This window comes from Pseudoalteromonas pernae (genome assembly GCF_039831865.1).
GTDB classification, from domain to species: domain Bacteria; phylum Pseudomonadota; class Gammaproteobacteria; order Enterobacterales; family Alteromonadaceae; genus Pseudoalteromonas; species Pseudoalteromonas pernae.
In genome coordinates this window covers 1-57,671 of sequence record NZ_JBDODM010000009.1, presented here as the reverse complement: position 1 = coordinate 57,671, position 57,671 = coordinate 1, and the positions used below count along the sequence as shown (strand labels likewise).

Below are 57,671 nucleotides of genomic sequence, written 5' to 3'. Positions count from 1 at the left end.
GAACAAAACCTCCTCGATTTTGGCACCTTCTTTTACTACTACGTGGTGACCACTTCAACGGTCGGTTATGGTGACTTAAGTCCGTCAACGGAGCTGGGTCGATTATTGGTAGCTTTGGTGCAAATTCCTTTTGGTTTGGCGCTTTTCGGTATGTTACTTGGCAAAGCCGGACAAACCATCACACATATAATAAGGCGTGCTATGACAGGTGAAAAAGACGTAACGCATTTTGCCAATCACATCATTATTTTTGGCTGGCATCCAGTGCGCACCCGTAAAATGGTGCGTTATATTCTTGCTGATGAAAAACGAGTTCGCAGAGACATCGTACTGGCGGTGATTGAGGACATTGAACATCCTTTTTTCTCCGAGCCCAATGTTAGCTTTGTTAAACTCAGCAGCTACACCGATGAAGAGCAATTGAATCGTGTTGGCATTACCACGGCCGACAGGATCATTGTGGAAGGGGCTGACGACAACCAAAGTTTCACCACTGCACTGAAAATCAGTAAGCTGGTGAAGGAGTCTGCCCATATTTGTGCTTACTTCGATGATGAGAGCAAAGCGCAAATGTTGTCTGAGCATTGTGCTAATGTTGAGTGCAGCTCAAACCGCACTGCGGAAGTGTTAGTGCGCTCGATGGAAGACCCTGGTGCAAGCCGAGTACAGCAAGAAATTATGTCGAGCTTACATGGCGACACTCATTTCTCGATGACGATTCCAAAAGAAGTGGCGCAGTTCACTTTTGCGGATATCTTCGAGGTGTTTAAGCGCCAGTATGACGCCACTATCTTGGGTATCGCGCACAACCGCAGTGCGCTAGATATGGATTTGAATCCACCGTTGGATTACACCATTCAAGGTGGCGATATTATTCATTATATTGCACCTGAGCGAGTCTTGGCTTCTGAGGTCAAGTGGCCAAAGTAAGGCTTTAGCTACTCCCGCATTAGCCAATCCAAACCTTGGATGGCTGATGTCGGGAATGCCGTCGCATGGCGAGCATCATCAATGATCTTCATCTTTAGTGCACTGTGGCTTTTCGGCAAAGTACGCAGTAAAGTTTCAAGTTTTCGCGCTTCTTCTACCATGTTTTCGCCTTCACCATACTCAGGAGTTTCCAAACTTCCAACAGAGATATAAATCTTGGGTGGATTTTGACTTGGCTTGAAAGGCAAGGTGAGTACGGAATTATTGTTGAACCAAACTGAGGGGCTGCTGATTACATAACCTGTGAACATATCGGGCTGGTGCAGCGCCATGTAGGCACCGAATAACCCTGCCAATGAATGCCCCATGTAGAATCTTTGTGATTGATCAACACGGTAATGGTTAGCCACATAAGTAAAGATTTTTTCACGTATAAAGCGTGCGTGAGCGCCAGCCTCTCCTGTTTCTAACTTCCAACTGGGATCTTTGGTTGGTGTGTAATCTCTGACTCGACTCGCTACACCTTTGGCTTCATTGCTATAGCCTATGGCGACAATGACTGCCTCAGGCAATGCGCCTGAGTTCATGGGAAAACGCGTGGCCCCTGATACCGTTTGGAAACTGTAGTGCCCATCTGCTAAATAGATAACAGGGTAAAGGGAGCGACCATTGTTATGATATGAACGCGGAAGTTTAATCAATATGGGATATGTGCGCCCGCTGGGTGTGTCTTCCAACTCAATAACAGCACTACGAGGAATGGTGTAAGCCGTTTGTTGGGCTTGGCTTAATCCGCTAACAAGCACCAATAGGAACCACACAAATCGCATAAATGCTCACTAAAATCATATGATTACGCCATACTAACAATAGTGTGTGGCGTTTTTCTATAAAAATCACGCTGACTAACCAACCATTTCTCTATTTGCCACGTCTTGTAATAAAGACCCAGTGTGATTTATGACGCAAACCACAACAGCATTATTGGTAATCGAAGCTCAGCGAGGTGACAAGCAAGCGTTTGACGCTCTTTGCGAGCGGTACTACTTAGCGAGTTTTCGTTTCGCCTTTAAATTGAGCGGGTGTGAGCAAAACGCCGCAGATATTACGCAAGATGTATGGAGCAAGGTGGCGAAAGATATCCGCGTGTTGCTCGAGCCCAGCGCATTTAAGGCATGGTTATTTAGAGCTGTGTATCGGCGTTTTATTGATTTAACTCGGCAGCACAAAAAGGAGCTGCTTGTTGATACTGTGCCAGAGCAAGAGGTAGAACAATTCAAGCGTGTTGAAGCGGGATTAGACTTACGCTCATTAATATCACGTTTGCCCGAAGTGGAGCGCCACACTGTGTACTTGTTTTATTTAGAAGAGCTAACGATTGGCGACATTGCCGCTGTTCTGGAGACCCCAGTAGGCACGATTAAATCGCGATTACACTCGGCACGCAAAAAGCTTAGTGACGCGGCACAAAATTAGAGGTGTGATATATGAATATTGATGAGCAAATTAAAGCAACCTTGCAACAAGAGCAGCAGCAAATAGACACGATTTTGAGCCATGATGAGGGTCTATTTAAACGCTTGGGCAATACTTATCAAGGTGCTATGCAGCGTTGGATGTGGTTTAGCACCCTATTAGCCGTGCTGTTATCCATTGTTTTTATTTATGCGGGCTATCGTTTCTTTGTGGCGGATACCGTGAGCGACCAAATTTTCTGGGCAGTGTGGTTTGTGGTAGGTTTGATGATGCAAATCGCTGTGAAACTGTGGATGTTTATGGAGATGAATCGCACTTCCATCATTCGTGAGTTAAAACGTACAGAAAGTTTAATTATTGCCAGTGCCAAAAAAGCCACCGATTAAGGTGGCTTTTCCTGACTTAATTCAGTGCCTTAAAGCGAATAGCTGCACCGCCGCTTGGTGCTAGCTGCAGCGAGAGGCTGTCTTTGCTACCAACGATTTGTTTGGTGATGGCCATACTGTACGGGTTGTTGACCCATTCCGCGTCTTCACCATCGGCGTAAATTTGTGCTTCAAATCGTTTACCTGGCTCTAGAAAATCAAGCTTGATAGTAACTTCACGAGCTTCACCGTCGGTGATGGCTCCCACATACCAATCGTTACCAGAGTAATGGTCGCGCTTACGCTCTTTACGAGCAAATACTACGTATTCACCCATTTCACCAGCGATAGCTTTGCTCGTTTCCCAATCAGTCGGAACATCTTGGATAAACTGAAAGGCGTCTGGCTTGGCCAAATAGTTACGTGGTAAATCTGCCGCCATTTGGATTGGGCTGTACAGCACCACATAGAGGGCTAGCTGTTTTGCCAGCGTTGTTTGTGGGCGGTTAGTGTCTGCACCTAAGCCATTAAAGCCCATGTCGAAAATGCCCGGTGTAAAGTCCATTGGTCCAGCCAGCATGCGGGTGTATGCAAGCATAGTTGTGTGCTCTGGTGGGTTAGGTGGTGTGCCCCAAGCGTTGAATTCTTGACCACGGGCGCCTTCGCGCGCTAACCAATTCGGGTATGTGCGACGCAGCCCTGTGTCTTTAATTGGCTCATGGGTATTAATCGAAAGCTTATACTTTGCTGCCAACTCGATATTATAAAGGTACTCATTTGCCATAAATTGGCCGTCGTGCCACTCATAGCGAGCTATGCCTTTATCATCGATGCGTTTGATATTACCGCCATCGGCTACATAACCTGTTTTGATTTGGCTCACCCCATTTTTGGCATACAGTTTAAACGCATCTTCCATTTGGTTGCGGTAATTGCTGACATTGCCAGAGGTTTCGTGGTGACCGATTAATTTTGCACCGACTTTCTCACCATGTTCGGCAATGGCTTCGATATCGAAATCGTCGTAGCTTTTGGTAAAGCTAAATACGTCACCATTGAAGAACCAGTCGCCATCCCAGCCTTCGTTCCAACCCTCTACTAACACGCCGTCAAAGCCGTATTTCGCAGCAAAATCTAGGTATTTAATGGTATTTTCTGTGGTTGCACCGTGTTTTTCACCGCTGCCCCAGGTATTTTCATTAATGTGCATACCCCACCAAATACCCACGTATTTACCTGGTTTTACCCAAGAAACATCACCCAGTTTATTTGGCTCATTCAGGTTTAGTATCAGGTGTGAGTTAAGTAAGCCTGTCGCTTGTTCAGCAATTTGAATGGTACGCCAAGGAGTGGTGAAGCCGTTCTCGGTCTTTACCGCAATACCGTCGGACCAAGGTGTTAAATCTGCCTTAAAAATGCCTGGACGACGTTGGTTGAGGGTCATACCCGCATAATCAACTAATGCAGCTTCGTGAATACTGACATGCACTCCGCTGTCCATTTTCAATGTAAAAGGAGTGTGCACATGAGCGGCATCGTTGGCATTTGTGCGTTTATACACATATTCGTAACGGTTCCAGCCTCGTGCTGGGATCCATAAGGCTTCGTTGTTTTGACCGGCGAGCGCAAATTCAGTTAGCTCGTCGGTGATTTGATAATCAGGGCGGTCTTTGCCTTCGAGTTCATAGCGAAAACCTAAGCCGTCATTAAATGCGCGAACACGCACTGTGTAACTGCGGCTTGCATCCTGCTCGTCAGTAAAGGTAACCGCTAGTTCGTTGTGGTGATCGCGAATTTCGCGTTGTTCACCCCAAGGCTGTTGCCAAGTGCTATCTACACTGTTGGTTTGTGCATTGCTAATTACTAGGCCGTCGCGCAGAGGCGCTGCGTCTTTGAAGTAGAAGCCAAGTTTGGAAGAATTAATAACAGGTTTGCCTGCGAAGCTTACTTGGTAGCTTGGCGCACCGTCATCGCTGAGTGAAACTTGAATTTGGCCATCAGGCGAGCTGACGCTCACTGTTTTTGCTAGAGCCAGTGGCGAGGCCAATAGCAGAGGAATGAATACTCGCATAGATTTTTCCTAAAAATGCGCGCTTATGCTCAGTAGTGTGTTGCAACATAAACATCGGCGTTAGCCCAAAGGTGAACCTTAGAGTAAGGTGAACACCCTTCATTTTCATAGGATTTGCATACGTATTCAAAGAGGTGGAGCGGATACGAGCAATAAAAAAGCGAGCCTAAGCTCGCCCTTTTATGATGTGCTGATTATTGTCCAGCAGCTTCGAATGCGCGTGCCATAAATGGTGGCTCGCACAGTGCGCCTTGGTGAATACCCGGCGTGTAGTATTCTGTTTGCATCGCTACTGGGTCACATGCACGGAAGCCATCAAAGCCCATGCCTTTGCGTGCTAGCGTCACAGACCATAAACCTGAAGGGTAGATTGGCTGTGGGAAAGGTAATGTTTGCAATGCACCGAAGCCAACTTGTTTCATTGCACCGCGCATTTCTACTAACAATGGCATGTGCATAAGTGGGCTTTCGCTTTGTTGCACAAGTACGCCACCCGGACGAAGTGCTTTCAAGCAGCTCTCGTAGAATGCATGGTTAAATAAACCTTCACCTGGGCCAACTGGGTCGGTACCGTCTACGATCACTACGTCGATAGACTCAGGCGCTGCTTCACGCATGTACTTGATGCCATCATCAAATAATAGCGTTGCACGCGGGTCTTCATTTGAGCTGCATAACTCAGGGAAATATTTTAGCGACATTTCAGTAACGACTTGGTCGATGTCGATCTGTGTTACTGTTTCTACAGAGTCGTGCTTCAACACTTCGCGTAACGTACCACAGTCACCACCACCAATGATCACCACGTTTTTAGGGTTCGGGTGACTAAACAGGGCCGGGTGGGCGATCATTTCATGGTAAAAGAAGTTTTCGCGGGTACTTACCATGGTACAACCATCAATAATCATCAGGTTGCCAAAGTCAGTCGTTTCATACATGGCTACATGCTGAAATGGAGACTGTTTTTCTTCAAGTAATTTGTTGATACGCAGAGAAAACGCGCTGCCATCACGGTCACTGATTTCTGTAAACCAGTGGTTTTTATCTAAACTTGTCATGTGCTAAATAATCGCCAGTTGTTGAGATGGGCAATTCTGCCAGTGAGCCACCCAATGCTCAATTAAATTTTAGTGCTAATTATACCATTTTCTATTCGCTAGTCGTAATAAGAGGTATTAAAATAGCGGCAAAATATCAGGTTAATTTTTGAGAGTTCAATATGCAAAGGGGTCCCCTAACGGTGCCAACAGAAGGTTACCAAGCTGCTCAGGCTGTATACAACGTCAGTCACTGGAGCGACGGTTACTTCGATATTAACGAGCGCGGCGAGCTAGTTGCTTTTCCAGACGGTGATAATAGCAAAGAAGGTTTGGCGTTGAATGCGTTAGTAGAGCGCTTTAAAGAGCAGGGACTGACCTTACCTGTGTTAGTGCGTTTCACAGATATTTTGCAACACAGGGCATCGCGTTTAATTGCGGCGTTTACTCAAGCCAAACAAAGCAAAGGGTACCGCGGTGAATACACTTGCGTATATCCTATCAAGGTTAACCAACAACGTTCTGTGGTGAATAAGCTGTTGGCGCATTGTAGCGGCCAAGTGGGCTTAGAAGCCGGCTCAAAGCCAGAGCTAATGGCGATTCTAGGTCTTGCAGATAAAGACATTACCATCGTCTGTAATGGCTATAAAGACAGCGAGTTTATGCGCCTTGCCTTGATAGGTCAGGCGACAGGGCACAAGGTCAATATTGTTATTGAAAAGCTCTCAGAATTAGATGCGTTGTTGCGAGAAATGGAAGCAATGGACCTCGAAGCGCCGATTGGTATTCGTATTCGTTTGAATTCTGTCGGTAAAGGCAAATGGCAAAATACCGGTGGTGAGCGCGGCAAGTTTGGCTTAACCGCATCGCAAGTATTGCAAGCCGTTGAAAAGTTAAAAGCGCACAACAAGCTGCATTTAATGGAGCTGGTGCACTTTCATATCGGTTCGCAAATCGCCAATATTCGCGACATCCAACGTGCATTGACCGAGTGCGCAAGACACTACGCGCAGCTCTACAAAATGGGCGTACCACTGAAAACAGTCGACGTAGGCGGCGGTTTGGGCGTGGATTACGAAGGTTCAGGCTCGCGCAGCAGTTGTTCAATGAACTACACCGTTGAAGAGTACGCGAAGAATGTTGTTGCTGCATTTGCGGAAGTAAGTGATGCGAACGAGATCCCACATCCTGCGATTATTACGGAGTCGGGTCGAGCATTGACGGCGCACCACGCGGTACTGATCACTGACGTAGTGGATGTAGAACGTGCACCAAATAATGAAGTCAGCATTGAGCAATACGCAGACTTACCGAAGGTCGTGCTGGAAATGCATCAGACTTGTCAATCGGTTAGCCCACGTATGGCGATTGAAAGCTACCATGATGCCATGCACCTATTCAGTGAAGCTCACAGCCACTACGTGCACGGCATGTTAGGCATTGAGCAATGGGCGCTGGTGGAGCAGTTGTACTTTGCTACTTTGCATAAAGTACGTGCTTGCTTGAATGAGTCAGCACGGGCTCATCGCGAGGTCATTGATGAACTTAATGAGAAACTTGCGGACAAACTGTTTGTAAACTTCTCCCTGTTCCAATCTTTGCCTGATGTATGGGGTATTGGCCAGCTATTCCCAGTGATGCCGATTGAGCACCTTGATAGACCATTAGATCAACGCGTTATTATCCAAGATATTACTTGTGACTCTGACGGTCAGATCCGTGACTACGTTGACGGTGCCGGTGTGGAGGCGAGTTTGCCAATTCCACGTTATGAGTTCGGCCAGCAATACCATATTGCTATGTTTATGGTCGGTGCCTATCAAGAAATTTTGGGTGATTTGCATAACTTGTTTGGTGATACAGATTCTGTTCACGTGGAAATGCGTGATGGTGAGTACGTACTAACAAATAAGATTAAAGGTGATAGCGTTCAGGATGTATTGAAGTTCGTTCACTACGATAGTGCTGCGTTAGAAGCGTGCTACAACAAGCGTATTTCGCAAATGAGCATTAGTGATGAGCAAAAGCAATCATACCTCGAAGTGCTTACTCATGGCTTAGAAGGTTACACTTACTTCGAAGATTAACCTCAAATGTGGGCTTTAATGCCCACACATTGGTTTACTGTTGTCTAGATTGAACAAATTTAAATCCTTAAAGGTCAACAGACTCTAAAAAAAGCGCTATCATTGGCGCTTGTTTTTTATACCCAAATAGGAAAATGGCTTTGCATTGTGTGGTCGCTGTAATTAGGCAAATTATTAGTATTAGCTTGTACACCCTTAATACCTTGTTTTGGTTTCTCCCGATTGTATTGTGTGGCGTGTTGAAACTGTTGCCGATTAAGCCTTGGCAAAAGTTGATGAGTGCGACTGCAAAAGCGATGGCTAGTTTATGGGTGGCTTGTAACTCTCTGAATCAAAAGATGGTTACGCCTTACAAACTGTCCGTGACAGGTTTAGAGCAACTGCGTAAACGAGATTGGTATTTAGTGATCGCTAACCACCAAAGTTGGGTTGATATTTTAGTGATGCAGCGCATTTTCCGTGGCCGCATTCCATTTCTAAACTTCTTTTTGAAAAAAGAGCTGCTTTACGTGCCGTTTCTTGGTCTTGCATGGTGGGCACTGGATTTCCCATTCATGAAGCGCACCAGTAAATCACAGCTGAAGAAGAATCCTAAATTACGCGGAAAAGATATTGAAACAACGCGCAAAGCCTGTGAAAAATTCAAAGAAATGCCGGTATCTATCGTGAACTTCGTTGAAGGTACTCGTTACACCGAAGAAAAACACGCGCGTCAGAACAGCCCGTTTGAGCATCTATTGAAACCTAAAGCGGGTGGTATCGCCTTTGTGTTGCAAGCCATGGGTGAGCAAATCAGTAAAATTGTGAACGTCACCATTTATTATCCGAATGGCGTGCCGACCTTCATGGATTTGGCGGCGGGCAGGGTCAAAGAAGTTGCAGTACATGTCGATGTGATGCCGCTAGATCAGCAGCTAATCGGTGACTATAGCAACGACAATGCATTTCGCGTAGAGTTTCAGCAAAGCTTGAATACTCTGTGGCAAGAAAAAGAAGCCACCTACAAGCAAATGGCAGAGCATAACCGGAGTTAAGTATGCTAAAACGATTGTTACCCAATTGGTTAGTAGGCATGTTGGCAACAAGTGTGTTGTTGGCAAATACCCTAGTGTGGGGAATAGTCGTGTTCTTACTTGGGCTGGTGAAGTTGGTTTTACCCATAAGGGCAACCACAGTGGTATTGCATTGGGCTTATAACGGCTGGCGTCATGGCAATCGTTTAGCGCTGGTTCTAGGGTGCGAGCGAATCAAGGTTGATTTCAACGGCCAAGTGGACAGCAATGCTTGGTATTTATTGATTTCTAATCACTTAAGCTGGTTGGATATCGTTGTGTTGAGTGCCATCAATGACTTGCCCGCGCCAAAGTTCTTTTTAAAGGATGAGCTTAAGTATGTGCCACTCATCGGCAGTGGCGCATGGGCCATGGGCATGCCATTTATGAAGCGTGCTAGCAAAGAGCAAATCGCTAAAAACCCTAAATTGAAAGGCTTGGATGTTGAGCGTACTAAGCGCAGTTGCCACAACTTCAAACAATATCCATCGTGTATTGTAAACTTTGTTGAGGGCTCGCGTTTTACCGAACATAAACACCAACGTCAGCAAAGCCCATTTAATTATCTATTAAGACCAAAAGCGGGTGGAATTGCGTTTGCTTTACAGGTGCTTGGTGAGCAGTTTGATGGCTTACTTGATGCTACACTGTGTTACCAATCGAAGAGCTCGCACATATGTCGAGACTTTATGTTGGGGCAGTTAACGCAAATTGACTTGTTAGTCGATGTACGTGAAATTGCGCCGCAAATGTTGGGCGATTACCAACAAGACAAAGCGTTTAGGGTTGAATTTCAACAGCAATTAAATGAAATTTGGCATTCCAAAGATGGGATCATCGCAAAACAGTACAAGCCCGTTGCTACAGCGGATTGCACTGAAGTCGCAAATAATACAGGAAAGGTATGACGCAAGGCCATTTACAAAGCTTAATTAGTCCACTATTTGCAGATAGTGAAAGAGCAGAGTTTTTAACGGCACTGACTGCTACAGGCATTGGTGTGCTCGGCATTATCCTCATTTATTTTTTCCTAACCAGCTTGATGTTACCTGGCTTACAAAGTTTGGTAATGCGCGTTGCGCCTTCTACCACAGCCGCATTAAAGCCGCTGTTAGTAAAATTAAACCGCCGTTTGGCCGGGTTTATCTGTAGTGTTGCCTTCTTAGCCACGTTCCATAATGTATTTCCTGCCTCAGAAGTTAGCGTTGATATCATCCAATCCTGTGTAAAAATCATCTTGATTATTTACGGTGGCTTTATCGTTAGTAGTGTTGTGACTATTGGCGGTGCCATTTATAACCAGTTCGCATTTTCTCGCGAAGTGCCTATCCAAGGTTTGATTCAGCTTGTTAAGCTCATCACCTTTATCATCTGCGGCATTCTTATCGTGGCGCTATTGTTAGAACGCTCGCCGACTTACATCATTTCTGGTTTTGGGGCGATTGCCGCAGTGACCATGTTGGTGTTTAAAGACACTATTTTGGGTTTTGTTGCCAGTATTCAAATCGCTGCAAACCGCCTAGTCACTTATGGTGATTGGATTCAAGTAGACAGTTATGGAGCGGATGGGGAAGTGATTGATCTCGGCTTGAACACCGTAAAGGTAAGAAACTGGGATAACACCATCACGACACTGCCAACCTACACATTGGTATCAGGCTCGTTTAAAAACTGGCGCGGTATGCAAGAGTCCGGTGGTCGTCGTATAAAGCGCTCCCTAAATATTGATATGAATAGTATTCGTATTGCCGATGACGATTTGCAGCAGCAATTGGAACAAACTTTGGGGTTGTCTGAGTTGATAAATACGGCCTCGTTACCAGAGCAAGTTACCAACCTAGGTTTGTTCCGCCGCTATGCCGAAGGCTACTTGAAACAAAACGAGCGTATTAATCGCGATCTCACCTTAATGGTGCGCGAACTGCAGCCACTTAACCATGGTTTACCTATTGAGTTTTATTGTTTTAGTGCGGATAAGCGCTGGATTTCCTATGAGCACTTGCAGGCCGAAATCATGGACCATCTACTCGCCGTGCTGCCAATATTTGAACTCAGGCCGTACCAAAGCGTCACTGGCCAATTTAATAGCGGTGCACTGTAGCACCGCTGTTTTGGTTTAGTTAAATTGCGTAAGCAATAGGCCCAGAGCTACAAACACGGCAATCAGCATCAAGATAGGCGGCTTAAATTTGCGTAATACCCACAAGCCGACAGCTGCAAAAACTACGTACCACCACTGAGTGAGTCCTGCAGGAATAATAGGGTTATACAGCGCGGCTAAAATAAAGCCGACCACAGTGGCGTTGATGGCCGTACTGATCCCTGCAATTGCGGGGTTTGCCATCAGTGCATGCCAATGCTTGTGAAACGCCAATACCAATAAGAATCCAGGCGTAAAAATCCCCAATGTAGCCAATAACGCACCGACTAAAGGAGCTGAAGGCACTAATGTTGCGCCTAAGTAGGTGGCAAAGGTAAACATAGGTCCAGGAATGGCTTGTGCCGCGGCATAGCCTGATAAGAAAGAGTCTGCGTCGATATCGGTCAAAATGGTATCCAGTAAAGGCAAGACCACATGACCGCCTCCGAATACCAATGAGCCCGCCTGATAAAATTGAGCACTGAGTAGCCACAAACCTGAGCTTGCCAAAAAGGTCAGCGCAAAGAGGATAACGAAGATGCTCAGAGGCAGCGCACTGATTTTAGTGACAGTAGTGGGTGTGACTTTATCCTCAAATGGTTTTAAGAATATATACCCAATCAGTGCTGCAAAAACTAATATTGTAAGTTGTGTATACAAGCTAGGCAGTAAAATGAGCGCCAGAGCGCTGAGCAATGCCAGTACTCGTAATGTCCAGTTGCTACAAAAGCTCTTGGCCATAGACATCAGGGCATCGCACACTATCACTACGGCAAATAGTTTCAGCCCAACAATAACACCCGATGTGGCCCATTGTATTTGGCTGGCACCCACGGCAAGTAGTGCCATAATGAGCATAGAGGGGAGTGTAAAGCCCACGAAAGCGGCGACTCCTCCCCAAAAACCTGCGCGCTCAAGACCTATGGCGAAGCCGACTTGGGAGCTGCCAGGACCTGGAAGCAACTGACTGAGTGAGATTAAATGCCCGTACTGTTGCTGGCTAAGCCATTTTTTATTGTCGACGAAATGACGTTGGAAATAGCCAAGGTGTGCAGCAGGCCCACCGAAACTGGTACAGCCGAGCAAGAAGAACTGATAAAATAGTGATAACAACTTCATTGTTAAATTATACTGATACTGTGTGTAACATATGTGACACTACAGTAAGGTATATACGAGTTGCAATATGATCGGGGCAGTTACTTAATGTGTATTAGGATCTTTGCTGGGCTTTTTCTATTAGTGCAGTGTGCGTTTGCCGTTGCTGAGGTGACCAAGGTGACGGTTGTGATCGATCACGCCCCGCCTTATAGTTATACCGAAAATGTCGAGCAACCAAGCGGCTTAATTCTCGATATATTACGGCCAATTACGCAAGAGCTGGGCGTTGAAATTAAAACCGTCTCTTGCCCGTTTTCGCGCTGTATCCATATGCTTGAACAGGGCGAGGCGGATGTAATGGGGGGGTTAATCCGCACCCCAACACGAGAACAGCAACTGACCTTTTTAACTCCTGCCTATATGGCACTGCATTCGTCTTTTCGTTTCTACTCTCTACGCGCTGCGGAATTGACCGTGCGTGATTATGAGGATTTATATGGTAAGCGCATCGCTGTAATGCGTGGCGCAGCTCATTTTTCACGATTTGATAAAGACGCGAAATTGATGAAGGTGCCGGTTACATCCGAGCAAGTAGCAGTCGAGATGTTGCTTAAACATCGCGTCGATTTATTTATTGGTGTTGAAGACACAGCCGATCATGCAATGAGCGTGTTGCAACAACCTACAGAGCAATTGGCTAAACAGCCCTACCATTTTGAAGATTCAATCTTCGGACACATAGCCTTTAGTGATGGTTTTGCAAAGACTGAATTAGCGAAGAAAATTACAGCCAGATATCGTGAGATGGCCAATGAAGGCGAACTCACAGAGCTGGTTGCTCCTTACGCACTGCCACCTGTACCCACTTATTCGTTATAACTACAAGTTAAAAATAACACAGCGCAAGATGAACAATCTTAACCCCAAGTTCATGAAGCGCTGGTAATATCAGCCCCAAAGGAAATAAATAGGACTATAAATCATGGCCAAACTAGCAAAATCTTTTACTCCTGTTATTGCAGCGGCATCGGTAGCGCTATTGCTAACTGGGTGTCAGGCAACCAACACGCAAAAAGGAGCAGGGATTGGCGCAGGGATTGGAGCCGTTTTAGGTAAAGCCACTGGCGATCACGATGACAAACGTATTTTCATCGGTGCAGCGATTGGTGCACTAGCAGGTGCAGCCGTTGGTGATTACATGGATAAGCAAGAGCAAGCATTTAGAGATGAGCTTGCAGGTTCAGGTGTTGAAGTGGTACGTGAAGGTGACAATATCCGCCTAGTTATGCCTTCAAACATCACGTTTGCAACGGATCAATCGTATATCTCAAGCGGTTTCCACAATACTCTTGATGCGATTGCTAGCGTTATGAACAAATATGAAAAAACATACCTAAGTGTTGAAGGTCACACTGACAGCACAGGTAAAGATTCATACAACCAAAACTTGTCTGAGCAGCGTGCTCTGAGTGTGAAAAACTACTTAGTAAACAGCAACATTCTTGCTGCACGTATCAGCACTCGTGGTTACGGTGAAAGCCGCCCAATCGCAGACAATGGCACAGCCAATGGCCGTGCATTAAACCGTCGCGTAGAGATTCAAATCGTACCTAACGTACAAAACTAAGTGCTTTGTGTGGGTTGATTAAACTGCAACTCACATAAACGCTGATAAAGCGGTGATTGCTGCAACAAGGTTGCGTGATTGCCGCTTGCTACTACCTTTCCTTGGTCCATCACCACAATTCTATCCGCATGCATGACCGTACTGAGACGATGCGCAATAATCAGTGTTGTGCGGGTTTTCATTAATTCAGTCAATGCGGCTTGTACATGATGCTCACTCTCGGCATCCAGCGCGCTGGTGGCTTCATCAAGTAATAATATTTCAGGGTCTTTTAGGATAGCGCGGGCAATAGCCACTCGTTGTTTTTGACCACCCGATAAGCGTACGCCACGTTCTCCCAAGAAACTCTGGTATTTGTCGGGCAGCTGCTGCACAAACTCATCGGCGTGAGCTTGTTTTGCTGCTGAAATCACCTCTTGCTCGTCTGCATTTTGTTTGCCGTAAGCAATGTTATGGTAAACATCCGCGCTGAATAACACCGGTTGTTGTGCGACGATGGCCATTTTATCACGCAGGTCGAAAAGGCTGAGTTCCTTGATATTGACGCCTTGAAGCTCAATTGCCCCCTCACTGACATCATAAAAACGCTGCAATAACTCGAATAAGGTACTTTTACCCGCACCGGATGGTCCGACGATAGCCACTGTCTCGCCTGCAGCAATGGTCAAATTAAAATGACTCAGTGCTGCCTGATTAGGGCGTGATGGGTAATGAAACGACACATCGTGGAATTGAATTAAGGTGTGTTCGGCTAGCGTTTGCAACTCTTGAGGCTGCTCTGGGTCGATAATATGGCTGTTTACTTCGAGCAACTCAACTAACCGCTTCGCTGCTCCCGCCGCGCGTTGCAACTCGCCATAGATTTCCGCGACTGTACCAACAGACATAGCGACCACAATAGCGTAGAAAACGAAGGCGGCTAATTCCCCCCCAGACATCGCACCGCTGAGCACATCCACACCGCCGCTGTAGAGCATTAAGCTAATGCCCGAAAAAGAGATAAAAATTACGAAGGCAATGAGAAACGAGCGTTGAATAATACGCTTTTTGGCGACGGCAAATGCTTTGTCTACCTCGGTGCTAAAGGCATTGAGTTCATTACTTTGGCGGTTAAAACTGTGGACAGTTTTGATATTTTGCATCACCTCGCCAGCGTAAGTACTGATGTCGGCAATGGCGTCTTGTGAGCTACTTGCTAGCTTGCGCACGCGCCTGCCAAAAAGCTTCATAGGCAACAGTACCGCGGGAACGCAAAGGAGTACGATCAAAGTGAGTTTCACATTGGTGATAAACAACATAATGATGCCGCCGATAAGCATCAAACTGCTGCGCAGGGCCATAGATAAAGACGAACCAACAATGCTTTGCAGTAGGGTCGTGTCAGTGGTCAGGCGCGACATGATCTCGCCACTGCGATTCTCTTCAAAATAACTGGGGTGTAGCGCCACAATGCGGGCAAACACTGCTTTGCGAATATCGCTGCTAACGCGCTCACCAAGCCATGACATTAAATAAAATCGACAAAATATGCCCACGGCCATAATTGCAATCAATGCAATAAGCATAAAGACCGAACTACGCAGTTGCTCCATCGAACCTGCGATAAAACCTTGATCAATAACCTGCTTTAGGCCTTGTCCGAGCGATAAATTGATGCCCGCGGTAATGACCAGAGCAAACAATGCACCGGCGACTACCCATTTATAGGGAATTAAAAAACGAAAAATAGGACGCAAATGGCGCAGTGCACTTTTTTCTGTTTTGGGGTCCGTCATGCTGGAGCCTAGTTAGGAACTATCAAACACAGTGTAACAGAGCCAATACTCAGTGAATACAAAATCGGCTTTAACTCAAATCTTTCTCTTATCGTAAGCAGATGTAATATCTATTTTAAAATATTTAACTATTATTTAACTAATATTTAACCTTGTGCATTGAAAGGTTGTCTGTGGCGTTGTGACTAAAGGAAAGGAATGAAAATGAAGCAAAGTGAAGAATATCACACCATCAAGTATGCAGTTATTGCTGCTGCGTTGATTGTGAGCGCGTCGGCGCAGGCCGATTGGCAAAAAGAGTCTATGTATGGTGGCCAATATAACACGATGAATACGTGCTCGGGACAGTTTCCGAGCTATTGGCAAGACCCTAAATTTAGCGATATGTGGCCAGGACAGGTAATGAGTAATGTGCCGACCCAAGTTTATTCAGGGCCGGTGTTCCAGCTTTCAGATATGTATCCAAACGAGCCTGTGAATGACGCCAAGGCGCAAACGTGGAGAGACAAACGTTTTGATGCCTTGTTTGACGAAAAAACGGATGCAAAAAAGAAATACAAGCTTGCCCTTGAATATTCGCAGGCGGTAATGGATTACATTTTGGCGGGTAATACCCAACGAGCTGAAATGGAAGATTTTAATGTCTGCGAAAACAAGGTTAGGCCTTGGTTTCACATGCCATTTCAAACTTATGACCCTATGTCTGGCCGCGAATTTACGCACGGCTTAACCCGCGAAGCACCTGTTACATTTTCTGTGCAAGATGGTACCGGCACCGATCAATCAACCATGTGGGCGGTAGGTATTTACAACGCCACGGCGGCTTATACTCTTGGCCAAGTGTGGCAAAATGGCACGGCCAAAGTGCCTCAGAGCAACATTACATTTGATGAAGGTGCGGTGATAGGTAAGCCCTTATTTAACACCTCTACAGTCACGCAATTGCCGATACTAACTAATATGCCGAGTTGGAACGCCAATATCTCTGACCCAGATTTTTGTGCGTGCGTTTCAGCGAAAGGTCCTAAAGAAGAATGCACCCTGCATGAAGAAGCAAAACAATGTCCGCGTAGTTATGCGCAATGGGATGACGTTAAGCTGTTGCAATTCGACTTTGCTGTGAAAGACAGTCGCGCACCGGATACAAGTTGGGTATATGGTACTTTTGTGGCTGACGGCTTGCGCAAAGCCAAAGAGAAAAACCCATGGCGTCGCATGTCATTACTCGGTGTGATGTGGGGTAATGATACGCCAGCTCAAGGCCACTATGCGATTAACTACCCAGAGTCACCACGTGAAAATGGCTTTAAAGAGGCCGTGATTATCTGGGATACGGTGGACGAGCTAAACAAATATGCGGGCTCTGGGCTCACCCGAGCACCAGGACATTTAGGTTGTAATGAACGATTGAATGGCCCAGCGGATAACAGCAACAGTTCATGTATGTCGTGTCATGGTACGGCATCAGTTCCCGACGACGAATTCACCACGCCACCTTTGATTTCACAATTTTCTGGTGACCAAACCCATCAATGTGTATCGCCCTTGATCAGCAATACCCAGCAGGGTATGGATCGCGCCGGCGATAGCGCTGAGGTCCTCAACAATGTAGCCTTTTTGACGGTTGATCAAACTTACTTTACAAATGTGGGTGCAGGGCAACCGTTCAACATGATGGTACCCAATGAGCAAGGCCAAATAGTTAATCTTATGCAAGAAACAGATGCCCCTAAATACGCTGACAGCACAGACAAGCAATGGCGTTCTTTAGATTACTCGCTACAAATGTCGATTGCGTTGACGCAATGGATGCAATATCAAGCGAATAAGAATGTTGAACCTGAGCAGCAGGTCCATAAAAAAGAAATACGCCGAAACATTGAATAGGTAAAGACCTTACGCTCACTCATTGCGGTGAGCTTTTTATCTCACCAAGTCTCCTTGTAAGTTCAAACCTTTTGAGTATAAATAGGGTAAGCAACAAACTTATAGGGCCGCTATTTATGAAAGCAACAGGTACGTTTCATGTCACTTTGAACCCTCAAGATGCATATGCCACAGGTGTGGACAATATAAACTTAGGGCGCATGTCGATAGACAAAACTTTTAGTGGTGATTTACATGGCATCAGCCAAGGCGAAATGCTCAGTGCCATGACCTCAGTAAAAGGCTCGGCTGGTTATGTAGCGATTGAACAAGTCACGGGCACGCTGGCAGATAAAAAAGGCAGCTTCGTATTACAACACTTTGGCACTATGAACCAAGGCAAAGATGCACTGATCCTTGAAGTCGTGCCTGACTCAGGCAGTGGCGAGTTAATCGGATTGTCTGGAAAAATGCGCATCAAGATAGAAGATGGCCAGCACTTTTATGAATTTGATTTTGAGCTGGAGACCAGTGCATGAGCTCCTCTGAAACGGTGCTTGCGAGCGCGCAGTTTGATCCAAAGGTTAAGCAATACTGGTTAGTCATTTGGCTAGTGGTTTGCTGTTTTACCTTGTTCGGCGTTGTATTGATCCCCGTTATTGCTGTGATTGTGTGGGTTGTCGGTGGGCGTATGCTAGCGGCAATGTCGGCAACATTGAGTGAAAAGAAGTTAGTAGTAAAACGCGGTATCTTGGTGCGTGTGGAAAAGTCGATTCCACTGGATAAAATTACCGATGTTGCCTTGAGTCAGGGGCCGGTTATGCGCATGTTTGGTATCCACCGTCTCAGCTTTGAAACCGCAGGACAATCTGGTCCTGGTGCGCTGGTCTCCTTGCTCGGTGTTGTTGAGGCCGCGCGGTTTCGCGAAGCTATCTTGACACAAAAGGAGCGCTTGGCAGACAAACTACAGCAAACTTCAGCACCGCAACCGCCAAGTGCGGATAAAACGGATGCAGCGCTTATACAACGTGAACTCATGGAGCGCTTAGTTGATGCAGTAGAGCGCATTGACACACGCCTTGCTGTGATAGAAAAGCGCGACCTATAGTCGCGCTTTTGATTTACGATTCAGTCGCGCCCTGTCTTTTTTGTTGTGCATATGGGGATATTGGTAGTTTTCCTCTCTAGCACGTTTGTATGGCTTTTTTTTGACCTTCACCTCCTGCTGTATCCCGTACCCCACTTACTGCATACGTATTCATCACATGAATTTCACCTTTTAGTTACAATTTATTAGTTTGTTTTTGACAACAACAATACTTACAGGTGCAAAGCCTCCAACGACAACAGGGTGGAATTCCAATGGGGAAATTCAAGCTAAGTGCATTAATGCTTGCGATGTTCGCGGCAAATAGTGCCATAGCCGCAACGGACGAAGAACGCACAGCAGCAAAGGAGCTAGATCCTGAGCTTGAAGTAATCGAAGTGCGTGGTTTTCGTCGCAGTTTAATTCAATCACTAAACCAGAAACGTTTTACCGATACCGTATCAGAGCAATTATCTGCCGATGATCTCGGTGCCTTACCCGATGTATCCATGGCTGATGCATTAACGAGGCTGCCGGGGATCTCGGCGGTGCGCACGGGCGGCCAAGCGGCGGAAATTAATATTCGTGGTCTTTCAGGTGGGTTTGTATTTTCAACCCTTAATGGCCGCGAGCAAGTATCAACTAGCGGCAGTCGCAGCATTGAGTTTGACCAATACCCGTCTGAGCTAATTAGCTCTGCAGCGGTATATAAATCGCCCAAAGCATCCTTGATTGAAGGTGGCGTAGCGGGCACCGTTGAGCTGCAAACTGCCAGCCCATTGGACAATGACCAACAACACTCCTTTACCGCGAATGTGCGCGGTATGTATAACGACCGCGCTTCAGAGGTGTTTGATGCCACTGAGTATGGTGACCGCATTAGCTTTTCTTACCAAGGCAAATTCCTTGATGAAACACTAGGAGTTGCATTGGGTTATGCGCGCTTGTTCCAGCCCAGCGTCGCGACGCAATTTATTGGTCTGGCCTATAACGGAAATAAAGATGTAGATGGTCTTGCAAATGACACCAATGGCCCAGCGGATAACCCCGCTAATGAATACATCAGTGAAGGTTTTGAGCTGCAGCATTTAGGCGGTGAAGAAACGCGAAACGGCTATTTAACCTCTATTGAATGGGTGCCAACAGATAACTTTAAACTCAAAGGCGATGCCTTTTTGTCGCGTTTTGATAGTGAGTCGTTTGCCCGTGGCTTTCGTGTAAAATTTGGCGGCCCATCCGCCGTGTATGCGAATCCAGTCCTAGATGGTAACGCGGTGATTGGCGGTGCTATTAACCGCACGTCGAACAGCTTTACCCGTGTTGAAATCGTGAATGACGACAACCAAGACTTTGACGAAGTTGATAGCTATGGCATCAATGCTGATTGGCAAATCACAGAGCGCTTAAACGTTAATGCTGATGTGTCTTTATCGCGAGCGAAAAGCAATTTCCGCAATGGCTTGTTGTGGGCACTGGTGGCAGAAGATGCAACGGTTGAAAATCCCGTTTTTGATACCAATGTGTCGATTAACTACCAGTTAAACGGTTTAGATTTGCCTGATATTGGCTTCAACCAAGCGGCGGCATTTAGCGATATTGATCGCGTCATGGTCAGTAAATACGGGATTTACCCGTATGAAAATGAGGATGAAGTAAAAGCGTTTCGACTCGATTTTAAATACGAGCTTGAAAATAATTGGTTCAGCTCAATTGAATTTGGCGCCCGCTATTCAGACCGTGAATACAGCAACGACCGTTCAGTATTTGAATATGGTAATGACGGCGCGTTCTCTGCAACTCAGCCGCCGCTGCGTTTAACTGATGACATGGCAACCGTGGTGGATTGGCAAGGTGAGTTCAGTTACTTCCCTTCTTATCTCGCCATCGACCTAAACAAAGCACTTAATGCATGGTTCCCCAGTGGCATTCCGCAGCCAGTGCAAACCTGGGGTAACGCCGATGGGGTAGTGGATTTGGACGGCGATGGCCAGCCAGATGCGCAAGGCTACACCACCAATTACTCTTGGACCATGTTGCAAAGTGGTTCGGTATACGAAGAAGTGGTATCGGCGTACGTGATGCTTAACATCGATACCGAAATTGGTTCTTTGCCGGTGACGGGTAATATCGGTATTCGTCGCGTTGATACCGATCAATCGGCAACAGTACTTGAAAACGTGGGCGGAGATCCGCAGCTAGGTGCGCAGTACATAGTCGATGAAAATGGCATTGTGAACAGCCTATATGCGCCAAGTGTGCTGGGCACGGACTTCACGGATTACCTCCCATCGCTTAACCTAAACTTTAAAGTGAATGACGCCACTCAAGTGCGTTTCGCCGCAGCTAAAGTAATGGCGCGTGCACCCATCAATCGCTTAGCGGGTGATGCGAGTGCATCGGTGAATAATGACGGTGAAATCAACGGTTCAAGTACCAACAACCCATTCCTAAAACCTTTCTATGCGGATCAATACGATATTTCTTATGAGCGTTACTTTGAGGACACCGACGGAGCCTTAATCGTGGCGGGCTTCTATAAGAATATCGACTCATTCATTGATACTGTGGCGATAGAAAACTTTGATTTTAAAGGCAATGGTTTCAACGTTCCTGATTTCATTGTTGATCCAGTGAGTGGCGAGCAAATAGAGACCACCAATGGTATTTACACGACCGCAGTGAACAATGCTGAAGGTGGATATATTCGTGGTATCGAGCTTGCCTATACGCAAGTCTTCTCGTTCTTACCCGCTCCGTTTGATGGTTTGGGTGTCAACGCCAGTTACTCCTACACCGAGAGTGAAGTGCAATCAATCACCGACTTAGGTGGTGAAACGGTCGCACAAGACTTACCTGGTCTATCCAACAACGTATTTAACACCACATTGTTTTACAGCTATGAAAATTTCGAAACGCGCTTAAACGTGCGTTATCGCGATGATTTTGTTTCAGAACAGGTGGCTGTGAATGAGCAGGTGGTGAACTTTGACGCGGAAACGGTTGTGGATTTTCAAACCTCGTATCAGTTCTCAGATTCGTTCGGCATGTTGTTACAAGTGAATAACCTCACCGATGAGCCAACGCAAAGCTATTTTGGCACAACCAGTAAAACCGGTACGACGCAGTTCTTTGGTCGTCAGTTTTATTTAGGGTTTACCTATAACCACTGAGCAGCAAGTTGGAGATAACATAATGAAAATAATAGCAAATTTAAACCGCTTGCTGATCACCCTGAGCCTCGTGCTACTGAGCGCGTGTGGCGGTGGTGGCAGCAGTGATATAGAAGCAGGGCAGGTGTTGTTGACCTGTAACGTACCACAAGTACCCAATGAAGCAGGCACTGAGTGTGTTGACCCGCCTGCCATTAAGTGTCCGCCCCCAACGGTGCCAGACGACAAGAATGAGCAGTGTATTGTTGGCGCAGACCCGACTTTGCCAGATCCTGTGGTGTTCCCCGGCGAAAATGAAGCAATTTTATTTTACAACCGCCTCAATGACGGTGCGTATGAGGGTTATCGTCTGCATACGTGGAACAATGAAGAATGTGATGCCTATGCTCCGCCGTTCGATGCTACAGATTGGGCAAACGGTCATGAATACGATGGCATCGACCCTAATTATGGCGCTTACTGGATTGTAAAACTCAAAGAGGGTTACAACGAATGCGCTAACTTCATTGTGCATATTGGTACTGAAGGCTCAGGTAAAGCATTCGGTGATATCGACCTAAAAATGCCGTTGATGCAAGATGATGAAAAATTCCAACGCATGAACTTCACTATCCATGGTGAGCCATCTGTGTTTGAGTACCCAATTATGAGTTTGGGTGAGCGCCCGGTAAGTATCACAGGGGCGTCAGCGCATTGGCTCGATCTCTCTACATTTGTTTATCAACCCAGTGATGAGCTTACTAGTATCATTAAACTTCATGCTTCTAGCGCAGCCGATCTTGCGGTTGATGAAGAAACAGGTGAATTGAACGGCGCAGTAGCAGAACTCATGTCGTCGTCTTTAACCGAAGAACAAGTTGCCAAAGTTCCTCATCTCGCGGGGTGGAATGCATACGAAGGTAATTGGGATACCGCTTCGGCGAAAGAGCTAATTAAACAACAACTAGTTGTGGCGGGCTATGACGCGGATGGCAAACTCATTGAAGCCACCTATGTGCAAACTGCTAAAGCCTTGGATGATCTTTACACCAGTGGTGAGGATGATGCGAATGAAGCACAACTAGGTGTTCACTACACCAACAATGGTATTGAGGTATCGGTGTGGGCACCGACAGCAAGCAATATGAAGTTGGCTTTGTATGATGCCAACAAAGCTGAGCTTGAACAGCTCGACATGAGCTTTGATATGAACACAGGTATTTGGTCAAGCAGCGTCGATTTGGCTCATGACCGTCACTATTATCGATTTGTGTTTGATGTCTATCATCCCACAACCAAGAAAATTGAAAGCCTTTGGAGCACAGATCCTTATTCTCTGAACGTTTCAACCAACGGTTTGTATAGTCAGCTCATCAATTTAGACGATGAAGATACAAAACCGAGTGGCTGGGATGAGCGCATTGTTCCTACCATTGATTACCCTGAAAAAGCGGTGATTTATGAAGGTCATGTGCGTGATTTCAGCGCTCGAGATGAAACCGTAAGTGCACAGAATCGCGGTAAATACTTAGCCTTTACTGAGCTTGATAGTGCGCCAATGCAGCACCTGAAAAAGTTGGCAGACAACGGATTAACGCACTTCCATTTGTTGCCACTGACTGACATTGGCACCATTGACGAAGATGCCAGTCAGCGTATTGACGTGACAGCAACCTTAGGTGAGTTGTGTACCCGCATTAACGATGACGCTGATGCCTGTAAAACAGAGGACAAAGGTGCGTTGATCATTGACCTAATGGCTTCTTACTTGCCGGGTTCAGATGACGCCCAAGCACTCGCTAATGCCATGCGTGGTGTTGATAGCTTCAACTGGGGTTACGATCCGCACCACTTTATTGCGCCAGAGGGCTCGTATGCATCATCGCCTGAAGGGGTTGCTCGTGTACAAGAGACCCGCGCGATGATCCAATCGTTACAAGAAATTGGCTTACGTGTGGTATTAGATGTGGTTTATAACCACACCACCTCTTCGGGTGTTTGGGATAAGTCGGTGTTCGATAAACTCGTGCCTGGTTATTATCACAGATACAACGAAAGCACCGGTGATATCGAGCGCTCGACTTGTTGTGAAAACACTGCCACAGAGCACGTGATGATGGATAAGTTTGTCGCTGATTCTATGGTTATCTTGGCCCGTGACTTTGGCTACGATAGCTTCCGTTTTGATGTCATGGGGCACATGCCAAAAGCGTCCATTATGGCAGCACTTGAAGCAGTACAAGCGGTAGACCCAGACACCTATTTCTACGGCGAAGGTTGGAATTTCGGTGAAGTTGCTAACAACCGCCTGTTCGTACAAGCGAAGCAAATGGATATGGCTGGCACAGAGGTAGGTACCTTCAATGACCGTATTCGTGAAGCCATTCGTGGCGGTGCATTCTTCAGTAACAATGCCACTGACGGCAACTTATCTGAGCAAGACACACTGCGCTTGTCGCTGGCGGGCAACCTGCAAAACTACGTGCTCAAAGACTTCAAAGGAAACTCGTCCAAAGGCACCAGTTTCAGCTGGGCTGGTCAGCCAGCCGCTTACGCCTTAGACCCTGCAGATAGCATTAATTACGTGTCAAAGCACGACAATGAAACGTTGTGGGATCAACTGCAATATAAGAATGGTACGAACATGAGCATTAGTGACCGTGTGCGTGTTCACAATATGGCTTTGGCTATGCCATTGATGAGCCAAGGTATCCCATTTATGCAAATGGGTTCCGACATGCTGCGCTCGAAATCAATGGACCGCAACAGTTATGACTCAGGTGACTGGTTCAACTTTGTTGATTTTAGCAAAGACACTAACAACTGGAATGTTGGCTTGCCATTGGCGCAAGATAACCAAGGCAAGTGGGGTGAAATTGCACCTATTTCAGCAAACACCAATGCACAAGCCATGGCCAGTGACATCGAATACGCAAGTGATGTTTTTACTGAGTTCTTAGCAATACGCAGTACCAGCCCATTGTTTAGTTTGACTTCTGAGCAAGCCATCTTAGACCGTGTTGGCTTTCACAATGTCGGTAAGCGTCAACAACACGGCTTGGTAGTAATGAGTATTGATGATGGCGTGGGGCTGACTGATTTAGATAGCCAGTTTGATGCCATCCTTGTGGTGATGAATGGCACCGAGCAAACACTGTCACATACTGTACCAACAGCCGCTGGTTTTGAATTACATCCGCTGTTAAAAGCCAGTGTAGATGCCACTATGTCATCGTCATATTTTGCTCAAGGTGAAGGCGAAGGCACGTTCAGTGTGCCGGCTTACACAATTGCTGTCTTTGTTAAACCACAGGGTGAGTCTCAAGGTGAAGGCCTCAGTGCTAACGCGACAGTAGGGGCGCCGGATATTGTGCCATTTGGCAGCACCACAGTGTATGTGCGTGGCTCATTGAATGGTTGGGGCACCGCAAACGCCTTTGAGTATGTGGGTAATGGCGAATATCAAATTGCCATCGCACTGACTGCTGGCAGCTATGAATTCAAAGTAGCATCTGAGGATTGGTCTACCGTGGATTTCGGTGCGCTGTCAGCGGATGTTGCTGAAGTGATTGAAGGTGAAGCTGAACAACTGACTCGCAGTGGGGCAAACCTGACCTTTACCGCAGCTATTGATGCTACCTATGTGTTCTCGTTCGATGCCACAGATACGGACAATCCAGTACTGACCGTTTACAACGAAGAGCCATTTGTGGGCACTCCTGTGTATTTGCGTGGTAGCTTGAACGATTGGAGTACGAACGACGAATTAAGCTACCAAGGTAAAGGTGTTTACGCCGTTACTAAACAATTAACAGCGGGCAGCTATGAATTTAAAGTCGCTTCAAGTGATTGGAACACCGTTGATTACGGCTCAGGTGAGAGCAGTAATGCGGTCACAATTGGCACTGAAAAGCTACTGGCTGTAAAAGGTGGCAACATGAGCATCGACATCCCTGCGGATGGTCAATACCAGTTTGTGTTTGACGCGAGTAATCTTGATGAGCCGCTAATGACCGTGTTCGATGCGCAAATGTTTGGCCAAACCCAAGTATATCTTCGCGGTAGCGTTAATGGTTGGGGCACTGATAATCCGCTGCTCTATGATGGTGACGCGATGTACAGCACGACTATGACGCTTGAAGCCGGTGACTACGAGTTCAAAGTCGCATCAGAGGACTGGAGCACTGTGGACTTTGGTGGCAGTGGTGATGCGCCAGTCGCTGTACTTGGTGAAGCAACGCCACTTGAAGTGGTGGGTGCCAATATTGCACTGAGCATCGCGAATGCAGGTGACTATCGCTTCACGGTGAAAGGTCCGGACTTGAGCAAGCTAACTGTGACGGTATCGGCAGTGCAATAGCCTATCCGTGAGTTAGTTAAACGCAAATAGAAAAAGCGTCACTTATCGAAAGAGAGTGACGCTTTTTTATGCATACGTGTTGTTTTAAAAAGCTTGGCTCGAAATGAGTACTAAAAAACGCTGCACACATCATCAGCTTTGCAACTGATCACGGTTACGTTTTTATAACCAATGCGAGTGAGTTGCTCAGCGGCTAAAGTCGCTCGCACGCTGCTAGCGCAGTGCAAATAGATGGGACGCGCTTCGTCTTTTTCTATTTCCATTAGTTTCATTTCCAATACCCCGCGAGGAATATTAATGGCGCCGGTTGCAGCTTTTGTTGCGTGTTCAGCAGGCTCGCGTACATCGATTAGTAAGCCATTATTTTCCGTCAGCTCAGCCTTAGCTTGATGAGCATCAATACGGCGCTGGTTTGGGGTGATAGTCTTGAGTAAATCTGGGATTGGCGTGAGCATATTACTCCTCCATGCCTAATTTGCGAAGAATGGAAATCATCGGGCACCAGCCACTGAACGCTGATTGTATTAGGTTCAACGCGATGAAGCCGGTAAACCATAGCCACATTGGGCCACCTATGTAGGTTAACAATAGCGACAATAAAATCATGATGCCAGCGATCAACCTTAAAGCTGCGTTAATTTTCATTTTTGCACCCAATGCAGTTAGTGAACTTATAAGTAAGTATATTAGAAAAGCCTAATTTAGCAATAATTAATATTAGACTTCCCTAATATTAATTTCTATACTCATTACCAAAGTAAAAGGGGAGACGTATGGACCTCATGAAAATGGCAGACAATGCCGAACAAGCACAGGCCCTGTTAAAGCTATTAGCGAATAAAAATCGTCTGATGATTTTGTGTTGTTTGCAACAAGGTGAAATGAGTGTTTCGCAGCTTAATGAGCGCGTGCCTTTAAGCCAGTCTGCATTATCGCAACACCTCGCTGCGTTGCGCCAAGAAGACATAGTAACGACACGTCGTGAAAGCCAGACTATCTTTTACAGTCTGTGCAATGAGCATGCACGTGCGATTCTTTCAACGCTCTACGAGATATTTTGCCAGGAATAAAAAATGCGATGGTTAGATCAGGGAGTTAAAGCAAGCCTCAGTGGTCCACTGCCACTGTTTATTTTCGTGCTAGCACTGGTTGTCGGCAGCTTTGCGATGGTGAACACGCCTCGCGAAGAAGAGCCGCAAATTGTTGTGCCTATGCTCGACATTATGGTGTCAGCTCCCAATATCGAGGCACCTGAAGTTGAACGCTTAGTGACGGTAGAACTAGAAAAGTTATTGGCGCAAATCAAAGGGGTAGAGCACATCTACTCAATGACCCAAAATGGGCAACTCGTCAGCACCTTGCGTTTTGAAGTGGGGCACTCTCGTGAACAAGCCCTGATAGACACCTACGCAAAACTCTACGCTTATCAAGACACCATGTCACCAGTAGTCCAACAGTGGCAGATTAAGCCTATTGAGGTGGATGATGTCGCTATCGTAATGCTTGGTTTATACAGTGAGAACGAGCACAAATACGATGATTACCAACTCACGCGTATGGCACAGGAACTTGCAACGCACCTGCAGCAGATAGAAGACACAAGTGAAGTAAAAGTGATTGCTGGGCGCACGCGCAGTGCCAACGTGTATCTCGACAGCGCGGCGCTAAGTGCACATAAAACGACGATTCAAGACGTATTGTATGCGCTCAATGCTTCTAACCAGCTGCGTGATGTTGGCACAGTAAAAGATGCGAACAGCAAATGGCGTGTTCAGGTGCAAGCGGGCGATGCGCTGCGCAATGTTGAGCAGCTTAGCGCGCTGGTGGTGAACGTAGTTAATGGTCAAGCAGTGCGCTTGGACAGTGTTGCACGTATCGAAGATGGGCCAAGTGAGCCGTCGCATTATCAGTGGTTGCAAACGAACAGTGGTAACACCGATAGCATGCCGATGGTGACCCTCAGCGTGGCCAAACAGTCAGGTGCGAATGCGGTCAGTGTTGCTCGCGCGGTCCATGAGCAGATGCAGCAGTTGCAACAGCTGTTGCTACCAGCCGAAGTAAAGGTGGTTACGCTGCGAGACTATGGGCAAACAGCCAATGAGAAGGTCAATAATCTAGGGGCCAGTTTAGTCTTTGCGGTGATCACCGTAGTGCTATTTATCGGTGTGTTTCTCGGCTGGCGTCCGGCCATCGTTATCGCCCTTGCACTGCCGATTTGTTATGGCCTCACGCTTAGTTTTGACTGGGCATTTGGTTACACCATCAATCGAGTCACCCTATTTGCCTTGATTCTAGCGCTTGGTCTGTTGGTGGATGACCCCATCACGGGTATTGATAATATCACCCGTTATTTGAGTAAGTCTGGGTCTGTGCAAGAGCGTATTGTGGCGGCCATGGCTGAAATTCGCACACCGCTATTGATGTCGACATTAACTATCATGGTGGCATTTTTTCCTCTGGCGTTTATTACCGGCATGATGGGACCCTACATGGCCCCGATGGCATTTAATGTGCCTATCAGTGTGGCCATTTCGACCATCGTGGCTTTCTTCGTAACCCCTTGGTTGGCGATGAAATTATTAAAGCCACAGACAGAAGAAAATAACGCTAACGTGGCAAAAGACAATGGTTACACACGTTTACTTGATTACTTCTTCCAAAGTCGTGGCCGCGCAAAATGGATGCTTTATGCAGTACTTGCATTGTTTATTCTTAGTGCGAGCCTGCCTGTTTTACGATTGGTACCGCTGAAGTTGTTACCTTATGACAACAAAAGCGAAGTACAAGTACTTATCGATATGCCTGAAGGGAGCTCGCTGGAAGATACCGCTGCGATGGCCGCCAAGGTGCAAGCCAAAGTATGGCAACTCAACGAAGTTAACACGATAGCGGCTTACGTGGGCCAGCCGTCGAGCATGGACTTTAACGGCATGGTTCGCGGTTACTATCGTCGCTACGGTGAGCACATGGGTGAGCTACGTATCTTGTTGAGCGACAAGAGCGAGCGCCAGCATCAATCTCATGCAGTGGTGTTACGTATGCGTCAGCAATTGTCTGCGCTGGCAACCGATGGCGTGAGCATCAAGGTGATTGAAGTGCCACCGGGCCCGCCGGTGTTGAGTACCCTAGTGGCAGAGGTGTATGCGGAACCATTTGTTAGCGAAGAAGCACATCGACATGGCGTGACAATGCTAGCTGAACGTTTGCGCCAAGAGCCTCATGTTGTCGAAGTAGACACGACCATGGAGCGTGCACAACAGCAAGCCCGTTTCGTGACCGACAAAACCAAGGCTGCGCTCTCAGGGTTAAGTACGCAAGATGTTGCCGATGCACTCGAAGTAGCGGCGAACGGCAAAAATGTCGGGGCGTTGTATGTCTCAGAAGAAGCCAAGGTTCTACCCATTCATGTGGCATTGCCTTACGCGCAGCGTAATGAGGCACAAATCCTTGCTCTGCAAATAAAAGGGCAGCGACAAATAAGCCAAACCAGCAATGAGCTCGGGCTCACCACTGCACCACAGCCTCTAGTACCGCTATCAGAAGTGGGTGAGTTTGTGACATATGAGCGCCCGCAAGTGATCGTTCGCAAAGACTTAAAGCGAGTGATTTACGTGATGGCTGAGCTCAATGGTCGCACCCCCGCTGAAATTATCTCGGATGTGAGTGCGGATTATGGACAAGATGAAGTTGATGTTAGTCAGTGGCAATCACGCACGTTTTTGACTGCTGGAGGCACCCGTGCTTGGCAATTACCTAAAGGCGTAAACGCATCCTTTAGTGGTGAGGGAGAGTGGCGAATTACCATTGATGTATTTCGTGATATGGGCATCGCGTTTGCCTTTGCGTTAACCGCTATTTTAGTGCTGCTGCGTATTCAAACCAGCTCAATGAGTTTGTCATTAATTATTATGTCTGCCATTCCCCTCACTGTGATCGGGATCATGCCAGGCTTTTTACTACTCAATCAATTCGGTGAACGGCAAGTTGCGGGAGCCCCCGAGCCTGTGTTGTTTACCGCCACTGCTATGATAGGCATGATCGCATTAGCCGGTATTGTGGTGCGTAACTCGCTCATCTTAGTGGAATTTATTAATCAGGCGCGGGCGCAAGGCATGGCGATAAAAGAAGCCTTGGTCACGGCTGGGCGGGTGCGTATGCGGCCCGTGCTTTTAACCGCAGGCACAACCTTGTTGGGTAACATTGTCATCGTGTTTGACCCAGTGTTCAGTGGTCTGGCTATCGCCATTATCTTTGGCATCATCGCCTCAACATTATTCACATTATTGGTAGTGCCCTTGGTGTACTACCTCGTTTTTGCAAATGAGGAGCATGCCCATGAAGGCTAAGCTTACAGTGATTTTAGTGGTTTGCTTTTTAGGTGTGGCAATCGTGTGGTTTTCGGGCGTTTTTAACCAGCACATTGAACCTGGGCAAAAAGATGTAACCAGCCAGTATTCTGGAGCAATTCAACGTGTTCAGTACCAAGAGCTTGTTGAATTTGAAACTGTGCCGGGGCGTGTTATTGCGCAACAAAATACCACAGTAGCAGCTCGCGTTTTGGCGCAGATCAAAGAAATGGCGGTGCGCGCTGGCGATGTTGTAACCCAAGGGCAAGTATTGGTGCGTTTGGATCAGCAAGAGCTTAATGCGCAGTTACAACAGGCAAAATCGCAGGTTCAAGCACTGGAAGCGTCCTATGTACAGGCGCAAAAACAGTTAAAGCGTGCGCAAGAGTTACTTGCGCAAGGTTTAGTGGCGCAAAGTGATTTAGATGCTGCTGTTGCGAGTCACGATAACCTTTCTGCAAGTTTGATGCAGGCTAAGCAAAGACAGCAACAAGCGAGCGTTGCTCTTAGCTACGCGACCATTAAAGCACCGATTTCAGGACGAGTAGTAGAACGCTTTGCGAAGGCGGGGGATACTGCCTCCCCTGGACAAGCCTTGTTGGCTATTTATAACCCGCAGCAACTGCAGCTAGAGTTTGCAGTGCGCGAACAGCAAGCGGTGAATTTACAACTTGCTGATGTGCGCCAGGTTGAGATACCAGCTCTGGGAATTCAAGAGCAAACCGAATTGGTGGAAATTGTGCCAGCGGCGGACAGTGCCTCTCGCTCATTAGTGATGCGTTTTGGCGCACCCAGTTCAACGCAGCTTTTACCTGGTTTATTTGCAGAACTTGAGTTGCCATTGCCAACACGCCAAGCGGTATTAATTGAGCCAGCCCTAGTGCACAGTTTTGGCCAATTGGATATGGTGTTTGTGGTTGAAAACAATCAGGCAAAACGCCGTTATGTTCGTTTGGGCCAACCACAAGGGGATAAAGTAGAGGTGATCAGTGGCTTACAGCCAGGCGATGAAATCGCCCTAGATGCAAAGCCTAATCTACTCTAAAAACGTGGCAATCTCATCGAGCGTCTTTTTCTGTAAGGCATGTGCGGGTACGGTGGCATCCTCAGCTGGGTACCCTGCAATGATCAACATATATGGACGCTCGTTATCCCTATCTCGACCACATATCTCGGTTAAAAAGCTCATTGGCTTTGGCGTGTGTGTTAACGTCGCTAAACCGCTGCGATGCAAGGCTTGAATTAAAAAGCCAGTAGCTAAGCCCACCGACTCATGGACGTAGTAATTGGTGTTTTTATCCTCAGTGTGCAGCCCCCCTTTTTTCTGGCTAAAGACGGCGATAAGCCACGGCGCGTGTTCAAGGTAGGGTTTCTGCGCATCGGTTCCTAAAGGTTTTAGCGCGTCTAGCCATTCTTGTCCTGCTCTGCCTTCATAAAACGAGCGTTCCAATTGCTCCGCCTGCTCACGAATTTGCTTTTTCACATCCATAGAATTAATGGCGACAAAATGCCAAGGTTGGTGATTGGCGCCACTTGGTGCTGTTCCAGCAGCTTTGATACAGGTTTTTATGAGCTCAATGCTCACTGGACGGTCGCTAAACTTGCGAATGCTGTGGCGACGTTTCGAAGTCGCGAAGAATTCATCTGCCCGTGCCTGCATCTCTTGTTCTGAGTACTCGATGAAATCGGTGAGTGGCTGGTGTTCATGAGGTTGCATGCTTGCTCCTATGTGTAAGCAACACGGAAATTGGTAAGTTGCTATTTTTTATACCCATTTGAATCGGGTGCAGCAAGTGTCTTTGTTATAAATTTTTACATTATTAATGTCTCATTCACCTTTGTACCATTGTACCCCTATGGTATAACCAGCATAGATAATAAAAGCGAATTTAAGGATAAACAGGTGCTAACAATTCAAGGTCTTACCAAAACCTACAGTAACGGCGTTCAAGCTCTCAAAGGAGTGAACTTGGAAATACCCAAAGGCATGTTTGGTTTGCTTGGCCCCAACGGTGCAGGTAAATCATCTCTAATGCGTACGATTGCAACGTTACAAAGTGCCGACAGCGGCAGCATTACCTTCGATGGCATTGATGTATTAACACAACCACAGGAAACGCGCCGCCGTTTAGGTTATTTGCCTCAAGACTTTGGTGTTTATCCGCGTATCAGTGCCTTTGATTTGCTGGACCACATGGCGGTCCTTAAAGGCCTTAATAATGCCAAAGAGCGTAAGGAGGTTGTGGAGGGGTTGCTTGCACACACCAATTTATACCAACACAAATCAAAATCCGTAAGTGGCTTTTCTGGCGGTATGCGCCAGCGTTTTGGTATCGCTCAAGCTTTGTTAGGCGATCCAGATTTATTGATTGTGGATGAACCAACCGCAGGTCTAGACCCGGAAGAGCGCAACCGTTTCCACAATTTACTCGTGAGTTTAGGTGAACAAAAGGTCGTCATTCTCTCAACCCATATCGTAGATGATGTGAGTGAGCTGTGCCCGAATATGGCGGTACTAGCCGGTGGTGAAATTCTCCTAAAAGGCAACCCAATAGATCTAACGCATCAATTAAATGGCCGCATTTGGCGCAAAGAAGTGGTAACCCAGCAAGAAGTACAAGAGCTTGAGCAGGCACTGCCAGTGATCTCAAAGCGACTGTTCGCCGGTAACACCATCTTACATGTGTTCGCTGAGCAAGCACCTGAAGGGTTTGAGTCGGTGACTAGTAGTTTAGAAGACGTGTACTTCTCGACCTTGCACCAGCAACGTCAAGCAATCTCTGCTTAAGGAGGGGTCATGCTGTTAAAAATGTTAGCCTTTGAGCTGCGCTATTTTATTCGCCAGCCCTCTTTCTACGTATGTAGTTTGCTGTTTTTCTTACTGTCGTTCTTAGCAACCGTTTCTGACAATGTGCAGATAGGCGGCAGTAATGTAAATGCCAACAGCCCCTACACGATATTGATGGTCACCACGGTGATGTTGATCTTTGCCTTGTTTGCAGTGGTCAACTTTGTTGCGTCGTCCACTATCCGAAACGATAGCGAACGCATGGCGGAGCTGGTTTACTCTAAGCCAATTGCCCACAAAAGCTACCATGCGGGGCACTTTCTCGGTTCTTTCTTAGTTACGTTAGTCATATTCGCTTTTGTGCCTCTAGGGGTATTTCTAGGCACCTGGTTTGGCTCTATTGTTGGCTGGCTAGACCCAGAATTATTGGCACCGAATAAGTTTTCTTATTATGCCCAGCCTTTCTTAATCTTGGCTGTGCCGACCTTATTTGTGATGGCGGTGAGTTGTCACGTGGCAGCACTACGTTTTCGTAGCATGATGGCTGTGTACATTGCTGCGGTGATGCTCTTTATTGGCTACAACACAGTATCTGTGTACTTCGACCAACCAGAATTCCGCTTGTGGGCGGCTTTATTCGACCCATTCGGTTACGGTGCTTTTGCCGAAGCAACGCGCTACTGGACCGTCGCAGAAAAAGAGACGCAAACTCTCGCTCTTGAAGGGAATGTGCTCTACAACCGTTTAATTTGGTTGGCAGTTGGCATCGTATTGTTTGCGCTATTTGGCCTCAAAGGGGGCTTTAAAAGTACAGGCAAAGATAAAAAGCAACAGCAACCTTCAGCGTCAATGCTCAAACGTGCGCAGCAAGCTCTGGAAAACAAAATTGCTGTAAGACCGCAAAGCATCAGTATCAAAAGTCAGTTTTTACTGCGTACTCGCTTTGAAATCGTGCAAGTGGTGTTCAGTGCGCCATTTATGATTTTGGCAGCATTAACCTTGTTCATGTTGATCTCACCACTGTTAGTGCCAGGACAATGGTATGGCACCTCGAATTGGCCACTAACACAAGCCATGATCCCGCTTATTAAAGGGGTGATGGGCATCTTCATGATTATTATTTTGGTGTACTACAGTGCGGAAGTGGTTTGGCGCGAGCGTAACTCAAACTTTGGTGACATCATTGATTCTTACCCAACTCACAACCTAGTGTTTTGGGCGTCCAAGCTGCTTGCTATCACTACGGTTCTATTGCTGCTTTATACCGCGGGTATGCTGTTTACTATCACCTATCAGCTGATCAAAGGCCAATTTAACATTGAGTTGGGGCAGTACCTGTTCCGCTTGGGTTATATGACCATGGTTCCACTCATCATGACCACGATTTTGGCGTTCTTCTTCCAAGTGATCAGCCCGAATAAATACGTGGGTATGCTGCTGTTTATCGTTTACTACGCGGTAAATATGGTCCTGAGCAATTATGGTTTCAGTCATAACATGTATCGCTTTGCGTCATCACCTGCCGCACCTTACTCAGACTTAAATACTTATGGTCACTTCTTAGCAGGCGTGCATTGGTATAACTTGTATTGGCTGGGATTAACCTTGGTGCTTGGCGCATTAGGGTATGCATTATGGCACCGTGGGCCACAGCAGAGTTTAATGTCACGTTTGCGTTTGTTGGGTTATCACCTAGGCAATAAAGGTAAAGCGGTGGTAGTTGCTGGCGTGGTTATCTTCGTCGCCAGTGGTACGTGGATTTATCATAATACTCGTGTTTTAAATGACTATCAGACGAACGACCAAAGTGAAGACTTGCGAATGCAGTACGAGCAACAGCTAGTGCAGTATAAAGAGTCGCCAATCCCAGTCATCACCAAAGTGGATGTCACCGCGGATATTTATCCACAAGAGCGTCGCTTAGTGGCGAAGGCTGATATTGAGTTTACCAATACAAGTGATGAGCCAATCAGCCGTTTCTTGGTAAGCAAACCACGCTTCTCGTCACAATGGCAGCTAAATCTTGAAGGTGGTCAAATGGGTGAAGAGTTAGCTGATTTCAAATCATGGTGGTATGAGTTTGATACGCCGCTACAGCCTAATGAAATCCGCAAAGGCGAAATGTCAGTAGTGCGTGAACACCATGGCTTTAAGAACAGTGGTTTTGATACGCAGTTGGTTGAAAATGGCACCTTTATCAATAACTTTGAATTGTTCCCTGTCTTTGGTTATCGCGAAGATTATCAACTGTTCGATCGAAACGAGCGTCGCAAGCGAGGCTTGCCTGAGCTAGAGCGAGCGCACAAACTCGAAGACAGTCGTTACTATAGTCAAAGCTTCTTCGGTAAAGGTGTCGGCTTCATCGACTTTAGTGCAACGATCACCACCGATATTGACCAATTTGCGATTGCGCCGGGCTACTTGCAGCGTGAAGAAGTGGATAAAGAAAAAGGCCGCCGCAGCTTCCAATACAAAATGGATGCGCCCATGGTGCACTTCTACAACATTATGTCTGCGCAGCTTGAAGTGAAAAAAGAGCGTCACAAAGGCATCAATATCGAAGTGTATTATCATCGAGACCATGCGTGGAACGTCGATACCATGATTCAAGCAACGAAGGATTCGATTGATTACTTCACAGCGGTGTTTGGTCCTTATCAGCACAAGCAACTTCGTATCTTGGAATTCCCTGGTTACCGTTCATTTGCGCAAAGCTTTGCTAATACCGTACCGTATTCTGAAAATATTGGTTTCATTACTGACTTACGTGACCCCGATGACATCAATGCGCCTTACTATGTAACCGCACATGAAGTGGCTCACCAGTGGTGGGGACATCAGGTTGGTGCAGCAGATGTGCAAGGTTCGGCTGTAATTTCAGAGACCTTATCGCAATACAGCGCGATTCAAGTGTTGCGCGAGAAGTATGGTGAACAAAAGCTGCGTAAGTTTTTGAAGTATGAATTGGATCGCTACTTGATGGGGCGCACCAACGAAAGCTACGAAGAAATGCCATTATACCGCTCTGAAGGGCAGCAATACCTGCATTATCAGAAAGGTTCGATAGTGATGATGGCGATTGCGGATCGCATCGGTGTTGAGCGCACTAATGCAGCACTTCGTGCATTTCTTAATAAATACCAATACAGCGCTGAGCCATACCCAACAACGCTGGATCTATTGGAATTTTTGAAAGCAGATGCCAATGACATGGAGCAAGCCTTCATTGATGACCAATTTAAACGTATCACCTTGTTTGAATTGGAAATGAAAGATGCGCAAGTTACTGAGAAGGCAAATGAGCAGGGCAAATATACTGTCACTCTGACTATTGCCGCCAGCAAGGCATTTGCAGATGGCGAGGGGAATGAAACGGAGCAACCGATGGAGCAACTAATCGATATCGGCTTGTTTAGTGAAGCCCCTGAGAAACTGAGCGCAAATAACACCGTGATTTATCTGCAAAAGCATGCGCTACAATCAGGCGAAAATGTCATTGAGTTGTTGGTCGATGAAAAACCAAGCTATGCCGGTGTTGACCCATTGGTTAAATTGGTCGACCGAGACAGCGCCAATAACATCAAGAAGTTTTAAGGTTAGGGCATGTTGAGCTTTGATGTGAACAAGATTCATGCCTCAAAGCTCAACACCTACTAGCTGTGACCACCGAGTTAATCGCTGGTGACATGCACCGACACTAACAATGGATTGTGATCTGAACTACTGCGCTCAAGTATTTGCGCATTTGTGACGGTCACGCCTCTGATCCATACATGATCCAATGGCAGTCCAAACGCCGTGGTGCGATGGTCTGGCGCAAAACTCACTCTTTGCATGCCCAAATCTGTCAGGGCGTTTTCTACTAATTGCCAACGCTCATCACTCCAAGTATTAAAGTCCCCCGCAAAAATGACTGGACCAGTGTGCAAGGTAACTAAATCGGTTAAACGCGCCAGTTGCTCTTTGTATTCTGAGGTGCCGAGCGTGAAGTTAATGCCATGCATATTTATAACCAGCAGTGAATTGCCTTCCTCTAGTGCATACCCACTGATACTGGATGCCTTGGGCGTGCGCAACCAAGGTTCGCGCTGGTAAAATCGGCAATTGAACAGAGTTGGCCAATCGCTCAATACCGCGAGCCCAGTTTGTTGGCGATAGCTACGGTAGCCCGGAGAAAACTGAGAATAGGGTTTGAGCGCATCAAACTGAGGATCGTCATAGGTTTCTTGTAATAAGAGAAAGTCCGCTTGCTCAGCAAACTCTTGTAAATCTGGGAGTAACTTGGGGTGGCTAGCTTTGTAAATATTCCAGCTCAGTACGTTGAACTGTGAGGGAACGGGATCGGTCACCTTATTAATGGGCTCTGCTATTAGCTGCGCACAATGTTCAGGGGTATTCGCGCTCACTTGATTATTTTCAAGTTGTTCAGGGAGCACCGATTGTTGCCAGTGGATGAAAATAAGTAGTAATAGCAGATAAAAGCTTGGCAATGTGGGTACGTCCTTGAAGTGCATTGGATAGGCCGTGTTATAGTGGCAAAAAATGTTTAGGATGCAAAGTATGACTTCACGAATCATTTCTCCTTTGGTCATGGGTTTTTGGCGAATGCTGGATTGGCAACGCAGTGACCAAGAAAACCTTTCTTTCTTAAAACAATGCATCGAACTTGGGATTAAAGACACTGATCACGCCGATATCTATGGCCAATATCAGTGCGAAACGGCATTTGGTAAAGTATTAAAGCTACAGCCTGAGATCCGTGAGCATATTAAAATTATTACCAAGTGTGGCATCGTATTGCAGCAAGGTGAAAAGGCCGTTCCTGGCCATGTAAATCACTACAATTCAACGCGCGAGCACATTATTGCCAGTGCGCAGCAGTCGTTGCTGAATTTTGGCACGGATAGGCTCGATTGCTTGCTGATCCATCGCCCCGACTATTTGATGGATGCCGATGAAGTTGCTGAGGCGTTTACTCAACTTAAAGAGCAAGGTGACGTGTTGCACTTTGGCGTGTCAAATTTTACTACCAGCCAGCTGGCCTTGCTGCAATCACGTCTTGATTTTCCGCTGGTGACCAACCAAGTCGAATTTTCACCTTACAACATGCAGGCCTTGGATGATGGCACCTTAGATCAATGTCAGCAATTGCGCCAAACCCCTATGTTATGGTCACCACTAGCTGGTGGCCGCTTATTCGCCAAAGACGATGCTAAAGCGCGTCGCCTACAGCAGTGTTTAACCACGATTGCACAAGAGATTGGCGCTACGAGCATAGATCAAGTGGTCTATGCTTGGCTGTTGAAACACCCGAGTAAACCGGCTGTAGTACTGGGAACCGGTAACATTGAACGCGTAAAAAGTGCGGTTGAGGCACAACAACTGAGCTTGACACGTGAACAGTGGTATCGCATTTGGGAAGCGTCAATGGGGCACTCGGTTCCTTAGCGTCCAAAGAAAAGATAAAGGGCCTTTCGGCCCTGGTTTTTGCAGCAACAATAAGAAGGTGTGACTTCGAGCGAATGCTTATAGCTCAAAGTCTAAGCTGTATGATACATACGCTTTTAAATCGTCATCCGCGTCTAAGTCAGTTTGCAGTAGACCGAATGTGAAACCTGACTTGCTAATGCTGACGCCATAGTCCAAGTAGCTATCGTCTTCACCGTACCATTCTTCAACGGTGTCACCGCTTGAGTGGCCTAGGTGTAGAGCAAGTTCAGTGTCGTTTAAGATAGTAAAGCTGGCATTAAGCTCTAGATAAAGCATGTCTTCTTCGCTGGTGGCATCGTCTTCGGCGTTAAGCAAATAGCTTGCGCCCGCGCTCAAGAACTCCCAGCTTACTGAGCCATAGATTTCACCGAAGCCGATATCGCCCGCAGCATCTGGGTAGGCATAATAAATATAGCCAACGTCATAGCCGATATCGCCAGCCGAACCCGCGAAACCACCATATAGGTCAAGCTCATAGCTAGTGCTCGCTTCATCCCCAAAATCGATATTCGACACCCAAGTGCCCGCATAGAAACCACTCTCAGAAGAAAAATCGATTCCACCGGATACTGCAGCTTTATCTGCTGACTGGGTAATGCCGCGCCAGTAATAGTTCGAGCTGGCTGCGACATTGGCAGTGACTTCAGCTTGGCTAGCTAGAGGCGTAAGTGTCAAAGCCGCCAAGGCGATGACTTTCGCTAAGTTATTTTTTTTCATCGTTTCATTCCTGTTAATTTTAGCGCTGTGTTACGTGCTCTCTTTCGCAAAGCATGTGCCAATGTCTGATTTTTGAGCGAAATTAGTTTAAAACCTTTTATTTATCATGGTATTAAATGGTGTTAGCGGCTCTTTAGGAAATCCTGAATAAATTTGCATATGCACCTTGTTGGTGCATATTTTATGCTTATGCACCGAGTTAAATCAGCTTGAATGCATAACTCTGACTTCATCTGGTCCTTAGCTCGCTGATACAGTTCGGAGCGGCGTTTTGATAAACAAAATAGCCAGTGTAGGTGCTTGATGGGTGCGCTTTAAGGTAAGATGGCGAGCAAGTTATACCGAATTTGAAAACATCTATGTCCGGCGATCGCTTTATCCCTTTTCGTAAAAAAGACATTATTGGCATGTGTGCTGATTTACTTCCTGCCGATACCAACAAAGAAGAATTTGTTTCGTTTTGTGCACTGTTGGTCAATCGTATTCACTATGAATATCACCAGCAGCTCGAAAGCTTAAAAGATAACTATGCTGCGTTTGACCCACAACGTGACACCCGCACCATGTTTAACGTCTCCGATGCACAGCAAGCTCAGAGTAAGAACCGCTTTGCCAAAGAATTTGCGGCGTTATTGGATGCCGCCAATTTTGAAAAGGTGACAGACCAAGACTTACAGCATGCGCTGAGTGAGGAATCCTTGTTTAAGGTTCGCCTTGAAGTTACCTTCGATGATTTCGAAGAGGTGGTGTTCTACCGTCGCGGGGAATCGCAAAAAACAGAAACGATACGCAGCTTATGGGGGCTACGTAAAAAGCTGGTAAATTTCACTAATTATGACCGTGTCGCCATCTACATTACTTTTAAAGATGAAGCGTATTTCTCCAAGAAGCGAAAAGCACCGCTGGGTTTTACGCCAGGCTCGACCATCATCAAGCTATTCCAGAATGTGCCTAAAGCAGACTTAGAAATGTTATTTCCAAATAGCGAAGTACGTATGCGTCCAATTGATAAGGTGGTTATCGGCGGCTCAGCGGCTATCGGTGGCGTGGTGGTGTTGGTGACCAAACTCGGCGCGTCGATTGTATTGCTCGCTTCTCTTTTAGCTTTTTGGTTTGGCTGGCACGACCAAGAAGTCGAAGTGACGAAAAAGCATTTGATCACTTTCGGTATTGGTATGGCGGTGTTTGGTAGCTTTGTATTTAAAGAATGGACGAAATTTAAGAATCGCAAAATCCGTTTTATGAAGGCGCTCTCAGACAACTTGTACTTTAAGAATCTCGATAATAACGCCGGTGTTTTTCATACTTTGGTTGATGCGGCGGAGGAAGAGGACTGCAAAGAAGCCTTGCTGGCCTACACATTTTTATTGAACAGTGGTGAACAGGGGGCAACAGAAGTGCAGCTTGATCGGGATATTGAGCAGTGGTTTGCGCAGCAGTATGACTGCAATCTTGATTTCGATGTGACGGATGCACTGAGAAAACTGCTGAATATGGATTTAGTCACTTTTAGCGAAGCGCGCTACACAGCTAAACCTTTAGATGAGGGAATGCGCATACTGGACGAGCATTGGGATAATTTGTACTAGTAAATGCCAGTTTTAATGCTGTTTAAGTCAGCTCCTTGGTGCGATGAGTACGGGGTCGAGAGCCGCACCTTTGAATGATGCTAATCGTGTTCTGGTTTCTTCAACATCGCACAAAAAGCGTCTTATCAAGCATTTGTAACCTATAGTAACTAGATAGTTGAAGAAGTATGTAAGACGATTTTAAACCGGAGCGGCTGTTGAATCACTCTAACTCGAAAATACATCGAACCAAGAGGGAATCATTCATCAAACGAAAAGTGCTGACATTAGTTTCGATTCTAATTGTCGCGCTTTTCGTATTGTCATTGGCCTCCTATGTGCAAACCAGTATGCTCAATGCTGTGCGTGGTTATGTGCGTGGCGAAGGTCTATACGCAAAAGCTCAGAAAGATGCTGTGGGGCACTTATTAGCCTACGCCCAAAGTGAGAATTCACAGCAGTACCAATCTTTTTTAAATGCCCTAAAAGTTAATCTTGGCGATAACCAAGCACGCGTCGCGCTGCAAAAGGATGACCCTGATTCTGAAAGGGCGTTTCAGGGGTTTTTACAAGGTGGAAATGACCCCGAAGATATCAATGACTTGATCACCTTCTTTATACACTTCCAAAACTTTCCCTATATGAAAGAAGCGATTGTCATTTGGGAGGAAGCTGACGTACTCATTCAAGAACTGTTGGTACTCGGTGAGAAACTAAAGCAGGCCATCGAAAATAAAGATCAAAGCGCCATCAACAGCCATGTCAAAGCGCTGCATGACTTAAACACTCTACTGCACGAAAAAGAATATCAGTTTTCAGCGATTTTGAGTGAGGGCGCGCGGTGGATTAAGAAAGTAACCATTATTGCTGGCTCATGTATGTTGTTGACCATTATCTTGTTGGTCGCTTGGATCACACGCCGAACGCTACTGAGCATAGTGGAAACGGAAGAAGAGCTAATCGTCAGCGAAAATCGCTTTGAAAGCTTATATCGCACTGAACTCTTGGGAATTATTGATTGGGACAAAGATGGCGCAATTACCGATGCGAATAATGTGTTCCTCAATATGTTGGGATTCAGCGAGGAGAGTATTGCTAGCGGCCAAGTGAATTGGCGCAATATTACTCCTGAGCAGTATCAGCAGTTGGATAATGAAAAGCTGCGCGAAGTCCTAGAGTATGGGCACTGTAAACCATTCGAGAAGGTATTCGTTAGCGCATCAGGAGAGGCAATTCCTGTATTGGTTGGCCCAGCGTTGCTCGGTGGTGAAACAAACAAAGGCATTGCCTTTACTCTCGACTTGTCGGAGTCAAAAAAAGCCCAGAACGAAATTCGTTTGGCGGCCACCGTATTTAACTCTGCCAACAACGGCATACTGATTGCTGATAGCAACCTTAACGTTGCTTCTGTGAACAACACGTATTTAGAACTCACTGGCTATACCGAACGCGAATTACTCGGAAAAGCCCCGCCATTTTTCGCTAATGCACATGCTGATGGACTCAATATTAAAGTAGAGTTAGCGATGAAAAACACTTGGCAAGGCGAGCTGACCGCTTACACCAAGTCGGGCTTTGAAATTCCTGTGGTGATTACCATCAATGGCGTGCGTGATGACGCAGGGGCCGTTACTAACTATGTGATAGTACTGACTGATATTTCCGAACGTGTCGCCGCTGAAGCACAGTTAAGATTGTTGGCCCACTATGACTATTTGACAGGATTAGCGAATCGTTCGCTGTTTGTTGACCGTTTCAACCAAGCGCTATCGCGAGCAAAGCGCTACGACACTATGTTGGGGTTGTTGTTCATTGATTTAGACAAGTTTAAACCCGTGAATGACGAGCTAGGTCATAACGTTGGTGACCAACTACTAAAAACAATCGCTACACGCATCTGCCAGCAAATTCGCGAGTGTGATACGGTCGCGCGATATGGCGGCGATGAATTTATTGTTTTGCTTGAGGATATGGAGGATGGTGATTCCGCTGAGGGGGTTGCGGGTAAAATTATGACCGCGATCAACGAGACTGTGTTCGTCAATGATCACCAGCTTAGTGTCGGTTGCAGTATTGGTGTCGCAATATATCCGCAAGATGCGCAGCGCACGGATGAACTTCTTAAACTGGCTGACGCTGCAATGTACGACGCTAAGCAAGCTGGTACAAATTTAATACGTAGGGCCATTAATGCTAACGGTTGAGTGTCTCTTGAGTGTGCTAATCCAGTGCGGTTAATCCTACATTAACTTTATTAGGCTCACATTGTGAGTTGTTTCAAGCCTTTGAGGTAACAGTCATGTTGAAAAGGATTTTATGGTTAGCGTTATTGAGCGCAAGTTCTGTGTGGGCGAATAATGACGTGATCATGGTTGATAGGGTTATTGTCGACAGCGTGAAATTGGCCTTTCCGAATGATGAAAAAATTCAGCCGGATTTAAGTGAATTCGTGGTGGATAGCGTTGTGTTAATGAGTAATGAGGAGGGCGAGCGATGGGCAGTCGTTACCGTATCTAATCAGGCGAATGGTCTACGTACTATGACTCAGAAGCACTTGAATGCTGTAGTTGCAAATGGTCAGCGGATCAGTCCTAGTGAATTTTCTCAGGTATTTAAAGCCAATGAGACTTTATCGCTGACTGTATATTTTGGGCATAGCAAGTTCCCGCTACTGGATGTGCATACGCGGACAGAATGAATCGTAGAGCTTTGGTAACTAGGGTGCAAAGCGCCTTGCGGCGCTAATGTGGCGGTGTTTATCCAAAAATCGCGCGCATCAAACTGATGGTGTCTGCGACACTGCGTCCTTTTTCCACTTCTTGAACAATTGAATCGCGTTTATCGCGGATATGCTGAGGGATGTCATCTTGAGCTAGCGCGCGGTCAACAATTTGCTCCGCCGACTCTTTCGAGCGTTTACGGCCCGATGTATTTACATTACCCGTGCTGCGCTTAGGTTTGTGTAACAGCTTGTAGTAGTTCGACTGCTCATTGGCATCTTCATCAAAGTAGAAAAATAAGCATGGCAGCAAGGCTTTGATATCAGCCAGTTGTTGCTCTTGGTCGTCTTGCGCATGCGCCATAGCGAACCACGGTAGTCTAGCAACCGTTAGCACTACGTCTTGCCAATAGCGTTCGAAATCACGATTGTTGAGCTTGGCAATATTGAGTGCAGAGCATAACGCATCTGATTTAGTACTCGTTATTGGTGTGAAAACATCTGGGCGTCGCATTGCAAGTAAACGCGTTGCTGGTGCCAGTGTGGGTTTATCATCACAGCCAACAAACAAGTGCAGATAGGCCATCACAAATGCTTGATAGTGTTCGGCAGTCACCTCACCCGTCAGTGGAATGTGACCCAGCGCCGTACTGACTGCATGAGGCTGATCGTCAACTTGTTGATGAAACGCTTTAGCTCCTTTAGTACTAGCAAAAAACTCAACATCAAAGCGATATACTGCAGGGTCATGATTGGCAGTGTGTTTACCGGTATATGCCAATCTATCTTCTGCAGTTAAGTCCTGAAAAGGCGTTTGTTGAAGGAGCTTGATGTGTGCACATAGGGCCAAGTGTTCATTGAGCAATACGCGGTCACTATTTTGTTTAAGGTATTCACATATTACTGGCCATGGAGCGACGCGTAATGTTTTTAACTGCAAAAAGCTAATGGCGTCTTTGAGCAAGGTCTGCAATTTTTTTACTGTAGGTAGCTGAGTTGACTCCAGTAATTCAAAATTAAGTCGTGTTGTTACGACATCAAGAAGCTCATAGCACCAGCCTAGAAAGTCATCAGGATGATTATCTACTTTTACAGCCATCAAATTGAGACTAATGTCGGTCGCTTGTTTTAGGATATTTTGATAAATCTGACTTTCTTGTTCGGCCAACGCCATTTTTGATGGGGAAATCAGCAACTTCTTCATGCTTGGTACAACTCGCTCCAATAGATACAACACAGCCCCGCCATTTAACGGGGTTGTGCATCATACTGGGATTAAGTTTTGTTGCAATATTGACTTTTTCAATTAACGCAAATGATTTCAGGGTGTCACCGTGTATGTGATATGAACTAAAAAAGCCTCTCTTTTTATACCTGTCGCACGAAGTGAAACCCAAGTGTAATTGACTATAATCGATTTCAAATTGGGTCTGCTTTGTGGGTTGGGGAATCATGACCACAGCCGAATGTAGATAGCTACTAAGCCAGAAATCCGCATTTGCATCTTCAGTTGCTTTTACAAGCGCTGCGCCACCTGTGTACCGGGCGCTTCTGAAATGTAAGAATTGCGTGCGGCGTTCAAAATTGCTGCATTTGCAAGCGGGGTTCGTCTATTAAGATATGTATCGTGTTTCCTTTTTGTATCTTGAAACAAGCAATTAGGCTATGCTTGAGCACAGAATAACTACTTCAATACAGGATGTTAAGAAGCTTTATGCCCACCGCTGTAGCGAAACCTGCGTCGATGAAAACACCCAAAACAACTCTTCTATTGATGTTTGTCTTACTTGGCTCATTAATAAGCTCACAAGCAACAGCTGATGAGGTCGCACTTTATGCAGGGTACACAATAGGCGCCAATGACGATGATCGTATCACTGCATTGTCGTATAGCCTTGATGCACCCTCTTCATTTAGTTGGGCGGATGGAGTCGTTTTTACATTGGGTGAATTCAACGGCCTAGATAAAAAGTATGGATGGAATGATTTTGATGACGTGCTTTATTATTCAGTTGGGGTTTATTGGCACTTTTTTGAGGGTAAAAGTACCCGCTTTACCTTCGGATTTTCACCAACCTATGTTGATGATAACTACTACTATGCGCACTACGTAGGAAGTCGTTGGCACTTTATGTCGAGCTTAAATTACACCTATTTTATTGCCGGAAGTGACGTGTTCGCCAGTGTGCGCTATCAACACACCTCCAACGGTGGTTTAGCGCCCCCAAATCCTGGCGTTGATGGCCTCGGATTGCAAATTGGCTATCGCTGGTAACAGATAAACAAGCAACTATCATCATATATTCATTCAGATTTACTACAATGACAGGACACTAGCCGATCGGTTAAGCTACTAGCTATGTTGTCTTAAAAGGAACGAGGTTAAACATGAAAACCCTTGCGAAGGTACTAGGTGTTATTCTGATTGTGATCATCGGGTTGTTGATTGCGATTCCATTTTTTATCCCTGTGGATGCGATATTCTCAAAGATTTCCGAGCAAGTCGAAAAAACGACTGGCCGCACCCTCACTATTGCGGGTGACAAAGATTTAGCCATATTCCCGTCGCTACGCCTGGAGCTCAACGATGTGAGCTTTTCTAACATGGCGGGCGGCTCTCGTGACAATATGGCGACGATGAAGCAGTTGGATATCCATATTCCTTGGAGCACAGTTTTCTCTGGTGAAATCAAACTGAATAAGTTTGTGATCCGTGAACCTAATATCCTCTTGGAAACAAATAAACAAGGTAAAGGTAACTGGCAATTGTTTGACAATGTGGCCGAACAACCGACCGCACAACAAAAAACATCAGGGCAAATCACCTTGCCTGAAAGCTTTGATATTGAGCTTGGCGAAGTGGCTATCTACGGCGGACAATTCACTTATTTAGACGGTCAAACAGGCGCTCAGCAACAAATTACCGACCTTGATTTAGCCGTATTACTCAAATCGCTACGCAAGCCATTAGAGCTCAAAGGCGGCATTACTTACATGGACCAACGTTTTGAATTGGACGTGATGGTAGATAATCCAGTAAAAGCGATTGAAGGTCGTACTTTCGCAGTTGAAAAGCGTGTTGAATCTAAGCTTCTGAATCTCGATTTTAAAGGCCAAATTGCTGAACAGGGTGGCAATATCACTGGTGAGCTCCACCTTGATGGTGATTCGGTGAAAGACATTGCTAAATGGCAAGGTGTCACACTCGAAGCCAAGGATGAAGCATTCAATGCCTTCAGTGTTGATGGCAGCATGCAGTTTAAAGGACAAACTTTCACCGTATCTAAGCTTGTCGCAAAACTCGATGCCTTAGCCATTGAAGGCTCAAGTACATTGAATCTAGGTGAGCGTCTGAATGTATCGGCGAAAGTCGACCTAGGAATGCTAGATTTGAATCCTTACCTACCAGACCCAGTTGACGCTCCAGCACAAGACGCAGAGCAAAGCGAAGCGCAACCTATCGTCTGGGATGATACGAAGCTCGACTTGTCGGCGCTAAATAGCCTGGATGCGAATGTAGTTGTACGTTCAAGTGGTCTTAAAGCTCGCGACATTAAGCTCGGTGAAAACCAGTTCACACTTAAGCTTCAAAATTCATTACTGAATTTGAGCATGGATAAGTTCGTTGCTTACGAAGGTCAAGGTCAGGGTAAAGTTACCCTCAATGCCAAACAAGCACCATACAAAATCACCACAGGCTTTGAACTTAAAGGCATCGATGCTGAGCCATTGCTAACGGATGCAGTGAAGTTTGATAAGCTGCTTGGTAAAGGTTCTATGCAATGGCAGCTTACTACCCAAGGTCAAAGTCAAAAGGATTTTGTGAACGCCTTGGCTGGTACTTTAGGTTTTAGCTTTGCAGACGGCGCAATTAAAGGTGCTAATGTCGCAGAGTTGGTTCGCAAAGCTAAAGAGTTGTTGTCTGGTAATACCGGCGCGTTGACCGAGGGTCTTAATACTGGCTATGACGAGTCGCAAAAAACTGACTTCACTGCGCTAACAGGGACTATGACCTTTGATAAAGGCGTGGGCACCAATTCTGATTTGTCGCTTAAAAGCCCTCTTATACGTGTAACGGGCGGTGGTACAGTGGATTTACCGGCAACGAATGTCAATTACCGCCTAGTCACAGGTATTGTCAATTCAATAGAAGGACAAGGTACGACGGATGACAGTACGGGCTTCAAGATCCCAATGCGCATCAAAGGACCTTTCCACAAGGTGGATATCAGCCTAGATGTGAGTGAGGCAGCTAAAGAGCAAGCCACAGAAAAAGTAAAAGACAAGGTAAAAGATAAATTAAAAGGCTTGTTTGGTGGTTAATTGACCCCATATAAAGAGTTAAGGGCAGGGCGCATTTAGCGCCCTGTTTGTTTTATAAACAATTGAACAGTAGTAATTTTCACCACAATACTTGCATGGGCCATGCAAACTAAGGTTGGTTGCCTAGGCAAATATGCAAGTACATACAGCCTGTTGGCTCTCAAATTAATTAAAAATTAGCCTACCTTTTGTGCGTCATTACTGATACAATTGCCCGCCCTCAGACGTCGAGTGACATAAAAGTTGCCTGATAATTGAGCGGATAAGATATTTAATGCCTTAATTTATATACAAATTATGGCGAGTTGAAACTACACCGGAGCATCTAAAATGATCCAAATGCAAACTCAGCTGGACGTTGCTGACAACAGCGGCGCTCGCAAAGTGCAGTGTATTAAAGTCCTTGGCGGCTCACACCGTCGTTACGCATCGGTTGGTGACATCATTAAGGTTTCTGTTAAAGAAGCTATTCCTCGCGGTAAAGTGAAGAAAGGTGATGTTAAAAACGCAGTAGTTGTGCGTACCAAAAAAGGCGTTCGTCGTCCAGACGGTTCTTTGATCCGTTTCGATAGCAATGCTGCAGTTATCCTTAACGATAACCTACAGCCAATCGGAACTCGTATCTTCGGCCCTGTGACTCGTGAGCTTCGTACTGAAAAGTTCATGAAGATCGTTTCACTAGCACCAGAAGTACTATAAGGAGTCGATCATGGCAGCAAAAATCCGTCGTGATGACGAAGTAATCGTACTAGCCGGTAAAGACAAAGGTAAGCGCGGTAAAGTGCTTTCAGTTGTAACTGAAACTGGTCGAGTATTTGTTGAAGGCGTAAACCTTATCAAGAAGCACCAAAAGCCTGTTCCTCAGTTGAACCAGCCTGGCGGTATTGTTGAGAAAGAAGCGTCTATCGACGTATCAAACGTTGCGATCTACAACTCGGAAACGGGTAAAGCAGATCGTGTGGGTTTCAAGTTTGAAGATGGCAAGAAAGTGCGTATCTTCAAATCTACTGGTAAAACTATTTAATAGTTGGAGTAGAAGATGGCGAAACTGCATGAAGTATACAAAGACAAAGTAGTAGCAGAACTTCAACAGAAGTTTGGTTATAGCTCTGTCATGCAAGTCCCTCAGATCGAAAAGATCACATTAAACATGGGTGTGGGCGAAGCCCTAGCTGACAAGAAAATTCTAGAAAACGCTGTTGCGGATCTAGAAGCAATCTCTGGTCAGAAGCCTCTAATCACTAAAGCTCGTAAGTCAGTTGCAGGCTTTAAGATTCGTGAAGGTTACCCAATTGGTTGTAAAGTAACCCTACGTGGCGAGCGTATGTGGGACTTTTTTGAGCGTTTGGTTTCAATCGCTATCCCGCGTATTCGCGATTTCCGTGGTGTAAGCGCTAAGTCTTTTGACGGTCGCGGTAACTACAGCATGGGCGTACGTGAGCAAATCATCTTCCCAGAAATTGATTATGATAAAGTAGATCGCGTTCGTGGTCTTGATATCACTATCACTACTTCTGCGAAAACGAATGATGAAGGCCGTGCGTTGTTAGAAGCGTTTAACTTCCCATTCAAGAAATAAGGGTAGGGTTATGGCAAAGAATTCAATGAAAGCGCGCGAAGCAAAGCGCACTAAACTAGTAGCACAGTACGCTGAAAAGCGTGCGGCACTTAAAGCTATCATCAGCGATGTTAACACATCAGATGAAGAGCGTTGGGACGCGGTTCTGAAACTTCAGAGTCTTCCGCGTGATTCGAGCCCTGCACGTCAACGTAATCGTTGTAACATCACGGGCCGCCCACATGGTTTCCTTCGTAAATTCGGCTTAAGCCGTATTAAACTACGCGAAGCAGCTATGCGCGGTGAAGTTCCTGGCCTTAAAAAGGCTTCTTGGTAATAGAATCACGGGAGTAAGACAATGAGCTTGCAAGATCCTATTGCGGATTTGTTCACACGTATCCGTAACGGCCAGACTGCGAAGAAGGTTTCTGTTTCAATGCCATCTTCAAAGCTGAAAGTAGCAGTTGCTAAAGTGCTAACTGACGAAGGTTATGTATCTGGTTACTCTGTAACTGAAGGTGCTAAGCCTGAGCTTGCTATCGAACTTAAGTATTTCGAAGGCAAAGCTGTAATCGAAAACATCCAGCGTGTTAGCCGCCCTGGTCTACGTATCTACAAGAAACGTGACGAATTACCAAAGGTAATGGGTGGTCTAGGTATCGCTATCGTATCAACTTCTAAAGGCCTAATGACTGACCGTGCTGCACGTAGTGCTGGCGTTGGCGGTGAAATCATTGGCTTTGTAGCGTAATCGGAGGGGACTATGTCGCGTATAGCAAAGGCACCTATTAATGTTCCAGCCGGTGTAGAAATCACGCTAAAAGGCCAGGATATCACAGTTAAAGGTAAGAACGGCGAACTTAGCCGTACGATCCACGAGGCTGTTGAAGTTTCATTCGAAGAGAACGTAATCAAAACGAACCCAGTTGAAGGCGTTGCTAACGCTTGGGCTCAAGCTGGTACTGCTCGTGCACTTATCAACAACATGATTGTTGGTGTAAACGACGGTTACGAGAAGAAGCTACAACTTGTTGGTGTTGGTTACCGTGCTGCGGTGAAAGGTAATGTTCTAGATTTAACTCTAGGCTTCTCACACCCAGTAAACTTCGAGATCCCAGCGGGCGTCACTATTGAAGCTCCTAGTCAGACTGAGATCGTTGTTAAGGGCGCAGACAAGCAGCTAGTTGGTCAAACTGCTGCGAACATTCGTTCATACCGTGAGCCAGAGCCTTATAAAGGTAAAGGTGTACGTTATGCTGACGAACACGTGCGTCGTAAAGAGGCTAAGAAGAAGTAAGGTAAGACGATGGATAAGAAAACAGCTCGTCTACGTCGTGCTAAACGCACTCGTAGAAATTTTATTGAACAAGGCAAAATCCGTCTTGTTATCCACCGCACGCCACGTCACATCTACGCTCAAGTTATTAGCGCAGAAGGAAGTGTACTGGCTGCTGCTTCTACTGTTGAAAAAGCAATTGCTGAAACAGTTAAAGGCACAGGCAACATCGAAGCTGCACAAGCAGTGGGTAAAGCAGTTGCTGAACGTGCGGCTGAAAAAGGCGTTAACGAAAGTATCGCTTTTGACCGCAGTGGCTTTAAATATCACGGCCGTGTGAAGGCGCTTGCTGATGCAGCGCGTGAAGCCGGTTTGCAATTCTAGGAGTAGACAATGGCTAACGTAGAAGCAAAGCAACAACAGCCTGATTTGGCTGAAAAGCTAATCGCGGTAAACCGTGTGTCTAAAGTGGTTAAAGGTGGTCGTATCTTTAGCTTCACTGCACTAACAGTAGTTGGTGACGGCGCAGGTAAAGTAGGTTTCGGTTATGGTAAAGCACGTGAAGTTCCAGCTGCTATTCAAAAAGCAATGGAAAAAGCACGTCGTAACATGATCAACGTAGACCTTAAAGGTAATACACTTCAGCACCCTATCAAGGGTCGTCACGCTGGTTCTAAAGTGTACATGCAACCTGCATCTGAAGGTACAGGTATCATCGCCGGTGGTGCGATGCGTGCAGTACTAGAAGTAGCTGGTGTACAGAACGTATTATCAAAGGCTTACGGTTCGACTAACCCGATCAACGTTGTTCGCGCAACAATCGCTGCACTAGAGAACATGAAATCTCCAGAAGCAGTGGCTGCGAAACGTGGTCTTAGCGTTGATGAGATTTTGGGGTAAGACACCATGGCAAACACAGTAAAAGTAACTCAAGTACGTAGCTCTATCGGTCGTTTACCGAAGCATAAAGCTACATTACGTGGCCTTGGTTTACGTCGCATCAACCACACTGTAGAGCTAGAAGATACGCCTTCAGTACGTGGTATGATCAACCAAGTTTCTTACATGGTTAAGGTTGAGGGGTAATTCGATGAACTTGAATACACTTTCTCCTGCTGCGGGTTCTAAAACACCTAAGAAACGTCTTGGTCGTGGTATTGGTTCTGGTCTAGGTAAAACTGGTGGCCGTGGTCACAAAGGTCAGAAATCACGTTCAGGCGGTAAAGTACGCGTTGGTTTTGAAGGCGGTCAAATGCCTATGCAACGTCGTCTACCTAAGTTTGGTTTCACTTCACGTAAGTCGCTTGCGTCTGCTGAAGTAAATCTATTCGAAATCGCTAAAGTTGAAGGCGATGTGGTAGATCTAAACGCGTTACAAGCAGCTGGTCTGATTAAAAAGAACGTCCAGTTCGTAAAAGTAGTAAAATCTGGTGAAGTTTCTCGCGCGGTTACCGTTAAAGGTCTTAAAGTGACTAAAGGTGCTCTCGAAGCGATTGAAGCTGCCGGAGGCAAGGTAGAAGAGTAAGGAAGTACTTTATGGCTAAACCAGGTCACGATATGCAAAGTGCACAAAGCGGGCTTGCGGAATTGAAGCGTCGTTTACTATTTGTTCTCGGTGCTATCATCATTTACCGTCTAGGTTCATTCGTGCCGATCCCTGGGATTGACGCCGCTGTACTTGCCGAATTCTTCGAGCAACAGAAGGGCACCATTGTTGAAATGTTCAACATGTTCAGCGGTGGTGCGCTTGAGCGTGCTTCAGTGCTTGCACTGGGTATTATGCCTTACATCTCGGCCTCGATTATCATGCAACTATTAACGCACATACATCCTGCGATGATAGAGCTGAAAAAAGAGGGTGAAGCTGGGCGTAAGAAAATAAGCCAGTACACACGTTACGGTACGCTCGTGCTTGCTACATTCCAATCAATCGGTATCGCCACTGGCTTACCGAACATGATGGACGGGTTAGTTGTTAACCCAGGCTTTGGTTTCTATTTCACCGCTGTGGTGAGTTTAGTAACCGGCTGTATGTTCCTTATGTGGTTGGGCGAACAAATTACAGAACGTGGTATCGGTAACGGTATCTCAGTCCTGATTTTTGTTGGTATCGTAGCTAACCTGCCGTCTGCTATTGGTTCGACAGCCGAAATGGCGCGCCAAGGTGAATTGAACATTTTGGTACTGGTACTGATTGCGGTAATCGTATTTGCCGTAACTTACTTGGTGGTATTCTTCGAACGTGGTCAACGTCGTATCGTTGTTAACTACGCGAAGCGCCAGCAAGGTCGTCAAGTATATGCTGCTCAAAGCACACACTTGCCGTTAAAAGTTAATATGGCTGGGGTTATTCCACCAATCTTTGCTAGTAGTATCATTCTGTTCCCTGGTACAATTGCAAGCTGGTTCGGCCAGGGTGAAGGTCCGTTAGCTGATGTGTTACAAGCTATTTCAACAGCATTGACTCCAGGTCAACCGCTGTATGCGATGGTCTTGGCTGCAGCTATTATCTTTTTCTGCTTTTTCTACACAGCGTTGGTTTTCAACCCACGTGAAACAGCAGATAACCTGAAAAAATCTGGTGCATTTATCCCAGGTATTCGTCCAGGTGAGCAGACATCGAAATACATTGATAAAGTGATGACACGCCTGACATTGGCAGGTGCATTGTATATTACCTTTATCTGTCTGGTGCCCGAGTTTATGACCATGGCATGGCAAACGCCATTCTACTTCGGCGGTACATCAATTTTGATTATCGTTGTTGTGATCATGGACTTTATGGCACAAGTACAGACCCATCTGATGTCACATCAGTATGATTCTGTGCTGAAAAAAGCAAACCTTAAAGGCTATGGCCGATAAGGTCGGTTTACGGAGTTGAGTAATGAAAGTACGTGCTTCCGTTAAGAAAATCTGCCGTAACTGCAAAGTAATCAAACGTGCTGGTGTAGTACGTGTGATCTGCAGTGAGCCTAAGCACAAGCAAAGGCAAGGCTAATTAAACAGTCATGCAGGCTGAGTATCCTACTCGGCCTGTGTTTTTCATTATAGTTTGGTTATCGCTTGAGTATCCTTACGGGCTTTTCAAGAAGATGATTACCAAACTTAAAATAGGAGATGTGTTAGTGGCCCGTATAGCTGGCATTAACGTTCCTGACCATAAGCATGCAGTTATTGGTTTAACAAGCATCTATGGTGTAGGTAAAACTCGCGCTAAGGCGATCTTAGCTGCGACTGGTATCGCCGAAACCACTAAAATCGGTGAGCTTTCAGACGAAACACTTGACGTACTTCGTGAAGAAGTTGGCAAGTACACTGTAGAAGGTGATCTTCGTCGTGAAGTTACTTTGAACATCAAGCGTCTTATGGACCTTGGTTGCTTCCGTGGCTTACGTCACCGTCGTTCGCTACCACTTCGTGGTCAGCGTACTAAGACTAACGCGCGTACTCGTAAGGGTCCTCGCAAGCCTATCAAGAAATAAGGTGGGGTAAGTTATGGCTAAAGCACCAATTCGTCGTAAGAAGGTAAAAAAGCAAGTTGCTGATGGTATGGCTCACGTTCATGCTTCTTTCAACAACACTATTGTTACTATTACAGACCGTCAAGGTAATGCACTTTCATGGGCAACAGCAGGTGGTTCAGGTTTCCGTGGTTCACGTAAATCTACTCCGTTCGCTGCTCAGGTAGCTGCAGAGCGTGCAGGTACTGCTGCTCAAGAATACGGTTTAAAGAACCTAGAAGTTTTCATTAAAGGTCCAGGTCCAGGCCGTGAGTCTGCTGTACGTGCATTGAACGCTGCTGGTTTCCGTATTACCAACATCACTGACGTGACGCCAATTCCACACAATGGTTGTCGTCCACCGAAGAAACGTCGCGTATAACAATAGGTTAGGAGAAAGAACATGGCAAGATATTTGGGCCCTAAGCTCAAGCTAAGTCGTCGTGAAGGTACTGACCTGTTCCTTAAGAGCGGCGTACGAGCTATCGACTCTAAGTGTAAACTTGAGACTGCACCAGGTCAGCACGGCGCTCGTAAGGGTCGTCTATCTGACTACGGTCTACAGCTACGTGAAAAGCAAAAGGTTCGTCGTATGTATGGCATCCTTGAAAAGCAATTCCGTAACTACTACAAAGAAGCTGCTCGCCTTAAAGGCAACACAGGTGAAAACCTACTTCAGCTTCTAGAGCAACGTCTAGACAATGTTGTATATCGCATGGGTTTTGCAAGCACACGTGCTGAAGCACGTCAGCTAGTAAGCCACAAAGCGATTATGGTTAATGGTCGTGTTGTTAACATTCCTTCTTTCAACGTTTCTCCTGAAGATCAGGTTGAAATCCGTGAGAAGTCTAAGAAACAAGCGCGTATCGTAGCGGCTCTAGAATTGGCTGAGCAACGTGAAAAGCCAACTTGGGTTGAAGTTGACGGTAAGAAAATGGAAGGTACTTTCAAGCGCCTACCTGAGCGTTCTGATCTGTCTGCGGACATTAACGAACAACTAATCGTCGAACTTTACTCGAAGTAAAGTTAAGAGTTAAGAGAGGATAAAATGCAGGGTTCTGTAACCGAATTCCTAAAACCAAGGTTAGTCGATATCGACGCTATCAACCCGACTCGTTCTAAAGTGGTTCTTGAGCCGCTCGAGCGTGGTTTTGGTCACACTCTAGGAAACGCACTACGTCGTATTCTGTTGTCATCTATGCCTGGATGTGCAGTTACCGAGGTAGAAATTGATGGCGTTTTACATGAGTACAGCGCGAAAGAAGGCGTACAAGAAGACATCATTGAAATCTTGCTAAATCTGAAAGGATTGGCAGTAAACATTGAAGGCAAAGATGAAGTTTTTCTGACCCTGACTAAATCTGGTGTAGGCCCTGTGACTGCGGCAGATATTCAGCACGATGGCGACGTAACAATCGCTAACCCTGATCACGTAATTTGTCACCTAACGACAAATAACAGCGAGATCAGCATGCGTATTCGTGTTGAGCGTGGTCGTGGTTATGTACCAGCGTCTAGCCGCGTATCCTCTGAAGACGATGAGCGTCCAATCGGCCGTCTGTTGCTTGATGCATCATTCAGTCCGGTTGAGCGTATTGCGTACTCGGTTGAATCAGCACGTGTTGAACAACGTACTGACTTAGACAAGCTAATCATTGATATGGAAACGAACGGCACTTTAGATCCTGAAGAAGCGATCCGCCGTGCGTCGACTATTCTTGCTGAGCAATTAGAAGCATTCGTAGATTTACGTGATGTTTCTGAGCCAGAAGAGAAAGAAGAGAAGCCAGAATTCGATCCTATTCTGCTTCGTCCAGTTGATGATCTTGAGCTAACAGTTCGTTCAGCAAACTGCTTGAAAGCCGAGCAAATTCAATATATCGGTGATTTAGTACAGCGTACCGAAGTTGAGCTTCTTAAGACACCTAACTTAGGTAAGAAGTCTCTAACTGAGATCAAAGACGTGCTTGCATCACGTGGTCTTTCTCTAGGCATGCGCCTAGAAAACTGGCCGCCAGCAAGCTTAGCTGAGTAATCTAAATCACTATATTTAGTTTAGTTAGAAGGATAGGGTCATGCGCCATCGTAAGAGTGGTCGTCAATTAAACCGTAACAGCAGCCATCGCAAAGCGATGTTCAGCAATATGGCTGGTTCTTTGGTGAAGCACGAAATCATCAAAACAACATTGCCTAAAGCGAAAGAGTTGCGCCGTGTAATTGAACCTTTAATCACACTGGCTAAGACTGATAGCGTTGCAAACCGCCGTTTAGCGTTTGCTCGCACGCGTGATAAAGAAGTTGTTGGTAAGTTGTTCAGCGAGATTGGTCCTCGCTACGAAAGCCGTCCTGGTGGCTACACTCGTATTTTGAAGTGTGGTTTCCGTGCTGGTGACAACGCACCAATGGCTTACATTGAACTAGTAGATCGCCCAGTTGCGACTGAAGAAGTTCAAGAAGACGCGCAGTCTGCAGAGTAAGTCTTAAAAAGACACAAAAAGCCGAGCTTATGCTCGGCTTTTTCTTTATATGGCCAAAATAAAACATCTCACTTCTATATATACAGCTATATAAGTATTCCTTTCCCACTGGTTTCACAGTTTAAATGTAACAATTAAGATCTAAATTAGATCGTTAACTGTTAAATACAGCTGTTATCGTTTCATTTTTGTCCAAACGATCCATTTTTAGCGATTTTCTTTAAAAAAGGGGTTGCGTCAAAATCGAATCTCCCTATAATGCGACCCCACTGAGACGGCAGGCAGCAACGTATAGCGAGGCGCTAGCAACTCAGGGAGTCAAGTAAAACTCAGTTTTGAAAAAATGAAAACTTTCTCAAAATTAAGTGTTGACAACAAAACAGGGTTGAGTAGAATGCACAGCCCTCGAGACGCGAAAGCAACTCGAAACCGGGTAACCGGACTGTTCTTTAAAAATATGAAGCAATCATCTGTGTGGGCACTCGTACAGGTTGAGTTCTAACAGCAGATTCTAGTTCGCTAGATGACGCAAACAAATTTAGAGTCTCAATTGAACTGAGTGACCAACGGAAACAAGTTTACTTGTTTCAGCACAGTCAATTCGATTCGAAAGAATCAAAATCAGAATTCAATGAGCGCCGAATCTTCGGATTCACAAAACTTTTAATTGAAGAGTTTGATCATGGCTCAGATTGAACGCTGGCGGCAGGCCTAACACATGCAAGTCGAGCGGTAACATTTCTAGCTTGCTAGAAGATGACGAGCGGCGGACGGGTGAGTAAT

Annotated in this window: 53 protein-coding genes and 1 rRNA gene (1 of these 54 running past the window's edge); 43 read left to right on the top strand and 11 right to left on the bottom strand. The window is 46.1% G+C overall.

What is annotated here, in order from left to right:
- Window positions 1-930: the 3' portion of a potassium channel family protein gene (locus V1358_RS17130; protein ID WP_347394310.1), read on the top strand. Its footprint begins 129 nt before the window's first position; 930 of the gene's 1,059 nt are visible here — the last part of the coding sequence; its start codon lies off the left edge, out of view; it ends in the stop codon at window positions 928-930.
- An 8-nt stretch (window positions 931-938) separates the two neighbouring features.
- Here V1358_RS17130 and V1358_RS17125 read toward each other — a convergent pair whose 3' ends face one another.
- The gene (locus V1358_RS17125) at window positions 939-1,760 is read right to left on the bottom strand and encodes an alpha/beta hydrolase (protein WP_347394309.1); all 822 of its coding nucleotides are present in this window, start codon (window positions 1,758-1,760) and stop codon (window positions 939-941) included.
- 130 nt (window positions 1,761-1,890) lie between these two features.
- Here V1358_RS17125 and V1358_RS17120 point away from each other — a divergent pair, with 130 nt between their 5' ends.
- Together V1358_RS17120 and V1358_RS17115 are read left to right on the top strand one after the other, a co-directional pair.
- A complete protein-coding gene (locus V1358_RS17120; RefSeq protein WP_347394308.1) occupies window positions 1,891-2,406 on the top strand; it encodes an RNA polymerase sigma factor in 516 nt (171 codons plus the stop codon).
- An 11-nt stretch (window positions 2,407-2,417) separates the two neighbouring features.
- Window positions 2,418-2,792: a DUF6768 family protein gene (locus V1358_RS17115; RefSeq protein WP_347391945.1), complete on the top strand. Its 375-nt coding sequence runs from the start codon at window positions 2,418-2,420 to the stop codon at window positions 2,790-2,792.
- A 16-nt stretch (window positions 2,793-2,808) separates the two neighbouring features.
- Here the strand turns inward: V1358_RS17115 and V1358_RS17110 are convergent, their stop codons facing one another.
- Window positions 2,809-4,842, bottom strand: coding sequence for a glycoside hydrolase family 97 protein (locus V1358_RS17110; protein ID WP_347394307.1), 2,034 nt, complete (start codon window positions 4,840-4,842; stop codon window positions 2,809-2,811).
- Between the two features lie 194 nt (window positions 4,843-5,036).
- A complete protein-coding gene (speE, locus tag V1358_RS17105) occupies window positions 5,037-5,900 on the bottom strand; it encodes a polyamine aminopropyltransferase (protein WP_347391947.1) in 864 nt (287 codons plus the stop codon).
- Between the two features lie 161 nt (window positions 5,901-6,061).
- Between speE and speA the strand changes: the two genes are divergently transcribed.
- The 4 genes from speA (at window position 6,062) to V1358_RS17085 (ending at window position 11,119) form a co-directional block, all read left to right on the top strand.
- Window positions 6,062-7,966 carry a biosynthetic arginine decarboxylase gene (gene speA, locus V1358_RS17100; protein ID WP_347394306.1) on the top strand — a complete coding sequence of 635 codons (1,905 nt, stop codon included), beginning with the start codon at window positions 6,062-6,064 and terminating at the stop codon, window positions 7,964-7,966.
- Window positions 7,967-8,100: 134 nt separating this feature from the next.
- Window positions 8,101-9,000 (top strand): 1-acylglycerol-3-phosphate O-acyltransferase, YihG family, encoded by a 900-nt coding sequence (yihG, locus tag V1358_RS17095; RefSeq protein ID WP_347391949.1) that lies wholly within the window; start codon window positions 8,101-8,103, stop codon window positions 8,998-9,000.
- 2 nt (window positions 9,001-9,002) lie between these two features.
- Window positions 9,003-9,926, top strand: coding sequence for a 1-acylglycerol-3-phosphate O-acyltransferase, YihG family (yihG, locus tag V1358_RS17090; RefSeq protein ID WP_347394305.1), 924 nt, complete (start codon window positions 9,003-9,005; stop codon window positions 9,924-9,926).
- Window positions 9,923-11,119 carry a mechanosensitive ion channel family protein gene (locus tag V1358_RS17085; RefSeq protein ID WP_347394304.1) on the top strand — a complete coding sequence of 399 codons (1,197 nt, stop codon included), beginning with the start codon at window positions 9,923-9,925 and terminating at the stop codon, window positions 11,117-11,119. The genes yihG (V1358_RS17090) and V1358_RS17085 overlap by 4 nt, the downstream gene beginning before the upstream one ends.
- A 15-nt stretch (window positions 11,120-11,134) precedes the next feature.
- On the opposite strand, the gene chrA is transcribed toward V1358_RS17085, so the two are convergent.
- Window positions 11,135-12,277: a chromate efflux transporter gene (gene chrA / locus V1358_RS17080; RefSeq protein ID WP_347394303.1), complete on the bottom strand. Its 1,143-nt coding sequence runs from the start codon at window positions 12,275-12,277 to the stop codon at window positions 11,135-11,137.
- A gap of 87 nt (window positions 12,278-12,364) precedes the next feature.
- On the opposite strand from chrA, the gene V1358_RS17075 reads away from it, so the two are divergent.
- A complete protein-coding gene (locus V1358_RS17075; RefSeq protein WP_347394302.1) occupies window positions 12,365-13,138 on the top strand; it encodes a substrate-binding periplasmic protein in 774 nt (257 codons plus the stop codon).
- A 103-nt stretch (window positions 13,139-13,241) separates the two neighbouring features.
- Window positions 13,242-13,886, top strand: a complete 645-nt coding sequence (locus V1358_RS17070) for a YiaD family glycine zipper/OmpA-like lipoprotein (protein WP_347391954.1) — start codon at window positions 13,242-13,244, stop codon at window positions 13,884-13,886.
- Here the strand turns inward: V1358_RS17070 and V1358_RS17065 are convergent.
- Window positions 13,883-15,661 (bottom strand): ABC transporter transmembrane domain-containing protein, encoded by a 1,779-nt coding sequence (locus V1358_RS17065; RefSeq protein ID WP_347394301.1) that lies wholly within the window; start codon window positions 15,659-15,661, stop codon window positions 13,883-13,885. The genes V1358_RS17070 and V1358_RS17065 overlap by 4 nt on opposite strands.
- 198 nt (window positions 15,662-15,859) lie before the next feature.
- On the opposite strand from V1358_RS17065, the gene V1358_RS17060 reads away from it, so the two are divergent.
- The 5 genes from V1358_RS17060 (at window position 15,860) to V1358_RS17040 (ending at window position 26,123) form a co-directional block, all read left to right on the top strand.
- On the top strand, window positions 15,860-17,548 hold the full coding sequence (locus V1358_RS17060) for a hypothetical protein (protein WP_347394300.1): 1,689 nt from the start codon (window positions 15,860-15,862) through the stop codon (window positions 17,546-17,548).
- A gap of 116 nt (window positions 17,549-17,664) precedes the next feature.
- Window positions 17,665-18,066 (top strand): DUF3224 domain-containing protein, encoded by a 402-nt coding sequence (locus V1358_RS17055; protein ID WP_347391957.1) that lies wholly within the window; start codon window positions 17,665-17,667, stop codon window positions 18,064-18,066.
- Window positions 18,063-18,635, top strand: a complete 573-nt coding sequence (locus V1358_RS17050) for a PH domain-containing protein (protein ID WP_347394299.1) — start codon at window positions 18,063-18,065, stop codon at window positions 18,633-18,635. The genes V1358_RS17055 and V1358_RS17050 overlap by 4 nt, the downstream gene beginning before the upstream one ends.
- A 254-nt stretch (window positions 18,636-18,889) precedes the next feature.
- Window positions 18,890-21,784, top strand: a complete 2,895-nt coding sequence (locus V1358_RS17045) for a TonB-dependent receptor (RefSeq protein WP_347394298.1) — start codon at window positions 18,890-18,892, stop codon at window positions 21,782-21,784.
- Between the two features lie 22 nt (window positions 21,785-21,806).
- Window positions 21,807-26,123, top strand: coding sequence for an alpha-1,6-glucosidase domain-containing protein (locus V1358_RS17040; RefSeq protein ID WP_347394297.1), 4,317 nt, complete (start codon window positions 21,807-21,809; stop codon window positions 26,121-26,123).
- A 110-nt stretch (window positions 26,124-26,233) separates the two neighbouring features.
- On the opposite strand, the gene V1358_RS17035 is transcribed toward V1358_RS17040, so the two are convergent.
- Together V1358_RS17035 and V1358_RS17030 are read right to left on the bottom strand one after the other, a co-directional pair.
- Window positions 26,234-26,578 (bottom strand): rhodanese-like domain-containing protein, encoded by a 345-nt coding sequence (locus V1358_RS17035; protein ID WP_347391961.1) that lies wholly within the window; start codon window positions 26,576-26,578, stop codon window positions 26,234-26,236.
- Between the two features lies 1 nt (window position 26,579).
- A complete protein-coding gene (locus V1358_RS17030; protein WP_347391962.1) occupies window positions 26,580-26,768 on the bottom strand; it encodes a YgaP family membrane protein in 189 nt (62 codons plus the stop codon).
- 128 nt (window positions 26,769-26,896) lie between these two features.
- On the opposite strand from V1358_RS17030, the gene V1358_RS17025 reads away from it, so the two are divergent.
- From V1358_RS17025 to V1358_RS17015, 3 genes are read left to right on the top strand one after another with little or no spacing between them, the layout of a single operon-like run.
- Window positions 26,897-27,193: an ArsR/SmtB family transcription factor gene (locus V1358_RS17025; protein WP_347391963.1), complete on the top strand. Its 297-nt coding sequence runs from the start codon at window positions 26,897-26,899 to the stop codon at window positions 27,191-27,193.
- 3 nt (window positions 27,194-27,196) lie between these two features.
- The gene (locus V1358_RS17020; RefSeq protein WP_347394296.1) at window positions 27,197-30,469 is read left to right on the top strand and encodes an efflux RND transporter permease subunit; all 3,273 of its coding nucleotides are present in this window, start codon (window positions 27,197-27,199) and stop codon (window positions 30,467-30,469) included.
- On the top strand, window positions 30,459-31,514 hold the full coding sequence (locus tag V1358_RS17015) for an efflux RND transporter periplasmic adaptor subunit (protein ID WP_347394295.1): 1,056 nt from the start codon (window positions 30,459-30,461) through the stop codon (window positions 31,512-31,514). The genes V1358_RS17020 and V1358_RS17015 overlap by 11 nt, the downstream gene beginning before the upstream one ends.
- Here V1358_RS17015 and V1358_RS17010 read toward each other — a convergent pair.
- Window positions 31,506-32,186, bottom strand: coding sequence for a nitroreductase family protein (locus V1358_RS17010; RefSeq protein ID WP_347391966.1), 681 nt, complete (start codon window positions 32,184-32,186; stop codon window positions 31,506-31,508). The two genes, V1358_RS17015 and V1358_RS17010, sit on opposite strands and share 9 nt — an antisense overlap.
- A 186-nt stretch (window positions 32,187-32,372) precedes the next feature.
- Between V1358_RS17010 and V1358_RS17005 the strand changes: the two genes are divergently transcribed.
- Together V1358_RS17005 and V1358_RS17000 are read left to right on the top strand one after the other, a co-directional pair.
- Entirely contained in the window at window positions 32,373-33,257 is an 885-nt protein-coding gene (locus V1358_RS17005) for an ABC transporter ATP-binding protein (RefSeq protein WP_347391967.1), read from the top strand.
- A 9-nt stretch (window positions 33,258-33,266) separates the two neighbouring features.
- On the top strand, window positions 33,267-36,851 hold the full coding sequence (locus V1358_RS17000; protein ID WP_347394294.1) for an ABC transporter permease/M1 family aminopeptidase: 3,585 nt from the start codon (window positions 33,267-33,269) through the stop codon (window positions 36,849-36,851).
- Window positions 36,852-36,928: 77 nt separating this feature from the next.
- Here V1358_RS17000 and V1358_RS16995 read toward each other — a convergent pair whose 3' ends face one another.
- Window positions 36,929-37,771: an endonuclease/exonuclease/phosphatase family protein gene (locus V1358_RS16995; RefSeq protein WP_347391969.1), complete on the bottom strand. Its 843-nt coding sequence runs from the start codon at window positions 37,769-37,771 to the stop codon at window positions 36,929-36,931.
- A 46-nt stretch (window positions 37,772-37,817) separates the two neighbouring features.
- Here V1358_RS16995 and V1358_RS16990 point away from each other — a divergent pair, with 46 nt between their 5' ends.
- Complete coding sequence (locus V1358_RS16990; protein WP_347391970.1) at window positions 37,818-38,705, top strand: aldo/keto reductase; 888 nt, start codon at window positions 37,818-37,820, stop codon at window positions 38,703-38,705.
- 78 nt (window positions 38,706-38,783) lie between these two features.
- Here V1358_RS16990 and V1358_RS16985 read toward each other — a convergent pair whose 3' ends face one another.
- Window positions 38,784-39,464, bottom strand: a complete 681-nt coding sequence (locus V1358_RS16985) for a TorF family putative porin (protein WP_347391971.1) — start codon at window positions 39,462-39,464, stop codon at window positions 38,784-38,786.
- Window positions 39,465-39,823: 359 nt separating this feature from the next.
- Between V1358_RS16985 and V1358_RS16980 the strand changes: the two genes are divergently transcribed.
- The 3 genes from V1358_RS16980 to V1358_RS16970 all read left to right on the top strand — a co-directional run bounded on the left by V1358_RS16980 (window position 39,824) and on the right by V1358_RS16970 (window position 43,730).
- A complete protein-coding gene (locus tag V1358_RS16980; protein WP_347394293.1) occupies window positions 39,824-41,053 on the top strand; it encodes a TMEM143 family protein in 1,230 nt (409 codons plus the stop codon).
- 317 nt (window positions 41,054-41,370) lie between these two features.
- A complete protein-coding gene (locus tag V1358_RS16975; protein ID WP_347394292.1) occupies window positions 41,371-43,236 on the top strand; it encodes a diguanylate cyclase domain-containing protein in 1,866 nt (621 codons plus the stop codon).
- A 95-nt stretch (window positions 43,237-43,331) separates the two neighbouring features.
- Window positions 43,332-43,730, top strand: coding sequence for a hypothetical protein (locus V1358_RS16970; protein ID WP_347394291.1), 399 nt, complete (start codon window positions 43,332-43,334; stop codon window positions 43,728-43,730).
- Window positions 43,731-43,788: 58 nt separating this feature from the next.
- Here V1358_RS16970 and V1358_RS16965 read toward each other — a convergent pair whose 3' ends face one another.
- Entirely contained in the window at window positions 43,789-44,955 is a 1,167-nt protein-coding gene (locus V1358_RS16965; protein WP_347394334.1) for a hypothetical protein, read from the bottom strand.
- Window positions 44,956-45,465: 510 nt separating this feature from the next.
- On the opposite strand from V1358_RS16965, the gene V1358_RS16960 reads away from it, so the two are divergent.
- From V1358_RS16960 to V1358_RS16865, 20 genes are all read left to right on the top strand, one after another.
- Window positions 45,466-46,026, top strand: coding sequence for an acyloxyacyl hydrolase (locus V1358_RS16960; protein WP_347394290.1), 561 nt, complete (start codon window positions 45,466-45,468; stop codon window positions 46,024-46,026).
- Window positions 46,027-46,139: 113 nt separating this feature from the next.
- Entirely contained in the window at window positions 46,140-48,074 is a 1,935-nt protein-coding gene (locus V1358_RS16955; protein ID WP_347394289.1) for an AsmA family protein, read from the top strand.
- 330 nt (window positions 48,075-48,404) lie between these two features.
- Window positions 48,405-48,773, top strand: coding sequence for a 50S ribosomal protein L14 (rplN, locus tag V1358_RS16950; RefSeq protein WP_105189441.1), 369 nt, complete (start codon window positions 48,405-48,407; stop codon window positions 48,771-48,773).
- Window positions 48,774-48,783: 10 nt separating this feature from the next.
- Window positions 48,784-49,098, top strand: coding sequence for a 50S ribosomal protein L24 (rplX, locus tag V1358_RS16945; RefSeq protein ID WP_347391977.1), 315 nt, complete (start codon window positions 48,784-48,786; stop codon window positions 49,096-49,098).
- A gap of 15 nt (window positions 49,099-49,113) precedes the next feature.
- Window positions 49,114-49,653 (top strand): 50S ribosomal protein L5, encoded by a 540-nt coding sequence (gene rplE, locus V1358_RS16940; protein WP_105189439.1) that lies wholly within the window; start codon window positions 49,114-49,116, stop codon window positions 49,651-49,653.
- 10 nt (window positions 49,654-49,663) lie between these two features.
- The gene (gene rpsN, locus V1358_RS16935; protein WP_347391978.1) at window positions 49,664-49,969 is read left to right on the top strand and encodes a 30S ribosomal protein S14; all 306 of its coding nucleotides are present in this window, start codon (window positions 49,664-49,666) and stop codon (window positions 49,967-49,969) included.
- A 21-nt stretch (window positions 49,970-49,990) separates the two neighbouring features.
- Window positions 49,991-50,383 (top strand): 30S ribosomal protein S8, encoded by a 393-nt coding sequence (gene rpsH, locus V1358_RS16930; protein ID WP_105189437.1) that lies wholly within the window; start codon window positions 49,991-49,993, stop codon window positions 50,381-50,383.
- Between the two features lie 12 nt (window positions 50,384-50,395).
- The gene (rplF, locus tag V1358_RS16925; RefSeq protein WP_105200322.1) at window positions 50,396-50,929 is read left to right on the top strand and encodes a 50S ribosomal protein L6; all 534 of its coding nucleotides are present in this window, start codon (window positions 50,396-50,398) and stop codon (window positions 50,927-50,929) included.
- Window positions 50,930-50,938: 9 nt separating this feature from the next.
- The gene (rplR, locus tag V1358_RS16920; RefSeq protein WP_347391979.1) at window positions 50,939-51,292 is read left to right on the top strand and encodes a 50S ribosomal protein L18; all 354 of its coding nucleotides are present in this window, start codon (window positions 50,939-50,941) and stop codon (window positions 51,290-51,292) included.
- A 9-nt stretch (window positions 51,293-51,301) separates the two neighbouring features.
- Complete coding sequence (gene rpsE, locus V1358_RS16915; protein ID WP_105189434.1) at window positions 51,302-51,808, top strand: 30S ribosomal protein S5; 507 nt, start codon at window positions 51,302-51,304, stop codon at window positions 51,806-51,808.
- 6 nt (window positions 51,809-51,814) lie between these two features.
- On the top strand, window positions 51,815-51,994 hold the full coding sequence (gene rpmD / locus V1358_RS16910) for a 50S ribosomal protein L30 (RefSeq protein WP_105189433.1): 180 nt from the start codon (window positions 51,815-51,817) through the stop codon (window positions 51,992-51,994).
- Window positions 51,995-51,998: 4 nt separating this feature from the next.
- Window positions 51,999-52,433 carry a 50S ribosomal protein L15 gene (gene rplO, locus V1358_RS16905; RefSeq protein WP_347391980.1) on the top strand — a complete coding sequence of 145 codons (435 nt, stop codon included), beginning with the start codon at window positions 51,999-52,001 and terminating at the stop codon, window positions 52,431-52,433.
- An 11-nt stretch (window positions 52,434-52,444) separates the two neighbouring features.
- Window positions 52,445-53,773 (top strand): preprotein translocase subunit SecY, encoded by a 1,329-nt coding sequence (secY, locus tag V1358_RS16900; RefSeq protein ID WP_347391981.1) that lies wholly within the window; start codon window positions 52,445-52,447, stop codon window positions 53,771-53,773.
- 22 nt (window positions 53,774-53,795) lie between these two features.
- Window positions 53,796-53,909 carry a 50S ribosomal protein L36 gene (gene rpmJ, locus V1358_RS16895; protein ID WP_002959476.1) on the top strand — a complete coding sequence of 38 codons (114 nt, stop codon included), beginning with the start codon at window positions 53,796-53,798 and terminating at the stop codon, window positions 53,907-53,909.
- 127 nt (window positions 53,910-54,036) lie between these two features.
- The gene (gene rpsM / locus V1358_RS16890) at window positions 54,037-54,393 is read left to right on the top strand and encodes a 30S ribosomal protein S13 (protein ID WP_105189430.1); all 357 of its coding nucleotides are present in this window, start codon (window positions 54,037-54,039) and stop codon (window positions 54,391-54,393) included.
- A 13-nt stretch (window positions 54,394-54,406) separates the two neighbouring features.
- The gene (rpsK, locus tag V1358_RS16885) at window positions 54,407-54,793 is read left to right on the top strand and encodes a 30S ribosomal protein S11 (protein WP_022943956.1); all 387 of its coding nucleotides are present in this window, start codon (window positions 54,407-54,409) and stop codon (window positions 54,791-54,793) included.
- Between the two features lie 21 nt (window positions 54,794-54,814).
- Window positions 54,815-55,435 (top strand): 30S ribosomal protein S4, encoded by a 621-nt coding sequence (gene rpsD / locus V1358_RS16880; RefSeq protein ID WP_347391982.1) that lies wholly within the window; start codon window positions 54,815-54,817, stop codon window positions 55,433-55,435.
- Between the two features lie 24 nt (window positions 55,436-55,459).
- Window positions 55,460-56,446 carry a DNA-directed RNA polymerase subunit alpha gene (locus V1358_RS16875; protein ID WP_105189428.1) on the top strand — a complete coding sequence of 329 codons (987 nt, stop codon included), beginning with the start codon at window positions 55,460-55,462 and terminating at the stop codon, window positions 56,444-56,446.
- A gap of 40 nt (window positions 56,447-56,486) precedes the next feature.
- On the top strand, window positions 56,487-56,888 hold the full coding sequence (gene rplQ / locus V1358_RS16870) for a 50S ribosomal protein L17 (RefSeq protein ID WP_105200316.1): 402 nt from the start codon (window positions 56,487-56,489) through the stop codon (window positions 56,886-56,888).
- A 664-nt stretch (window positions 56,889-57,552) separates the two neighbouring features.
- A 16S ribosomal RNA gene (locus V1358_RS16865) occupies window positions 57,553-57,671 on the top strand; the annotation flags it as partial.

Coding starts and splice junctions, on each gene's coding strand:
- V1358_RS17125 (WP_347394309.1), bottom strand. CDS start 1,760: ATGCGATTTGTGTGGTTCCTATTGGTGCTTGTTAGCGGATTAAGCCAA.
- V1358_RS17120 (WP_347394308.1), top strand. CDS start 1,891: ATGACGCAAACCACAACAGCATTATTGGTAATCGAAGCTCAGCGAGGT.
- V1358_RS17115 (WP_347391945.1), top strand. CDS start 2,418: ATGAATATTGATGAGCAAATTAAAGCAACCTTGCAACAAGAGCAGCAG.
- V1358_RS17110 (WP_347394307.1), bottom strand. CDS start 4,842: ATGCGAGTATTCATTCCTCTGCTATTGGCCTCGCCACTGGCTCTAGCA.
- speE (WP_347391947.1), bottom strand. CDS start 5,900: ATGACAAGTTTAGATAAAAACCACTGGTTTACAGAAATCAGTGACCGT.
- speA (WP_347394306.1), top strand. CDS start 6,062: ATGCAAAGGGGTCCCCTAACGGTGCCAACAGAAGGTTACCAAGCTGCT.
- yihG (WP_347391949.1), top strand. CDS start 8,101: ATGGCTTTGCATTGTGTGGTCGCTGTAATTAGGCAAATTATTAGTATT.
- yihG (WP_347394305.1), top strand. CDS start 9,003: ATGCTAAAACGATTGTTACCCAATTGGTTAGTAGGCATGTTGGCAACA.
- V1358_RS17085 (WP_347394304.1), top strand. CDS start 9,923: ATGACGCAAGGCCATTTACAAAGCTTAATTAGTCCACTATTTGCAGAT.
- chrA (WP_347394303.1), bottom strand. CDS start 12,277: ATGAAGTTGTTATCACTATTTTATCAGTTCTTCTTGCTCGGCTGTACC.
- V1358_RS17075 (WP_347394302.1), top strand. CDS start 12,365: ATGTGTATTAGGATCTTTGCTGGGCTTTTTCTATTAGTGCAGTGTGCG.
- V1358_RS17070 (WP_347391954.1), top strand. CDS start 13,242: ATGGCCAAACTAGCAAAATCTTTTACTCCTGTTATTGCAGCGGCATCG.
- V1358_RS17065 (WP_347394301.1), bottom strand. CDS start 15,661: ATGACGGACCCCAAAACAGAAAAAAGTGCACTGCGCCATTTGCGTCCT.
- V1358_RS17060 (WP_347394300.1), top strand. CDS start 15,860: ATGAAAATGAAGCAAAGTGAAGAATATCACACCATCAAGTATGCAGTT.
- V1358_RS17055 (WP_347391957.1), top strand. CDS start 17,665: ATGAAAGCAACAGGTACGTTTCATGTCACTTTGAACCCTCAAGATGCA.
- V1358_RS17050 (WP_347394299.1), top strand. CDS start 18,063: ATGAGCTCCTCTGAAACGGTGCTTGCGAGCGCGCAGTTTGATCCAAAG.
- V1358_RS17045 (WP_347394298.1), top strand. CDS start 18,890: ATGGGGAAATTCAAGCTAAGTGCATTAATGCTTGCGATGTTCGCGGCA.
- V1358_RS17040 (WP_347394297.1), top strand. CDS start 21,807: ATGAAAATAATAGCAAATTTAAACCGCTTGCTGATCACCCTGAGCCTC.
- V1358_RS17035 (WP_347391961.1), bottom strand. CDS start 26,578: ATGCTCACGCCAATCCCAGATTTACTCAAGACTATCACCCCAAACCAG.
- V1358_RS17030 (WP_347391962.1), bottom strand. CDS start 26,768: ATGAAAATTAACGCAGCTTTAAGGTTGATCGCTGGCATCATGATTTTA.
- V1358_RS17025 (WP_347391963.1), top strand. CDS start 26,897: ATGGACCTCATGAAAATGGCAGACAATGCCGAACAAGCACAGGCCCTG.
- V1358_RS17020 (WP_347394296.1), top strand. CDS start 27,197: ATGCGATGGTTAGATCAGGGAGTTAAAGCAAGCCTCAGTGGTCCACTG.
- V1358_RS17015 (WP_347394295.1), top strand. CDS start 30,459: ATGAAGGCTAAGCTTACAGTGATTTTAGTGGTTTGCTTTTTAGGTGTG.
- V1358_RS17010 (WP_347391966.1), bottom strand. CDS start 32,186: ATGCAACCTCATGAACACCAGCCACTCACCGATTTCATCGAGTACTCA.
- V1358_RS17000 (WP_347394294.1), top strand. CDS start 33,267: ATGCTGTTAAAAATGTTAGCCTTTGAGCTGCGCTATTTTATTCGCCAG.
- V1358_RS16995 (WP_347391969.1), bottom strand. CDS start 37,771: ATGCACTTCAAGGACGTACCCACATTGCCAAGCTTTTATCTGCTATTA.
- V1358_RS16990 (WP_347391970.1), top strand. CDS start 37,818: ATGACTTCACGAATCATTTCTCCTTTGGTCATGGGTTTTTGGCGAATG.
- V1358_RS16985 (WP_347391971.1), bottom strand. CDS start 39,464: ATGAAAAAAAATAACTTAGCGAAAGTCATCGCCTTGGCGGCTTTGACA.
- V1358_RS16980 (WP_347394293.1), top strand. CDS start 39,824: ATGTCCGGCGATCGCTTTATCCCTTTTCGTAAAAAAGACATTATTGGC.
- V1358_RS16970 (WP_347394291.1), top strand. CDS start 43,332: ATGTTGAAAAGGATTTTATGGTTAGCGTTATTGAGCGCAAGTTCTGTG.
- V1358_RS16965 (WP_347394334.1), bottom strand. CDS start 44,955: ATGAAGAAGTTGCTGATTTCCCCATCAAAAATGGCGTTGGCCGAACAA.
- V1358_RS16960 (WP_347394290.1), top strand. CDS start 45,466: ATGCCCACCGCTGTAGCGAAACCTGCGTCGATGAAAACACCCAAAACA.
- V1358_RS16955 (WP_347394289.1), top strand. CDS start 46,140: ATGAAAACCCTTGCGAAGGTACTAGGTGTTATTCTGATTGTGATCATC.
- rplN (WP_105189441.1), top strand. CDS start 48,405: ATGATCCAAATGCAAACTCAGCTGGACGTTGCTGACAACAGCGGCGCT.
- rplX (WP_347391977.1), top strand. CDS start 48,784: ATGGCAGCAAAAATCCGTCGTGATGACGAAGTAATCGTACTAGCCGGT.
- rplE (WP_105189439.1), top strand. CDS start 49,114: ATGGCGAAACTGCATGAAGTATACAAAGACAAAGTAGTAGCAGAACTT.
- rpsN (WP_347391978.1), top strand. CDS start 49,664: ATGGCAAAGAATTCAATGAAAGCGCGCGAAGCAAAGCGCACTAAACTA.
- rpsH (WP_105189437.1), top strand. CDS start 49,991: ATGAGCTTGCAAGATCCTATTGCGGATTTGTTCACACGTATCCGTAAC.
- rplF (WP_105200322.1), top strand. CDS start 50,396: ATGTCGCGTATAGCAAAGGCACCTATTAATGTTCCAGCCGGTGTAGAA.
- rplR (WP_347391979.1), top strand. CDS start 50,939: ATGGATAAGAAAACAGCTCGTCTACGTCGTGCTAAACGCACTCGTAGA.
- rpsE (WP_105189434.1), top strand. CDS start 51,302: ATGGCTAACGTAGAAGCAAAGCAACAACAGCCTGATTTGGCTGAAAAG.
- rpmD (WP_105189433.1), top strand. CDS start 51,815: ATGGCAAACACAGTAAAAGTAACTCAAGTACGTAGCTCTATCGGTCGT.
- rplO (WP_347391980.1), top strand. CDS start 51,999: ATGAACTTGAATACACTTTCTCCTGCTGCGGGTTCTAAAACACCTAAG.
- secY (WP_347391981.1), top strand. CDS start 52,445: ATGGCTAAACCAGGTCACGATATGCAAAGTGCACAAAGCGGGCTTGCG.
- rpmJ (WP_002959476.1), top strand. CDS start 53,796: ATGAAAGTACGTGCTTCCGTTAAGAAAATCTGCCGTAACTGCAAAGTA.
- rpsK (WP_022943956.1), top strand. CDS start 54,407: ATGGCTAAAGCACCAATTCGTCGTAAGAAGGTAAAAAAGCAAGTTGCT.
- rpsD (WP_347391982.1), top strand. CDS start 54,815: ATGGCAAGATATTTGGGCCCTAAGCTCAAGCTAAGTCGTCGTGAAGGT.
- V1358_RS16875 (WP_105189428.1), top strand. CDS start 55,460: ATGCAGGGTTCTGTAACCGAATTCCTAAAACCAAGGTTAGTCGATATC.
- rplQ (WP_105200316.1), top strand. CDS start 56,487: ATGCGCCATCGTAAGAGTGGTCGTCAATTAAACCGTAACAGCAGCCAT.